Below are 57,671 nucleotides of genomic sequence, written 5' to 3' on the forward strand. Positions count from 1 at the left end.
GCCTCCAGTTCGCCGATGGCGCGCTCCAGGAGCGTCCACGTCGGGTTCTCGTCACGGCCGTAGGTGTACGGGCCGGTCGGTTCACCGGGCAGATGGAAGTGCGCGGCGAAGACCGGGCCGGGCAGTGTCGGCTCGTACTTGACGGGCTCGGGCAGGCCGGCGCGTACCGCCCGGGTGCCGTCACCCCGCGAAGCGGTGCCCTCGCTCTGCCCCGCCGCGTCGGCGCCGTTTCCCGTGACGAAATCCCCAGACGTCATGCCGCTCGTCCTTCCACTTGCTCTCGTACCGCGGCGAGCAGTCCTGGGCTCGCCGCCTCCACCATCTCAAGACATTCGTCGAAGCCGTCCATATGTCCGTAATACGGATCGGGGACGTCCAGGTCGTCGCCCGCCGCGGGATCGTAGGACCGGAGCAGCCGGACCTTCTCGGCGTCCTCGGCGGTCGGTGCCAGCCGGCGCAGTGCCCTGAAGTGGCCTACGTCGAGCGCCACGACGAGGTCGAGTCGGGAGAACCACGAGGCCTGGAACCGACGGGCCGCGTGGTCGCTCCGGTAGCCGTTGGCCTCCAGGACGGAGACCGTGCGCTCGTCGGCGCCATCACCTTCGTGCCAGCCGTCCGTGCCCGCGCTGTCGACCTCGACCAGTTCGGCGAGCCCCGCGTCCGTGACGTGGGCGCGGAAGACGGACTCCGCCATCGGCGACCGGCAGATGTTGCCGGTGCAGACGAAACAGACGCGATAGGACATGGCTCTCTCTCAGTCGTCGTCGCCGTCGGGCAGGACGACGTTCAGCGCCCAGGACACGACGGAGATGATCAGCCCGCCGAGGACGGCGGTCCAGAAGCCCTCCACGTGGAAACTCAGGTCGAGCTTGTCGGCGAGCCATGAGGTGAGCAGCAGCATCAAGGCGTTCACCACGAGGGTGATCAGGCCCAGCGTGAGGATGAAGAGCGGGAAGGTCAGCACCTTCACGACCGGCTTGACCAGGAAGTTCACCAGTCCGAAGACCAGCGCGACGAGCAGCAGGGTGCCTATCTTCTTGCCTGTGCTGTCGCCCGTCAGGGTGATCTTGTCGAGCAGCCACACGGCGATGGCCAGGGCCCCCGCGTTGGCGATCGTCTTGACTACGAAATTCTTCATGTGTCTGATCGTGGCAGACGAGATCGACAAGCACGTAGCGGCTGTGGACAAGGCCCGCGGTGCACGACAGCGGACGAGGACGATGAAGGCATTCCGGCTGGACGAACTGGAGGCGGAACGCGCCGCCAACGACGGGGCGTACCTGCAGTTCCTGCGGGAGCGGAACATGTCGGTCGGGCTGTACGCCCTCGACGCGGGGGAGCACGACCCCCAGAACCCGCACGCCCAGGACGAGGTGTACTTCGTGGTGAGCGGTCGCGCTTCGATCACGGTCGGCCTGGAGACCACCCCGGTGGCACGCGGCAGCGTCGTGTACGTGCCCGCCGGCGTCGCCCACAAGTTCCACCACATCACCGAGGACCTCCGGGTCCTGGTGATGTTCTCTCCCCCCGAGAGCTGACCCGGAGTCTCAGGGTTCCCTAGGGGGACGGTCAGGGGAGGACAAGGGGCGCGAGGCCCCCGTGCGGCCCCTTCGGCGACCTAGCATCGACGCAGGACATCAGAGAACCCGGAATCGGCGTCCCGATGTTGGGACCACGGGCGAGAAGAGGCAAGGACAAAGACGATGCGAGAGATCTTCGACGGTATGCCGTGGTGGGTGAAGTGGGTCGCGGTGCCGGTGATCGCACTGGTGGTGTTCGGTGGCCTCATAGCGAGCGTCGTCGGCTTCGTCATCGGCCTGCTCTTCAAGCTGCTCGTCTTCGTCGCGCTGGTCGGCGGACTGATCTACATCGTGCGGAAGTTCATGTCGAGTTCGTCCTCGCGCAGCGACTGGTGAGGCGTGAGCGGGCGGGCGATCGGTAACGGTGTGGGGGGAAAGGGAACGCAAGGTTCCCTCGGGCGGGGGAAGTTTCCGGCGAGGACGGCTCTGAGCGGCGGCTGACGGTTAAAGTCCGGAATTCGACGCGGGTGTCGATTCCCGCGGGCAGCGCACACCCCTCCCGTGTTCCCCCGCACGGGCGGTCCTCCTCGCGCTTCGGGAGTGCCCCTTGGCCACGGTTGACACCGCACCCGCACCATCCGCCGCTCCACCCCTTCAGCGATCGGGCGAGCCCGCGGGCGCTCGTGTCCCTCCGGTGCAACCGCGTACGTCTCCAGGGGAGACGCCCGTGTCCCGGTCGGCGCCGGCCACCTCGGCCTCTCCGCGGGCCCAGACCACTCCGCGCGCCCCGACGGCGGAATCCCCCGCACCGCGAACGAGGCCGGGGGACGCGCCCACGAGGGGCGTACGTCCGCAGGCCCCCACGCCGCCCGCCGCGGTGTCCGGAGCGGTACGCACCACGCGCGTCCCTGTTCCGGAGCCCGAAGTCGCCCCCCTGGATCCGCACCCCACCACGCTGATCGGGTCGGTGCAGCGGGCCATGCGCCTGCTTGAGGCGGTCTCCTCGCGTGACCAGGGTGCCCCCGCCAAACAGCTCGCCCGGGAGGCCGGACTCGCCCTGCCGACCGCGTACCACCTGCTGCGCACCCTCGTTCACGAGGGCTATCTGCGCCGCGACAAGGGCCTGTTCTTCCTCGGGGACGCCGCCGAACGCCTGGGCAGCAGCGGCGCCCAGCAGAAACGTCGCAGCACGGTGAGCGAGACTCTCGCCCGCTGGCGTGACGCGGTCGGCGCCCCTGTCTACTACGCGATCTACCGTGAGGGCGAGATCGAGGTCATGTGTGTCGCCGACACTCCCGCGAACCCCGCGGTCGAGGAGTGGGCCGACTTCCGCGAGACCGGACACGCGCACGCGATCGGTCAGTGCCTGCTGTCCCAGTTGGACGAGAAGTCACGGCGCGACCACCTCTCCCGGTATCCGGTGCAGTCCCTCACGCCGTACACGGTGCGTGACGAAGACCGGCTGCTGCGGCGTCTCGAACGGACCGGGCGCATGGAACCGGTCATCGAGCGGCAGGAGTACGCGCTGGGTGCCGTCTGTGCCGCGATCCCGATCACCGTGGGCAGTATTGCCGGGTCAATCGGCCTTTCCCTGCCCTCCCACCAAGCCGACCGACTGCTCCTCGCGACGCGAAAGTTGCAGAGTGAAATCGGCCTGGTCCTGGGGTCACTCGGCATCTCTATCAGTATCTGAAAACTCACTCCTTGTGATCTGTCGTGCACGTTGAGCAATATTTCAGCTGTGTCAGGGGGACGATTCCTGGCCAGGTGACAGCGAACGACGGGGTAGGCGATGCGCGAGTCGGTGCAGGCAGAAGTCATGATGAGCTTCCTCGTGTCTGAGGAGCTGTCCTTCCGCATTCCGGTGGAACTGCGCTACGAGACCCGTGATCCGTACGCTGTGCGGCTGACGTTCCACCTGCCCGGTGACGCGCCGGTGACCTGGGCGTTCGGGCGGGAGCTGCTCATCGACGGGGTGGGCAGGGCATGCGGTGACGGCGATGTGCACATCGCGCCGGCCGACCCCGAGGCGTTCGGCGAAGTACTGATCCGGCTTCAGGTCGGCTCCGACCACGCCCTGTTCCGGTCGGGAACGGCACCACTCGTCGCCTTCCTCGACCGCACGGACAAGCTCGTACCGCTCGGTCAGGAGCGGTCGCTCGACGGGTTCGACACCTACCTGGACGACGCGCTCGACCGCATCCTCGCGGAGGAGCAGAGCGCAGGCTGAAACCTCGTCACCCCCGGGCGGAGTAACGCTTCCTCAGCGGGCGCCCGCCGCGGACAGCCGGGTCCACACGGTCGTCGGGGACGGCTCAGCGCTTGCGGCGACGGCCCTTCCCGCTCCGGGCCGGCATCCTGGCGCCCGCGGGCTCCAAGGAGACGGCCGGGGCCCCCTCACGGTCCGCCGCGACCACCAGAGCGGCCAGCGCGGTCGTCACGGGTACCGCGGCGACCAGGCCGATCGACCCGACCAGCGTGCGCACGATCTCCTCGGCGACCAGTTCACTGTTGGCGACGGTCCCCACGCTGCTCTGCGCGATCGAGAACAGCAGCAGCAGAGGCAGCGCGGCACCCGCGTACGCCAGGACGAGCGTGTTGACCACGGACGCGATGTGGTCCCGGCCGATCCGGATGCCCGCCCGATACAGGCCGCGCCAGCCCATCGTGGGGTTCGCCTCGTGCAGTTCCCAGACAGCCGACGTCTGCGTCACCGTCACGTCGTCGAGCACACCGAGCGAACCGATGATGACCCCGGCCAGCAGCAGACCGCTCATGTCGATCGACGGGTACAGGCCGTGGATCAGACCGGTGTTGTCGTCCGTGTTGCCGGTCAGGACCGCCCAGTCGATGAAGACGGAGCCCAGGATGCCGATCAGCAGCAGGGAGAGCAGGGTGCCCACCACCGCGACGGATGTTCGGGCCGACAGCCCGTGGCACATGTAGAGCGCGATCAGCATGATGGCGCTGGAGCCGACGACCGCCACGACCAGGGGGTTCGACCCCTGCAGGATCGCGGGCAGGATGAAGAAGTTCAGGATCATGAAGCTGATGGCCAGGGCGACCAGTGCCATGACGCCGCGCATCCGTCCCACCACCACGACGACCACGGCGAACAGGCCCGCCAAAAGCGCCAGGGGCAGCTTCCGGTTCGCGTCCGTCACCGAGTACTGGAGGTCCTTCGGGGCCGAGGGCTCATAGGCGACGATGACCTTCTCGTCCTGATGCAACTGCCGTGACTGGTCCGGCTGGACGATCTCCGTGAACGTACGGCCCTTGTCCTTGCCGGTGTCGATCCGGATGGTCGCCCGCTTGCACTCGCCCGTCGCCTGCTGCTGCGCGGAGGAGCCTTCGGCCGTGGAGGTGTCGCCCGTCGGCGTCTCCCCCGAGGCGTTCACGGATTTGCAGTCCACCTGGACGATCTTGGTGACCGTCGCGTTCTGGGTCTGCCGGTCGAAGCCGACACCGGAGCGCTCGTGAGCCGGTGCGCCACCGGGCCACAGCACCACGAGGCCCACGGCGACCGCGGCGGCGAAGGGGATCAGTACCGCTGCGATGACCTTGCGCAGATGCTTCGAGACGGGCGCCGCCGGGCCGTGGTTGTGGCTGTGCGAGTGGCCGTGCCCACCGCCCGAGCCCTGTCCGTGGCCACCCCCCGAACCCTGTCCGTGGCCGTCGCCCGGGCCGTGCCCGTGCCCGTCTTCCGGACCCTGTGCACCCCCCGGGCCTCGGCCCTGGCCGAGGTCCTGCCCCTGCGGGTCACCGTTACCGGGGCCGTCGTTTCCCCCGCCCGGTCTCGGACGGGGACCGTTTCCGGGCCCCGGACCATGCCCGTATCCCTGACCGTCGGCCGGTCCAGCTCCGTGTCCGCGACCGTTGCCGGGACCACGTCCACGGCCGTCGTCGGAGCCCGGACGGCGAGGCGGCTCGGACGGTGGGAACGAGGGCTGCTGGGTCGTTGTCACCGACCGATCATCGCAAGAACGGCGAGGGCCCCCTGTTCACCGCGCCAGATATGACGCTAGCGTGGAGTCACCTTTGCACACGCGGGAGCTCGGAGCACCGGGCTGAGAGGGCGCTGACCTCCGTCTTCGCGATGTTTCACATGAAACATCGGCGAACGGAAGCCGCTGCGTCGACCGCCGAACCTGTTACCGGGTAATGCCGGCGTAGGGAGTAGGTCTCATGACCAACAAGGACGTACGCACGCCTGCCTCCAGCCAGACGGACGGCACTTCGTCGCCGTCTCCGGACGATGAGGCCGGGAAGTCCATCGGCTGGCACAAGGCGTACGTCGGGGGTACGCGTCCCGATCTGCGCGTGCCGGTCCGTCAGGTGCACCTGACCAATGGGCAGTCCGTGACGCTGTACGACACCTCCGGCCCGTACACCGATCCGGGCATCGACACGGATGTCCGCCGGGGACTGGCGCCGCTGCGGGAGAACTGGATCATCGCGCGCGGCGACACCGAGGAGTACGCGGGCCGTCCCGTCCGCCCGGAGGACGACGGGATCAAGCACACGTCGCCGCGCGGCGGTCTGCGCAACCTCGACGCCGTCTTCCCGGGGAGGCCGCGTCAGCCCCGACGGGGGCGTTCCGGGCAGGCGGTCACGCAACTCGCGTACGCCCGCCGCGGTGAGGTCACCCCGGAGATGGAGTTCGTCGCCCTCCGGGAGAACGTCGAACCGGAGGTCGTGCGCGAGGAGATCGCCGCCGGCCGGGCGGTACTGCCGGTGAACGTCAACCACCCCGAGATCGAGCCGATGATCATCGGCAAGCGGTTCCTGGTGAAGGTGAACGCCAACATCGGCAACTCCGCGGTCACTTCCTCCATCGAGGAGGAGGTCGAGAAGATGACCTGGGCGACCCACTGGGGCGCCGATACTGTCATGGACCTGTCTACCGGACGGAACATCCACACCACCCGTGAGTGGGTGCTGCGCAACTCCCCCGTTCCCATCGGAACCGTGCCGCTCTACCAGGCGTTGGAGAAGGTCGACGGCCGTGCCGAGGAGCTCACCTGGGAGATCTACAAGGACACGGTCATCGAGCAGGCCGAGCAGGGCGTGGACTACATGACGGTCCACGCGGGTGTCCGCCTGGCGTATGTGCCGCTCACCGCGAACCGCAAGACCGGCATCGTCTCGCGCGGTGGTTCGATCATGGCGGCCTGGTGCCTCGCACACCACCAGGAGTCGTTCCTGTACGAGAACTTCGAGGAACTCTGCGAGATCCTCGCCGCGTACGACGTCACCTACTCGCTCGGCGACGGTCTGCGGCCCGGCTCCATCGCGGACGCCAACGACGCAGCGCAGTTCGCGGAGTTGAGGACGCTCGGGGAACTCAACACGATCGCGAAGCGTTTCCATGTACAGACGATGATCGAAGGCCCGGGACATGTCCCGATGCACAAGATCAAGGAGAACATCGACCTTCAGCAGGAGATCTGTGATGAAGCTCCGTTCTATACGCTCGGCCCGCTGACCACGGACGTCGCGCCCGCGTACGACCACATCACCTCCGGCATCGGTGCCGCCATGATCGCCTGGTGGGGCACGGCCATGCTCTGCTACGTGACGCCCAAGGAGCACCTGGGGCTGCCCAACCGTGACGACGTCAAGACCGGCGTCATCACCTACAAGATCGCCGCCCATGCGGCCGATCTCGCCAAGGGCCACCCCCGTGCGCAGGACTGGGACGACGCGCTGTCCGATGCCCGCTTCGAGTTCCGGTGGGAGGACCAGTTCAATCTGGCCCTCGATCCGGACACGGCGCGGGAGTTCCACGACGAGACTCTTCCGGCCGAGCCGGCCAAGACCGCCCACTTCTGCTCGATGTGCGGACCGAAGTTCTGCTCGATGAAGATCAGCCAGAGCATCAACGAACGGTTCGGTGGCGACAAGGCTGCGGGTGCTTCGGAGGCGGAGATCTCCGAGGGCATGCTCCAGAAGTCCCGGGAGTTCGCGGAGGCGGGCAACCGCGTCTATCTGCCCCTGGCCGACTGACCTGCTCCGCGGGTCGCGGTCCGGGGAGCCGAACCCCCGGGCCGTGGCCGGCGGGCAGCCGAGAGGCAGTCGGTGCGGGGCCGTTCGGTCATGCCGGGGCGTCCTGCGGATACCAGCGCAGTTCCACGGTGTTGCCGTCCGGGTCGCGGACATAGAGCGAGGTGGCCGTGCCCCGGGCGCCGAAGCGCGGGGCGGGTCCGTCGAGGACGGTGAAGGTGCCGGCGGCGACCACCTCGTCCCAGTCCAGCGGTTCCACCGCCAGACAGATGTGGTCGACGTTCGCCTCCCCTCGGGCGCCGGCGACCAGGTCGATGATGGTCTCCTCGGTGACCCGCACCGACGGGAACGGGGCCTGACCGATCCGCCACTCGGCGACGCGGACCGGTTCCAGACCCAGGACGCCGATGTAGAAGTCCAGGGAACGCTCGACGTCTTCGACGGTGAGCACCAGGTGGTCGAAGGCCTTCACGCGGACGGAGCTCATGACGCCTCCAGTGCCACGGCGCGGCGGAGCCACTCGGCGAACAGGGCCGGGTCGATCTCGTCGACCCGGCTGAGCTTCACGGAGGCCATCCGGCGGGAACCGGCCACCAGCCGCCCCGAGGGGTCGGCCAGATCCTGACCGCGCCAGAGACCGAAGGTGACGTAGGACGTATAGGCCCTGAGCAGGCAGACCGGCGTCCGGCCGGGTCTGTCGCCGAGGCTCCACGTGGGGTGTCCGTGCCACAGGGCGCCGGAAGCCTCGGGGAGGGCGGAGTCGATGACGGGGCGGATCTTGTCGGCGATCTCGCGCAGCGGACCGTCGAGGTTGTCCAGGTAGGAGGTGATGTCCGAGGCAGTCATGCGGTTCCCGTTCAGGAGGGAGCATCTGGGAGGGGCTCGTCGAAGGGTGAGGAGACAAGAGCCTGGCCGGGATTGTCCCGAAAGGCCGTGGTGATGCCTTCTACGATCCGCCGTGCGGCAGCCGCCATCAAGGCAGGATCGGTGTGCGACCGTTGAGCGAGATTTAACGCCGGGAGGAATCGTGCTGGAGCGGCAGGAGATCGAGACCTTCCTGGCACTGGCCGAGGAGCTGCACTTCGGCCGCACCGCCGAGCGATTGCTGATCACGACCGGACGCGTCAGTCAGGTGATCAAGAAGGTCGAGCGCCAGGTGGGCGGCACGCTGTTCGAACGTAACAGCCGCTCGGTCCGGCTCACCCCCATCGGACGCCGGCTGGCCGACGACCTGGTGCCCCTGGTCGCGGCGATGGACGAGGCGCTGCGGCGGGCAAAGGACGCCAGCCGCGGGGTCTCCGGGGAATTGCGCGTCGCCTTCCTCGGCGAGTGGACGGCACCGGCACTGCTCAGAGCCGTCGCGCTGTTCGGGGAGCGCCACCCGGACTGTCGTGTCGATGTGCGAGAGGTCCAGCTGGCCAACTCGCGGGCCAGCCTGGTGGACGGCTCGATCGACCTCCTGCTCGCGTCGTACCCCTTCGACGGGATGGCCTGCGGGCCCGCGCTGCTGCGGGAGAGACGCGTCCTCGCCGTGGCCGCCGATCATCCGCTCGCCTGCGAGAAGGGTGTGTCCGTCGAAGTGCTCGCGGAGTACCCCGTCGTGCAGTACCCGCACGTGACCTCGGCGGGGTTCAAGCGGGACCGCACGCCGGACCGTACTCCGTCGGGCAGACCTGTTCCGAAGGGTCCGGTCGGCGAGTCGTTCTCGGAGATGTTGACCCTCGTCGCGATGGGGCGGGGCGTTCTACCGGTGGGGGACCACTCCCGGCAGTACTACCCCCGGCCCGATGTCGCCTACGTGCCCCTGCTTGACGCGCCGCCGATCGAGAGGGGGCTGATCTGGAGTGAGGCCAACACCACGGAGCGGTTGCGCGCGTTCGTCCGGGCTGCGACGGACGCGACCGGCTCCGTCTGAGGCGGGTCCCGTTCCGAGCGGACGCGGCCGGGGCCGGCGTCGCCGCTCCCGGCGGAGACGGGCCGAAGGATGAAGGCGCGTGCACCTAGTTGTGTATCGGGCGGGCCCGGTGCGCGGTTCTCTGGGCAGACTGGGCGCATGACAGCGACATCCATGAGCAAGGGCGGCAACCTTCCCGTCGCCGTCGACGCGGTGCAGGTCGAGCTCGGCTGGTCCGGAGGTCCCGGCGCGCCGGACGCCGATGCCTCGGTGCTGCTGCTCGGCGCCGACGGGCGGGTGAGGGACGACGGTGACTTCGTCTTCTACAACCAGCCTCAGCACGCCTCGGGTGCCGTGCGTCATCTGGGCAAGCGGCGGGACGGCGGCGCCACGACGGACACCGTCGGAGTGGATCTGGCGTCCCTGGAACCGGGGATCGAGCGGGTCGTCCTCGGTGCTTCGGCCGACGGGGGCACCTTCGGCGGGCTGTCCGGTCTGCGGCTTCGGCTGCTCGACGCCGGGACGGGCAGGGAACTGGCGTTGTTCGAGATGGAGGCCACGACGGAGACGGCGTTCATCGGTGGTGAGCTGTACCGGCGGGCCGGTCAGTGGAAGTTCCGCGCGGTGGGTCAGGGGTACGCGTCCGGACTCGCGGGTCTGGCAACCGACTTCGGGATCAGTGTGGACGAGGAACCGGACGCCACCGGGACGCCGGCGTCCTCGACGCCCACGTCAGCCCCCACGCCCGCCCCGGTGTTCCCGCCGGCTCCCGCGGCTCCGGCACCTCCGCCGACCGCCGTGACCTGGCCCGCGTCGGCAGCCGGGGCGGCCGCCCCGGCTCCGCCCGTCGGCTCGCCGTACGGGAGCGCGCCCTCGCCGTCCGCCCCTCGCGTGCCGCCCCGCCCGCCGGTGGCACCGGCCCCGGCCGGTGCCTCCGCTCCGCGGCTGGTCAAGGGCGAGGAGCAGTTGCCGGTGGACATGCGCAAGCGGCTCTCGCTGAGGAAGGAGCAGGTGGCGGTCAGCCTGCGCAAGCACGGGGCGGAGGGGGTGACGGCGCGCGTCATCCTGGTTCTGGATGCCTCCGGGTCCATGTCCTTCCTGTACTCGAAGGGGGTCGTGGCCGATGTCGTGGAGCGGATGGCCGCGGTGGCCGCGCAGCTCGACGACGACGGAGAGATGCAGGCGTGGACGTTCGCCTCGAATCCGGCCCGGCTGCCGGACCTCGCGCTGGGGGAGTTGCCGGAGTGGCTGCAGCACCATGTCCGGGTCGGTGAACTGACGCTGTTCCGCCGCAAGAAGCCACGCAAGGGTCTGTTGCCGGGCCAGGTGGACATGCGCGCGGTGGGGATCCAGAACGAGGAGCAGAAGGTGATCGCGGAGGTGCGGTCGTACGTCCGTGACCACCCCGCCGCCGCCCCCACCCTGGTGCTCTTCTTCTCCGACGGCGGCGTCTACCGCAACAAGGAGATCGAGACCGAGCTGCGGGAGGCGGTCGACGAGCCGGTCTTCTGGCAGTTCGTGGGGTTGGGGCGTTCCAACTACGGAGTGCTGGAGCGGTTCGACACCCTGCCGGGCCGGCGCGTCGACAACGTGGGCTTCTTCGCCGTCGACGACATCAGCGACGTACCCGACGCGGAGCTCTACGACCGGCTGCTGTCCGAGTTTCCTTCGTGGATGCGCGAGGCCCGGCGGCTCGGCATCCTCTGAGAGGACGTGGCGGGGCGGCCGGGGGCCGGCCGTCACCCGCCCGGGGCAGCCTTGTGGGCCCGCGCGCCTGCGCGGGCCCGTTCTCCCGTGGTTCCGGCCGTCGACCGTCCGGAATCACTCGGGCTGGTGTTCGGGCCCCCCGAAGTCCGGGCTCGAGAAGTCCGGGCTGGAGAAGCTCGGGCGCGGACCGGCCGCCGGTCCGCCGTCGGGGCTGCTGAACCCCGGCCGGTCGTAACCCAGATGCGGCATGCGGCTGGGCGCCGGTGCGGCGCGGTCCAGGGCCACCGAGCCCGGATCCGCGAGGGCCTCCCGGAAGAACGGCAGGATGCCGCGCTCCAGCAGGGCGTCGTGCCAGGCGTCCCTGGCCCGGGCGACCTGTTCGGTCACCTCGCCGCCCGCTCCCGCGAGGAGCGAGGACGAACTGTTGCGCAGGGCCGTCAGCAGCAGTCCGGCCGCGGCGACGAGGATCGCCGCCGCGGTGACCGCGCCGAAGACCCATCCGGTGGTGAGCAGGGTCTGGGCGATGGCCGGCTCGGGGTTGAGCATCTTGAGGATGTAGCCCACGAGCAGGAATATCACCGCGGCTGTCCCGGCGAGGACGGGGGCGAGCACCGCGACGACGGCGATGGCGCCGGCACCCGCGGTCTCGGTGACCTCCCCCACGGTGGCGGCGAGTCCCATCGCTCCGGCGCCGGGTTCCGGAGAGCCGGCCTCCTCGCTCACGACGGGGGTGGACGCCACCGGGCGGCGCATTTCCTCGCGGGCCTTCACGTAGTGCGCGTACTCGTCCGCCGCGGCCGTCGTGATGAGGGCGGTGGCGTTGAGCGCCATCGTGCGCAGTTGTTCGAGATTGAGCCGCTGGCCGACAGCGGCGAGTTCCGGGCGGTGTGGTGCGGAGCGCAGCGCCTCATCGAGGATCCGCTCGAAATCCTGGCGGTCCTCGCTCAGCAGGTGCTGCGGAACGCTGTTCATCTGCATCCCCCGATGCTCCGTAGGGCTGATGGCTCGCACGCTGACGAGCCGTTGGGCAGAAACGGAGGGGAGCCTGCTACGGATAAGCCGATGGTAGAGCGGTGACGGCACGCCGTGACAGGGGGTTTCCAGAAATTGGCCCCTGGCCGACGCGCTCCACCCGGGGGACGCCTGCCCGCTGAACGGTCAGATATCCAGCGGAAGTTGCTGAACCAGTAGCTTTCCGGCCATGGTCACTCCGCCGTCCATCGCGATGGCGAGTCCGTCGGCGTAGAGGTGCGGCCCCTCGACCACGGGGCCCGTGCTGTCCTCGCCCTCTTCCGTGCCGACCTCGCCCAGGAGGTACGGAATGGGGCTGTGACCGTGGACGATGCGTGTGCCGCCGTAGGTGCCGAGCAGTTCGCGGACGGCTTCGGAGCCGCCGTCGTCGCGGAAGGCGAAGCGCTTGGTGAGCTTGCGGAACACGTCCCAGCACTCGTCGGCGTCGTTGCGGGTGAGGGTTTCGCGGACGGTGTCGTTGACCGCTTCGATCGAGTCGCCGTAGTCGAGGTAGGCGGTCGTGTCGGAGTGCACCAGCAGGTGTCCGTCGACGAGTTCCATGGCGTCGAGGCGGGCCATCCACTGGAGGTGGTGGTCCTGGAGGCGGTCCATGTCCGTCTTCTGGCCGCCGTTGAGCAGCCAGGCGGCCTGGAAGGTGGCGGTGCCCGCGCCGGAGTTGACGGGGGTGTCCGCGAACCGCTTGGCGCCGAGCAGGAGCAGCTCGTGGTTGCCCATGAGCGCCTTGCAGTAGCCGCCGGCCGCGGCCGCCTCGGCGGAGAGCCTCATCACGAGGTCGATCACGCCGATGCCGTCCGGGCCGCGGTCGGTGAAGTCGCCGAGGAACCACAGACGCGCGGTGCCCGCGGACCAGTTGCCCGCGGCGTCGAGGAGACCCTGCTCCTGGAGCGCGGCGACGAGTTGGTCGAGGTAGCCGTGCACGTCGCCGACGACGTACAGCGGCCCGGGGCCCTCTTCGGGTGCCGGGGCGGCCGCCGGGTCGACGGAGACCTGAACCGTGTCACCTCGGTTGATGACCGGCAGATCGCGCTGTGTGGGCGTGTATCCCTCGGGGAATTCTCCCGGGAGCTCGCCCGGGAAGTCCTCGGTGGAGTCCATGACCGCGTACGGCGTGGCCTCTCCCGACGGGTACAGCCCGGACTGCCCGACGGGTCCGGCGCCCTCGCCCTGAGGCGTGTTCTGCGCGTACGGACCGGTCTCGTGGACGTAAGCGGGAACCCGGAAGTCGCGCAACGTCGCCGTCCGCATCACCTCGGGTCCCTGACCGGCCCCCTGAGTCATCGACCCCTCCACCACCATCGCGCCGCATCTGCACCTGTTCGGACTGCCTGGTCGCAGCGGCCCGCGGTGTCGTCCGCCCATCATAGGAATGCGGATCGCGCCATGTGATGACCCAGGGGTGGTGAATCGGAACAGGAGGCCGGTCCACCGTGGTTTTCGCCCGAATTGGGCGGGGGTTTCCCCGCCCTTGCCGCTTCGGGGTCAGCCCTCTTCGGGTGATCGGGGCGGGCTGACCGTCGTCCGGGGCGGCCTGCGCTGCGACGAGGTCCGCACGATGAGCTCCGTCGGTATCACCTGCTCGACCGGTTGGTCCGATTCGACCCCCTCGATGGCGTCGATCAGCAGCTGGACGACGGCTGTGCCGATTCTGCGCGGTTTGAGGGAGAGCGTGGTGATGGGCGGCTCGGTGCTGGCGTAGACCGTGGACTCGCTGCAGCACACCAGGAGCAGGTCTTCGGGTACGCGCAGGCCGTAGCGGCGGGCGGCGGCCAGCAGGTCGGTGCCGTTCGGGTCGAAGAGACCGTAGACGGCGTCGGGGCGGTCGGGTCGCGCGAGGAGGCGGTCGGCGGCGACGGCTCCCGCGCACGGATCGTGCGCCGGATAGGCCTCGTAGACCGGATCCTGGCCCACGCGCTCGCACCAGCGCAGGTAGGCGGTCGTCGAGAGGTGGGTGTACGTGTCCGTGGTGGTGCCGGTGAGCAGGCCGATGCGGCGCGCGCCGGCGGCGGCCAGGTGGTCGAGGATGCCGAGGACGGCGGCCTCGTGGTCGTTGTCCACCCAGGCGGTGACCGGGAGCGCCCCGGCCGGGCGGCCGTCGGAGACGACGGGTAAGCCCTGGCGGACCAGCTCGCTGACGACGGGGTCCTGGTCGGACGGGTCGATGACCACGGTTCCGTCCAGGGCCACGTTCGACCACACGTCGTGGCGGGAGGTCGCGGGGAGGATGACCAGGGCGTATCCCCGCGCGAGTGCCGCCGAGGTGGCGGCTCTCGCCATCTCGGCGAAGTACGCGAACTCGGTGAAGGTGAAAGGTTCATCCCCGTAGGTGGTCACGGTCAGGCCGATCAGGCCGGACTTGCCGGTACGGAGGGTTCGGGCCGCCGCGGACGGGCGATAACCCAGTCGGTCGGCGACCTCGCGGACATGGCGTCGGGTGGCGTCCGGGAGCCGGCCCTTGCCGTTGAGGGCATCGGACACGGTCGTGATGGAGACCCCCGCGGCCGCGGCCACGTCTCTGATACCCGCCCGGCCCGGCCGACCGCCGCGGCGGGTGGTCTCCGCCCGGCTCACCTGGTGCTTCCCTGCTGCTGTCATGGCGAGCCGATAGTAGGGCTCATGCGGTGGGGTAGTGCGGACGCATATGCACGCGTTGACAGGCACGTTTCTGCATGGTCAAAAACCGCTAACTGCCTTGGAAAAAAAGGTAGTTGAACGATCCAATGCCAGTACGTGACTTGTCGACGCGCATGGGCCTGCCAAGTGGGCCATGTTTCGAAGAGGTCTCAACTCACCTGTACGAGGGATGCGCGCCACGGCGCGGGCCACCGGCGCATGTGATGAACGCCGACGCGCCCCCCTATTCGTGCACCTTCGTACACGGATGCCCGGCCGTTCGGACGGCATCCCCGGGCGCTGCCCCTTCCCGCGTGGATCACTGCGGGGGAGGCCACACGGTGCCCGGTTGTCCACAGGCCATTCGCACAGGAGCCGAATCCTCATAAGGTGAGAAGCATTGGTAGCCGGTGGCGGTCTGAGCCGCTGGTGGTCACGAGGAGGACTGCGGTGAGCGAGACGAGCCCCAAGCTGCGTGCCGAGCTGGCGGGGATCCCCACCTACAAGCCCGGCAAGCCCGCCGCGACCGGTGCCGTGGCCTACAAGCTGTCCTCCAACGAGAACCCGTATCCGCCGCTGCCCGGTGTCATCGAGAGCGTCACCGCCGCGGCCGACTCGTTCAACCGCTACCCGGACATGGCGTGCACCGGGCTGATGAACGAGCTGGCGGACCGTTTTGCCGTCCCGGTCTCCCACCTCGCGACGGGCACCGGTTCGGTCGGTGTCGCGCAGCAGCTGCTGCAGGCCACGAGCGGTCCGGGCGACGAGGTCATCTACGCGTGGCGCTCCTTCGAGGCGTACCCGATCATCACGCAGATCTCCGGCGCGACCTCGGTGAAGGTGCCGCTCACGCCGGACGAGGTGCACGACCTGGATGCGATGGCCGACGCGATCACGGACCGGACCCGGCTGATCTTCCTCTGCAACCCGAACAACCCGACGGGCACCGTGGTGCGCCGGGCCGAGCTGGAGCGCTTCCTCGACCGGGTGCCGAGCGATGTGCTGGTCGTGCTGGACGAGGCGTACCGCGAGTTCATCCGGGACGTCGAGGTGCCGGACGGCGTGGCGATCTACCGCGACCGGCCGAACGTCTGCGTGCTGCGCACCTTCTCCAAGGCCTACGGTCTGGCCGGCCTCCGGGTCGGCTTCGCGATCGCCCATGAGCCGGTGGCGGCCGCGCTGCGCAAGACGGCCGTGCCGTTCGGCGTGAGTCAGCTGGCGCAGGACGCCGCAGTGGCGAGCCTGCGCGCCGAGGACGAACTGCTCGGCCGGGTCGGCTCCCTCGTCTCCGAGCGCAGCCGGGTGGTCGACACCCTGCGCGGCCAGGGATGGACGGTTCCCGAGACGCACGCCAACTTCGTGTGGCTGCGCCTGGGGGAGCGGACGGTCGACTTCGCGGCCCACTGCGAGCAGGCGGGTGTCGTCGTGCGTCCGTTCGCGGGCGAGGGCGTCCGTGTGACCATCGGCGAGACCGAGGCGAACGACATCTTCGTCAAGGCGTGCGAGGCGTTCCGCCAGGAGCTGTAGTCGTCGGTCATAGCGGCGGGGACGGTAACGGCGGGTGCCGATACCGTCCCCGCCGCGTTCTCCTGCCTGCTGCCTGCTGCCTGCTGCCTGCTGCCTGCTGCCCGCTGCCCGTCGTCCTCGTCCCCGCATCCGCATCCGTCTCCTCCGGGGAGCGGTCCGTCTCGCCCGGTCGCACGGCCCGGGATCGTTCCGGGCCGGCCCGGTTCTGTCCGGTGTCGGGGCGGATACGGCGTGTGCGGGATCTTCGGTAGTTAGGTCCCGGTCCGTGCCCGGTCCGTGTGCCGATCCGTCGGGGCGATCACCGTCGTCGCCGCCGCTCCCCCTGAGGGACCCCCCACGTGTCAAGGCTCGAACGGGCATGCGTCATAATTGCTTGTGAATGTGAACGCGTTCACAAACGTGTCCTGGTTGCTCCCGTGATGTCCGTGACAAAGCGGGCAAACTGCCGCTGTGACCACGGTGACGTAAGGAGACTGCGACGTGGAATTGGCTCTGGCGCCGGAAACTTTGGCGCGATGGCAGTTCGGTATCACCACCGTCTACCACTTCCTCTTCGTCCCCCTGACGATCTCGCTCGCCGCGCTCACCGCCGGCCTGCAGACGGCCTGGGTACGGACGGAGAACGAGAAGTACCTCAGGGCGACCAAGTTCTGGGGCAAGCTCTTCCTGATCAACATCGCGATGGGCGTCGTCACCGGCATCGTGCAGGAGTTCCAGTTCGGCATGAACTGGTCCGACTACTCACGCTTCGTGGGCGACATCTTCGGCGCGCCGCTGGCCTTCGAGGCCCTGATCGCCTTCTTCTTCGAGTCGACGTTCATCGGGCTGTGGATCTTCGGCTGGGACAAGCTCCCGAAGAAGATCCACCTGGCCTGCATCTGGATGGTCTCGATCGGCACGATCCTGTCGGCGTACTTCATCCTCGCGGCCAACTCGTGGATGCAGCACCCCGTCGGCTACCGGATCAACAAGGCGAAGGGGCGCGCGGAGCTCACCGACTTCTGGCACGTGCTGACCCAGAACACCGCGCTGACCCAGGCCTTCCACACCCTCACGGCGTCCTTCCTGACCGGTGGCGCCTTCATGGTGGGCATCGCCGCCTTCCATCTGGCCCGCAAGAAGCACATCGGCGTCATGAAGACGTCGCTGCGGCTCGGCCTCGTCACCGTCGTCATCGCCGGCCTGCTCACGGCGGTCAGCGGGGACCTGCTCGGCAAGGTCATGTTCAAGCAGCAGCCGATGAAGATGGCCGCCGCGGAAGCGCTGTGGGACGGCCAGAACTCGGCACCGTTCTCGATCTTCGCCTACGGAGACGTGAGCAAGGGCCACAACTCCGTCGAGCTCTCCGTCCCGGGGATACTGTCCTTCCTCGCCGACGACAACTTCAACTCGTACGTCCCGGGCATCAACGACACCAACAAGGCCGAGCAGCAGAAGTACGGGCCCGGCGACTACCGGCCCATCATCCCGGTCACCTTCTGGGCGTTCCGCTGGATGATCGGCTTCGGTATGGCGTCCTTCGTGATCGGCCTGTTCGGACTCTGGGTGACCCGCAAGAAATTCATGCTGCCCCAGCATCTGAGGGTCGGTGACGACGAGGTGCCGCATATCGTCCTCTTCAAGAGCAAGGCACTCGGCCCGAAGCTGACCACCTGGGCCTGGCGCATCGCCATCTGGACCCTCGGCTTCCCGCTGATCGCCAACTCCTGGGGATGGATCTTCACGGAGATGGGTCGTCAGCCCTGGGTGGTGTACGGCGTTCTGCAGACCCGGAACGCGGTCTCCCCCACCGTCTCGCAGGGCGAGGTCCTCACGTCGATGATCGTCTTCACGACGCTCTACGCGATCCTCGCCGTCATCGAGGTGAAGCTGCTCGTGAAGTACGTCAAGGCAGGGCCGCCCGAGCTGACGGACGCCGACCTCAACCCGCCCACCAAGATCGGCGGCGACTCCCATGACGCCGACAAGCCGATGGCCTTCTCCTACTAGGCCCAGGGAGCTGCTGAGTCATGGAACTTCACGACGTCTGGTTCGTCCTCATCGCGGTCCTGTGGACCGGCTACTTCTTCCTGGAGGGCTTCGACTTCGGAGTCGGCATCCTCACGAAGCTGCTGGCCCGGAACCGCACCGAGAAGCGGGTGCTGATCAACACGATCGGTCCCGTGTGGGACGGCAACGAGGTGTGGCTGCTCACGGCGGGCGGCGCGACCTTCGCGGCCTTCCCGGAGTGGTACGCCACCCTCTTCTCCGGCTTCTACCTGCCGCTGCTGATCATCCTGGTCTGCCTGATCGTGCGCGGTGTCGCCTTCGAGTACCGGGCGAAGCGGCCCGAGGAGCACTGGCAGCGCAACTGGGAGACCGCGATCTTCTGGACCTCGCTGATCCCGGCGCTCCTCTGGGGTGTGGCATTCGGCAACATCGTGCGCGGGGTCAAGATCGACCGGAACTTCGAGTACGTGGGCAACTTCTGGGATCTGCTCAACCCGTACGCGATTCTCGGCGGCCTGGTCACCCTGACCCTGTTCACCTTCCACGGCACGGTGTTCGTGGGACTGAAGACGGTGGGCGACATCCGTGAGCGGGCCCGCAAACTGGCCCTGCGACTCGGCCTGGTCACGGCGCTGTTGGCGCTGGCCTTCCTGCTCTGGACCCAGGCCGACAACGGTGACGGCGGATCGCTCGCCGCGCTGATCGTCGCCGTTGTCGCACTCGTCGCGGCGCTGGTGGCGGTCAACGCGGGCCGGGAGGGATGGGCGTTCATGCTCTCGGGCGTCACCATCGTGGCTGCCGTCGCGATGCTCTTCCTGACGCTCTTCCCGAACGTCATGCCGTCCTCGCTCAATGACGACTGGAGCCTCACGGTCACCAACGCGTCGTCGAGCCCGTACACCCTCAAGATCATGACCTGGTGTGCCGGCATCGCCACACCGATCGTCCTGCTCTATCAGAGCTGGACCTACTGGGTGTTCCGCAAGCGCATCGGTACGCAGCACATCGCCGCGGATGTGTCGCACTGAGTCCGACGTAGTGGGCATGTTTCACGTGAAACGTGCCTGATGAGCCAAGGGTGTGTTTCACGTGAAACCAATCGATCCGCGTCTGCTCCGGTACGCCCGAGCCACCCGCCTCTTCCTGCTGGCGGTCGTGGTGCTGGGTGCCGTCGGGGCGGCGCTGGTCATCGCCCAGGCGATGCTCATCGCCGAAGTCGTGGTGGGCGCCTTCCAGCACGGCTTCTCCGCGACCGAACTCCGTTCACCGCTCGTGCTGTTGGTGGCGGTCGCGATCGGGCGGGGCGTGGTGGCCTGGCTCACCGAGCTGGCCGCTCACCGGGCGAGTGCCGTGGTCAAGTCCGAGCTGAGGGGGCGGCTGCTGGAACGCGCCGCGCTCCTCGGCCCGGGGTGGCTCAGCGGCCAACGGACGGGTTCGCTGGTCGCCCTCGCCACGCGGGGGGTCGACGCCCTCGACGACTACTTCTCGCGCTACCTGCCGCAACTCGGACTCGCGGTGGTCGTCCCCGTGGCGGTACTGGCGCGCATCGTCACCGAGGACTGGGTGTCGGCGGCGATCATCGTCGGCACGCTTCCCCTGATCCCCCTCTTCATGGTCCTGATCGGCTGGGCAACCCGTGCCCAGATGGACCGTCAGTGGCGCATGCTGTCGCGTCTCTCCGGGCACTTCCTGGACGTCGTCGCCGGACTGCCGACACTGAAGGTCTTCGGCCGGGCCAAGGCGCAGGCCGAGTCGATCCGGAAGATCACCGGCGAGTACCGGCAGGCGACCATGCGGACGCTGCGGATCGCCTTCCTCTCCTCCTTCGCCCTGGAGCTGCTCGCCACCATCTCGGTCGCCCTCGTCGCCGTGACCATCGGTATGCGACTCGTCCACGGCGAGATGGACCTGTACGTGGGGATCGTCATCCTCGTCCTGGCGCCCGAGGCGTATCTGCCGCTGCGCCAGGTGGGGGCCCAGTACCACGCCGCCGCAGAGGGGCTCGCCGCCGCGGAGGAGATCTTCGCGGTGCTGGAGACCCCCGCGCCGGCCGTCGGATCCCTGCACGCACCGGCAGGGGAGATCGGCTTCGAGGGTGTGACCGTGCGGTTCCCGGGACGCTCCACGAACGCGGTCTCGGACGTCTCCTTCACCGTCGCACCCGGTGAGACGGTCGCCCTCGTCGGACCCAGCGGCGTGGGCAAGTCGACGCTGCTGAACGTCCTGCTCGGGTTCGTGGAGCCCACAGCGGGCCGGGTGCGGGCCGGGGGAGTCGACCTCTCCGCGGCCGACCTGACGGAGTGGCGCTCCCGGATCGCCTGGGTGCCGCAACGACCGCATCTGTACGCCGGGTCCATCGCCGAGAACGTACGGCTGGCACGCCCCGACGCGGACGACGTGGCGGTACGCGGGGCTCTCGTCGACGCGGGCGCGGCCGGATTCGTCGACGCGCTCCCGGACGGTGCCGACACCCTTCTCGGCGAGGACGGCGCCGGCCTGTCGGCCGGACAACGCCAGCGCCTCGCGCTGGCCCGGGCGTTCCTCGCGGACCGGCCCCTGCTGCTCCTCGACGAGCCGACCGCCTCGCTCGACGGAGCGACGGAGGCGGAGGTCGTCGAGACGGTTCGGCGCCTCGCCGTCGGGCGGACGGTACTCCTGGTGGTGCACCGGCCGGCCCTGCTCGGGGTCGCGGACCGCGTGATCCGTCTGGAGGCCGCCTCGCCCGAGGACGCCCGGCTCGCGGAGCTGGTCACCGACTCGGCCACGGACCTCGCTCTTCTCGGGGCCGGCGTGCAGGCGACCCGGGGCATCGAACCGACTGCTCCTGCCGTGGCGGACGGAGACGGGACCACGCCCGTGGCGAGCAGGCACGGTGGCGTCCTCGCCCGCGTCCGGGCCATGGCCGCTCCCCGACGGGGGCCGCTCGCGCTCGCCCTGCTCCTGGGCAGCCTCGCGCTGGGAAGCGCCGTCGGTCTGATGGCGACCTCCGGGTGGCTCATCTCGCGGGCCTCCGAGCATCCGCCGGTGCTCTATCTGATGGTGGCGGTCACCGCCACCCGGGCGTTCGGCATCGGGCGGGCGGTGTTCCGGTACGCGGAGCGGCTCGTGTCGCACGACGGCGTGCTGCGGATGCTGGCGGACACCCGGGTCGCCGTCTACCGGCGCCTGGAACGTCTCGCGCCCGCCGGGCTCCGCACCACCCGGCGGGGCGACCTGCTGTCGCGGCTCGTCGCCGATGTCGACGCGCTGCAGGACTACTGGCTGCGCTGGCTGCTGCCCGCCGGGGCGGCGGTCATGGTGTCCGCCGTGTCCGTCGGTTTCACCGCCTGGCTGCTGCCCGAGGCCGCAGCGGCTCTCGCCGTCGGGCTGCTGGCGGCCGGCGCCGGTGTGCCCCTGGTGACCGGCGCCGTGGCCCGCCGCGCCGAGCGACGGCTGGCTCCCGCCCGCGGAGCGCTGGCGACCCAGGTGGCCGACCTGCTCACGGGTACCGCCGAGCTGACCGTCGCGGGCGCCCTGCCCGCCCGTACCGCCGAAACCCGCCGGGCCGACGGAGTCCTGACACGGATCTCCTCACGGGCCGCGACCGCGACCGCCCTCGGCGACGGACTCACCGCGCTCGTCTGCGGCCTGACCGTCGCGGCCACCGCGCTTGTCGGCGCCCAGGCCGTCGCCGCCGGACGGCTGGACGGCGTCCTGATGGCCGTCGTCGTCCTCACCCCGCTGGCCGCTTTCGAAGCCGTCATGGGGCTGCCGCTCGCCGTGCAGTACCGGCAACGGGTGCACAAGAGCGCGGAGCGCGTGTACGAGGTGCTGGACGCCCCTGATCCCGTACGGGAACCGGAGCGGCCGCGGCAGGCGCCCGCCTCGCCGTTCCCGCTGCGGTTGGAAGGGGTGCGAGCACGCCACGCCGGACAGCACCGGGACGCGCTGGCCGGCCTCGATCTGACACTGGACGAAGGCCGCAGGGTCGCCGTGGTCGGTACCTCCGGGGCGGGCAAGACGACGCTCGCCCAGGTGCTGCTGCGGTTCCTGGACGCGGAAGCGGGGACGTACACGCTGGGCGGCGTGGACGCGTACGGCACGGACGGGGACTCCGTGCGGCGGCTCGTCGGACTGTGCGCGCAGGACGCGCATCTCTTCGACAGCACCGTGCGCGAGAACCTGCTTCTCGCCCGCAAGGACGCGACCGAGGCCGGACTGCGCGACGCCCTCGGGCGGGCCCGGCTCATCGACTGGGTGGACGGACTGCCGGACGGCCTGGACACGCTGATCGGTGAGCACGGGGCGCGGTTGTCCGGTGGCCAGCGCCAGCGGCTCGCGCTCGCCCGCGCGCTCCTCGCCGACTTCCCCGTCCTCGTCCTCGACGAACCGGCGGAACATCTCGACCTGGCGACGGCCGACGCGCTCACCGCCGATCTGCTGGCCGCGACCGAGGGCCGTACGACGCTGCTGATCACACACCGGCTCGCCGGGCTCGACGCGGTGGACGAGGTGATCGTGCTCGCGGACGGCGCGGTGGTCCAGCGCGGGCCCTTCGCGGACCTGTCGGCCGTCGACGGACCGCTGCGGGAGATGGTGGAGCGGGAGACCGCCGGAGATCTGCTGGTGGGGGCGGTGGTGGGGTGACCGCGACCCGGGCTGTCGGGGACGGATGGGGGGTGCCGGTTCTCCCCCGCGCCGGGAAGGTGGCGTCCCGCCGAGCCGCTGCCGATTCCGGGTGGGGCGAGTGCTCCCGGGTGATCCCGGTCAGCGCCGCCGCCCAGGGTCGACTTTCCCTGGCAAATGGGACTAACTAGGCTCGGGGGCATGGCAGCAGCTTCCGCTTCTCCCGCTCCGGACGACGGCACCGGCGTGCCGGGCCGGACGGCCGGCTCCGGCTCCGGTCCCGGTCCCGGTCCCGGTTCCGGTGGCCCGGACGCCGAGCTGGCCGCCCGGGTACCGCGGTTGCTGGAGGCGATGCGGTCGGTCGGGTCGGGACTGGAACTCCACTCCACGCTGGACCGGATCTGCGAGACCGCCGCCGATCTCACGGACGCGCGGTACGCGGCCATCGGCGTCGTGTCGGAGACCGCGCACGGACTCGCCGACTTCGTCTTCCACGGTGTCGACCCCGGGACCGCGCAGCGCATCGGACGGCTCCCCGACGGCCACAAGGGACTACTGGGAGCGCTCGTCCACGACCCCGATCCCGTCCGCCTCACGAACCTGGCGGAAGACCCGCGCTCGTGCGGTTTCCCCGCCGACCATCCCCCGATGCGCAGCTTCCTCGGGGTGCCGATCACCGTGCAGGGGGAGATCTTCGGCAATCTCTACCTGGCCGAGAAACGCGGCGGTGGTGCCTTCGGGGACGACGACCTCAACATGGTCCGGGTGCTGGCGACGGAGGCGGGGATCGCCATCGGCAACGCCCGGCTCTACGAGGCGGCCAAGCAGCGCGAGCGCTGGATCGACGGCTCGGTCGCCGTGACCACCGCGCTGCTGGCCGGCGGCGATGCCGAGGACGCCTTGCAGGTCGTCGCCGAACAGGCACGCCGGCTCTCCGGATCCGCCGCCGGGATCGTGCTGCTGCCGGCCGAGGACGGCGGCCTGGAGATCGTCGCCGTCGCCTCGGAACACCCCTCGAAGGCCCTCGGCGTGGTCGTCCCGCCGGAGAGCCAGGTCGTCGCCGAACTCCGCGAGGGCGAGCCGGTGTTCGTCGAGGACGCGGCCACCGATCCGCGCATGCTGACGGATCTCGCCCGTGCCTACGGGCCGGCGATGCTGCTCCCCCTGCAGAGCGGCGGCCGGGTCGTCGGTGCCCTCGTCACCCCCCGGGGCCGCGGGGAGCGCCCGTTCTCCGAGTCGGAACGGACGCTCGCCGCGCAGTTCGCCTCGCAGGCCGCCCTCGCGCTGATGATGGCCGAGGCGCAGCGCGACCGGGAACGGCTCGCGGTCTACGAGGACCGCGACCGGATCGCCCGTGACCTGCACGACCTCGTCATCCAGCGGCTGTTCGCCACCGGGCTGATGCTGGAGAGCGCGCAGCGCCGGTCGAACGTTCCCGAGGTGCAGCGGGGCGTGGGCAAGGCGGTCGACGAACTCGACATCACCATCCAGGAGATCCGCACCGCCATCTTCGCCCTCCAGCAGGGTCCCGCCGAGGTGCCGTCGGGCCTGCGGACCCGCGTCCTGCGCGAGATCAACATGGCCGCCGTCCCCCTCGGCTTCAAGCCAGGCCACCGCTTCGTCGGCGCCGTCGACACCGTGGTCGGCGAACTCACCGGCAAGAACCTCATCGCCGCCCTGCGCGAAGCCCTGTCCAACGCCTTCCGGCACGCCGGGGCGTCTCGCATCGACGTCACGGTCGACGCGAACGTCGTGCTGCCGGACGGGCGGCCCGCGGTGCGCCTCTCGGTCGCGGACGACGGTGTCGGCATCCCCGAGGGTGGCCGCCGCAGTGGCCTGAGGAACCTCAAGCGGCGCGCCGAGTCGCTGGGCGGTGCGAGTTGGTACGGGCCCGGGCTGGGGGAGAACGGGGGCGGTACGACGGTGGTGTGGCAGGTGCCGCACTGATCGCCGTACGTACAGGGGGCGTTGCGATGGGCCCCCGACACCCCATCGCTGAGCCATTGGTGACGGTCCGTCCCCCGGGTGCACCCCTAGAACAGGCCGGGTCCGGCGGGGCGGGACACGATCGCTTCCATGCGCTCTCCTCGTCGCCATCCCCTGCTCATCCCGGTGCTGTTGTGCGCGGCCGCGGTGGTCGTCGCCCGTCCGGCGGTGGCCGAGGGCGACGGCGCGGAACCGGGTGTCAGCGCACAGGTGGCGCGGCTGTACGAGGACGCAGCCGTGGCGACGCGGCAGTACGAGGCGGGGCGGCTCGACGCGGAGGCGCAGCGAGGCCGGGCGGAGCGGGCCGAGAAGCTGCTGGCACGGGAGCGGCAGGAGATCGCGGTGCTGCACGAGGACCTGGGCCGGATCGCACGCGCCCAGTACCGGCAGGGTGGCGACCTCCCCTACAGCGCGCAGATCCTCCTCGCGAAGGACCCCGACGACCTGATGCGCGGTCAGCGCGCCATCTGGCGGGCCGACCTGGCCGTCGGGAACTCCGTCGGAAAGAGCAGGCGTGCGGAGGAACGGCTCGCTGCCGATGAGGGGAAGGCGCGGTCGGCGTGGCAGGCGCTGGAGAAACGGACCGGCGAACTCGCCAGGATGAAGGGGACCATCCAGGCGAAGCTGGAGGAGGCACGGTCGACCCTGCAGAGCCAGGCGGACGCCTCGGTGGCCGCAGGGGCCTGCCGGGGCGCGGTCCGGCTCGACCAGCCGGCTCCGGACTCGACCCGTGCGTGGGTCACACCGGTGGAGACGTACGAACTGTCAGCGGGCTTCGGCAGCGGGGGTGACCGCTGGGCGAACCGGCACACCGGGCAGGACTTCGCCGTCCCCATCGGCACGCCGGTGCGCGCGGCCGGGGCGGGCCGGGTGGTGAAGGTGACCTGCGGCGGAGCCTTCGGCATCGAGATCGTGATCGAGCACCCGGGCGGCTACTACACGCAGTACGCGCACCTCGCCGCGGTGACCGTCGACCAAGGCCAGCAGGTGGCGGCCGGCCAGTGGATCGCTCAGTCCGGCACGACTGGCAACTCGACCGGCCCGCACCTGCACTTCGAGGTGCGGGTGACTCCGGAGATGGGCTCGGCGGTCGATCCGGTGCCGTGGCTGGCCGAGCACGGGGTGGTCGTGTAGGTCCACCGGACTCCGGCAGGCCGCGGTCGTGGCTCCGCACGACCGACAGGACCACTCGCGCCGAAGCCGAGCGCCGCGGTCCGCACCCGGCGCCCCGCATCCCGAGCCCAGCGTCCGTGAGGACGTCGCGCCGCGCTGCGGCGGGGTGCCGGTCGGTGTCGGAGGCGACCGACCGGTGCCGGAATCCGCCGCTGCCGGGAGAGAGCTACAGCCGCTCCGCCAGGATCCGCTCGATCACGATCGCCACGCCGTCCTCGTTGTTCGGGGCGGTGCGGCCGGAGGCGGCGGCGACGGCGGCGGGGTGGGCGTTGCCCATCGCGTACGAGCGCCCGGCCCAGGTGAGCATCTCGACGTCGTTCGGCATGTCACCGAAGGCGGCGACCTCCTCGGGTGCGATCCCGCGCTCGGCGCAGCACAGTTCGAGGGTGCTGGCCTTGGAGACGCCGGGGCCGCTGATCTCCAGGAGCGCGCTGGGGCTCGACCGGGTCACGTTGGCCCGGGTGCCGATGGCGGTGCGGGCGACGGTGAGGAAGTCGTCGGGGTCCATCTCCGGGTGGAACGCCAGCACCTTCAGCACGGGCTGGTCGGCGTCCAGCGCGTCCTTCGCGAGGAGCTTCTCGGCGGGCGAGACGATCTCCGGGGGCTCCATGTGCATCAGGGGATAGCCCGGTTCGAGATGGAGGCCGAACGTCCGCTCGACGGCGCACACGGTGCCGGGCGCGGTGGCGCGCAGCAGCTGGATGACGTCGAGGGCGATGTCCGGGGCCAGTTCACGGACCTTGACGAATCGGTGGGCGCCGGGGCCGCCGTGCAGGTCCACCACGGCGGCGCCGTTGCCGCAGATCGCCAGGCCGTGCCCGTGGACGTGGTCGCTGACGACGTCCATCCACCGGGCCGGGCGGCCGGTGACGAAGAAGACCTCGATGCCGGCCTGTTCGGCGGCGGCGAGGGCGGCGATCGTGCGGGCCGACACCGTCTTGTCGTCGTGCAACAAGGTGCCGTCGAGGTCCGTGGCGATCAGCCGGGTCGGGACGGTGGAGGCCGGAGTCTCGGGCCGGCGAGTCGCTGAGGTCACGCGCCCATTCTCCCGCATATGCGCGCACGGTCGTGCGGCGGTCCGCACACTTGAGTGGTTACCGTCCTCACCAGGGCGGTTACAGCCCGTCGGGACCGTGCGCGGTGCGAGCGGGGCGGGAGCGCTGCGACGGGGCTCAGGGGAGCTGCGCGACCGCTTCCATGGCGATCCGCTCGAAGATCTTCTGGTCGGCGGCGAAGTCCGAGTCGGGGATCGGCCAGTGGATCACGAGGTCGGTGAAGCCCAGCGCGGCGTGCCGGCCCGCGAAGTCGACGAACGCGTCGACGGACTCCAGCGGTCGGGCCCGGTCGGGGGTGAAGCCGGTCAGCAGGATCTTGTCGAGCTCCGCCACGTCCCGGCCGATTCCGGCGCACGCGTCGGCCAGCTTGTCGATCTGTCCGCGAATGGCTTGAACCGACTGGTCCGGGGTGCCCGTCTCGTACAGCTTGGGGTCGCCCGTGGTCACCCAGGCCTGGCCGTGGCGGGCGGCGAGCTTCAGCCCGCGGGGCCCGGTGGCCGCCACCGCGAAGGGCAGCCGGGGGCGCTGGACGCACCCGGGGATGTCGTACGCCTCGTGCGCCGAGTAGAAGTTGCCGCTGTAGGAGACGGAGTCCTCGGTGAGGAGGCGGTCGAGCAGCGGGACGAACTCACCGAAGCGGTCGGCGCGCTCCCGGGGGGTCCAGGGGTCCTGGCCGAGCGCGGTGGCGTCGAAGCCGGAACCTCCCGCGCCGATGCCCAGGGTGATCCGGCCGTCCGAGATGTCGTCGAGGGAGATCAGTTCCTTGGCGAGGGGGACCGGGTGGCGGAAGTTCGGTGACGTCACCAGGGTGCCGAGCCGCAGCCGTTCGGTGACACCCGCGGCGGCCGTCAGCGTCGGGAGGGCTCCGAACCACGGGCCCTCGCGGAACGTCCGCCAGGACAGGTGGTCGTAGGTGAACGCGGTGTGGAAGCCGAGCTGCTCCGCGCGCTGCCAGGTGGAACGGCCGCCTTCGTGCCAGCGGACGTGGGGCAGGATCACGGTGCTCAGACGCAGACTCATGAATCGAGCCTAAGCGGAACGGGACGTGACCGCGGACCCGGGGAGATCACCCCGCCCGGCGTTCCCGTGTCGTGCCGGTACCCGGCGGGTCCGCATCCCGGGGCCTGCGCCTCCCTGTCGCGCAGGGCGCGGCCCCCGAGGCGCCGGTCTCAGTGCGGGCCGGGAAACCGCAGGTAGCGCGGGGGCACGGCCTCGGTCAGCCAGACGCCGTTGGCGCTGACGTGGAAGACGTGGCCGTCGCGGCGCATGGCGGCGGCGTCCACGGAGAGGACGACGGGCCGGCCGCGGCGGGCGCCGACGCGGGTGGCGGTCTCCCGGTCCGCGGAGAGGTGCACGGCGTGCCGGTTCATGGGCCGCAGGCCCTCGGCGCGGATCGCGTCCAGCGTGCGGGAGACGGTCCCGTGGTAGAGGTACGCGGGCGGTGTCGCCTCGGGCAGCCCGAGGTCGACCTCCACGGAGTGGCCCTGGCTGGCCCTGATCCGGGTGCCTTCCACGGCGAAGCGCCGCTTGTCGTTGTGGGCCACCACATGGTCGAGTTCGTCGCGCGTGAACCGGAAGCCGTGTGTGGCCGCGGCGGCGATCAGGGTGTCGATCTCGACCCAGCCTCCCTCGCCGAGGGCGAGCCCGATCCGCTCGGGCTGGTGCCGCAGATGCTTCGACAGGTACTTCGACACCTTCACGGTGCGTCTGTCGTCCATCGGTTCATCCGCTGGTCCGACCGTCGGATCAGCGGTCCGCTCCTCGTTCTGTTCCTTCATGCGTCCAGCGTGCCTGGCGAGAGGCGGATCACGCAGGTGATTTTGGCTCCGAGGTTTGATCCACAACCAAGTGCTGTTATCCACAGGGGAATTGATCGTTCTGTGGACAACAGGCTTGTGTTTTATGGTGCGTCGTCAATAATGCTGTGATTACTGTGATTTGCCGTCAGCCGGTCCAAGGAGCGTGTGTGCAACTCACGTTCGGTGGCAGCCGTGATGAATTCAGCCACGTGCTCCGCGCCAACGAGCCCCTCCACAGCGTGCATTGTGCCGACCGGTAGCTCCACTACACGCATCTCCTTCCGCTGCTCCGGAGGTTCTTCCTTGGCCAGGTGTTGCCGCAGGTGGCGAGTGGCGAACATCCGCATGGCCCGCGCCAGTTCGGCGTCCACGGTCTGCTGGGCGAGCGGTCGCAGGCGTCGGACGAGCGAGGCGGCTTCGGCGGCTTCCGTGTCACTCGGCGGATGCTCCCCCAGGTAGCGCGCGAAGACGTGCTCGGTCGTGAACTCCAGGAAACGGGAGGCGATGTGCTCGACCTGTCCCCTCAACTCCCGCAGGTGGGAGGAGATCGCCGACAGCGGGACGCCCGCCTTGTGCAACTCAGCCGCAGCGGAGAGCTCTTGGGGGCTCGGCACGAGGAAACTGTCCTCGTCCCCCACAACCGGTTCCAGGACGCCGAGTTCCACCGCGTCCGCCACTGCCGCGTCGTCGTGACGTCCACCGAACCGTTCGTCCAGCTCCGCCCGGGAGATCCGCGCGGCCTCCTCGTCGGTCCACGGTCCGTCGACCTCCGCGACCAGCCCGAGGACACCGCCGAGTCCCCGCCCCGCGTCCCACGCCTCCAGAAGCTCCTTGATCGACGCGAGCGTGTAGCCGCGGTCGAGGAGGTCGGCTATCTGCCGCAGTCTGGCCAGATGGGCGTTCGCGTACACGTTGGCGCGGCCGCGCCGCTCGGGCCGGGGGAGCAGCCCCCGGTCCTGGTAGGCGCGGATCGTACGGACCGTGGCACCGCTGCGGTGCGCCAGGTCCTCTATGCGGTACGCCGCCCCGCCCGGCTCCTCACTCATCTCTCCGCCCTCCCGCCGTACGCGTCTCCCCTGCCGCCCTCTCGCCTGTCCACCCCGCCGGGTCCTACGCCGTCGCCGCCCGGGTCATCGCGCCCACCGCCGAGCGTGCGGCCGGAGACTGTGCGAGGTACTCCACCGCCCTGCGCAGTGAGCCCTCCTGCGACGGATGGTAGGACCGCCGCAGATAGCGCGGCACGGCCGCGCCGAGCTCCCGCCAGGTGGGCAACAACCCCTTGCGGACCGCTCTGTTGTGCTCGGCGAGCGAGTAGCGCAGGCGCCCGGCCAGCCGGGGGTCTCGGCGGATGAGGTAGGCGGCGCCCCAGCCCCACAGGTACAGCATCATCGGCGCGGTGACGGCCATGCCCGCGAGCCGGCGGGCGTACCGCGCGGCACCCTCGCCGCCGCAGTGCTGGTACATGTCGAAGGCGACGGCGCGGTGTTCGACCTCCTCCGCGCCGTGCCAGCGCAGCAGGTCCAGCATGACCTCGTCGGCGTCGGCGAGGTCGAGTCCCTCCGCCGCCAGCACCCAGTCGCCCAGCACCGCCGTGAACTGCTCGATCGCCGCGATCACCGAGAGCCGGAACCGCAGCCACTCCTCTGCCGGGATCGGAACCCCGCGGGGCGGCTCGTCGCCGAGCAGCTTCTCGAAGAGGAAGTCGACGTACTTCGTGAAGTCGGCGGTGTCGAGCCGCTGGGCGGCGAGGTGGTCGAGGACGTACGCGTGCTGCACGCTGTGCGTCGCCTCCTGGCCCATGAACCCCTTCACGTCCTTGAGGAGTTCGGGGTCGCGGACCAGGGGCAGCGCCTCCTTGAAGACCTTCACGAACCACCGCTCCCCCGCGGGCAGCAGCAGATGCAGCACGTTGATGACATGGGTCGCGGTGGGCTCGTTCGGGATCCAGTGCAGCGGGGTGTCCTCCCAGTCGAAGGACACCCGCCGCGGGGCGATCGCGTGGTGCACGTCGTCCCCGTGGCTACCGGTCGGCCTGTCCATGGACCCTCCCCTCTGAAGGCGCCGTCGAGCCGTCTCCGGGCGCGCGGCCGGTCACAGCGGAGGCTCCAGCCGGGCGATCGCGCGCAGGGCGCGGGGCGCGAAGCGGTGCAGCAGGTGGGCGCCGCGCGCCTCCGGAGTGACCGGAACCACCGCTTCGTTGCGCACGACCGCGCGCAGGATCGCGTCGGCGACCTTCTCCGGCGGGTAGTTGCGCAGTCCGTACAGCCGCGTCGACCGCTTCTGGCGCCGCTTCTCCTCGGTCGCGTCGACTCCCGCGAAGCGCGTGGTCGCGGTGATGTTGGTGTTGACCAGGCCGGGACAGATCGCCGAGACGCCGATGCCCTGGCCGGCCAGCTCGGCCCGCAGACATTCGCTGAGCATCAGGACGGCGGCCTTGGAGGTGCTGTACGCGGGCAGCGCCTTCGAGGGCTGGAACGCCGCCGCCGACGCGGTGTTGACGATGTGACCGCCCTGTCCGCGGTCGGCCATCTGCTTGCCGAAGAGGCGGCAGCCGTGGATCACGCCCCAGAGGTTGACGTCGAGGACCTTCTTCCACTCCTCCGGGGTGGTGTCGAAGAAGGAGCCGGAGAGTCCGACGCCGGCGTTGTTCACCAGCACGTCCACCACGCCGTACTCCGTGGCGACCTTCTCGGCGAGCTTCTCCATGGCCTGCTCGTCCGAGACGTCGACGGTCTCGGCCCAGGCCGCGGGAGAGCCGATCAGCCGGGACATCTCCGCCGTGCGGGCCGCGCTCTCCGCGTCGCGGTCGACGGCCACCACCCGGGCGCCGGCCTCGGCGAAGGCGAACGCCGTGGCCCGGCCGATGCCGCTACCCGCCCCGGTGACCAGCACCAGCTGCCCGCCGAACCGCTCGGCGTACCGGCCGGTGGCGACGGTCGAGGGCGCGGGTATCCCCGCGTCACGCCCTTCATTGGCCGTCACGAACTCGGTGATCCAGGCGCTCAGTTGGTCGGGGCGGGTGCGCGGAACCCAGTGCTTGGCCGGGATCGTGCGGCGCACCAGCCGCGGAGCCCACTCCTCCAGCCCGTCGTAGAGGCGCTCGGAGAGGAAGGCGTCCCCGAGAGGCGTGATGAGCTGCACGGGCGCGTGCGCGTACGCGTCGTCGCGGGGGCGGCTGAGCCGGGGCCGTACGTTGTCGCGGTACAGCCAGGCGCCGTGCGCCGCGTCGGTGGGCAGCGACGCCGTCGGGTAGTCGCCCGCCGGCACCTTCTCGACCCGCTCCAGGATCTTCGGCCAGCGCCTGCCCAGGGGACCGCGCCAGGCCAGCTCCGGCAGCACCGGCGTGTGCAGCATGTACACGTACCAGGACTTGGCGCCCTGGCCGACGAGCTGGGCCGCCCTGCGGGGCGTGGGCCGCTTCATCCGCTGCTTGATCCAGTGGCCGAAGTGGTCGAGGGAGGGCCCGGACATCGACGTGAAGGACGCGATCCGGCCCTCGGTGCGTGCGACGGTGACGAACTCCCAGGACTGCACCGAGCCCCAGTCGTGGCCCACCAGGTGCACCGGTTCGTCGGGGCTGACCGCGTCGACGACCGCCAGGAAGTCGTCCGTCAGCTTCTCCAGCGTGAACCCGCCCCGCAGTGGCTGCGGCGCCGTCGAACGGCCGTGGCCCCGGACGTCGTACAGCACGACGTGGAAGCGGTCGGCGAGCCGGACGGCGACCTCGGACCACACCTCCTTGGAGTCCGGATAGCCGTGCACGAGCACGACCGTCGGCTGCCGGTCGTCGCCCAGTTCGGCGACGCACAGTTCGATTCCGCCCGTCCGCACCCAGCGCTCGCGCGCGCCCACGAGACTCACTTGTCCTCCGTCCAGCGCCGCACGTGCGGCAGATCGTCGTCGAGCCAGAACGCGCTCTGCTCGGGGTCCCTGGAGTCGGTGACGACCAGGATCTCCTCGAACTTCGCGCCCGTACCCCGGAACCCGAGGTGCGGTTCGACCGCCCACAGCCCCGGGTGGGGCGGGTGGTCGGAGAAGGTGTAGGGCGACCACAGGGGAGACCAGCCGTCCCGGTGCCCGTGCAGCGCGTCGCTCGCCAGCCCCTTCAGGGACTGCGTGCCGAACCCGAACAGGCGCGGCGACCAGGGCCGCTCTCGCACCCGGTCCACCTTGTGCGCGATCACCCCGAACGGATACGCGCGGTGCCGGTTGGCATACCCCTGGCGGACCATGAGCCGGTCCACGTCCTCGTAGATCTCGCGCAGCGGCCGCCGCTCGCGGACCTCGCGCAGGATCAGCTCCCGGTGCGCCTCAAGATCGGCGAGCAGTCTGTCCTGCACCGGGTTCAGCCCGAGCGAGCCCGAGTAGCCGATGTCCGCCGTGAAGCCCTTGTGCACCGGAGCCATGTCGAGGATGAACGGCATCCCCGGCTCCAGCCGGCGGTTGGTCGGGAAGAACTGGAGCGGGACCCGGAAACCGACGAACGCCGTGCGGTCGCCGAACCAGGCGAAGGGCAGATGGAACCAGTCCCGTACCCCGCGCTCGCGCAGCCACACCCGCTGCATCCGCGCCGCCTCGCGCTCGGTGACGCCGGGCTTCAGCTGTGCCGCGACCGCCTCCGCGCACTCATAGGCGAGCCGCTGCACCTCTCTGAACCCCCGTAGCTCCACGGAGAGTTCGCCTGCCACTGCCGTCGTCATGCCACCGCCCCACCCTGTCCACACCGACTGCGGTACGTGCCCGTAACTTGACACTGGTGAATGTGACAGTTGTTAGAGGCCGCGTCAATAGACCGGTGCCCCGCCTGTGGACAACCGGACGGATGTGGACAACCGGCGCGCGGCAGGTGTACCTCAGGGGGACCCCTAAGGACCCGTACGCCTGGAGGCTGACACGGATCCACCTCCACGGGTTGACGACCCCTGTGGTCTGCGCCACTACCTTCGAATCGTGACTGTGATCGCGACCGAAAGCCTGAGCAAGCGGTTCCCCCGGGTGACCGCGCTTGACCGGCTCTCCGTGGACGTCGGGCCCGGTGTGACCGGACTCGTCGGAGCCAATGGAGCCGGCAAGTCCACACTGATCAAGATCCTGCTGGGTCTGTCCCCCGCCACCGAGGGCCACGCACGCGTGCTCGGCCTCGACGTCGCCACCGAAGGCGCCGCCATCCGTGAGCGGGTCGGGTACATGCCCGAGCACGACTGCCTGCCGCCCGACGTCTCGGCCACCGAGTTCGTCGTCCACATGGCGCGCATGTCCGGGCTCCCGCCGGCTGCGGCCCGCGAGCGCACCGCGGACACCCTGCGCCACGTCGGGCTCTACGAGGAGAGGTACCGCCCCATCGGGGGCTACTCCACGGGCATGAAGCAGCGCGTGAAACTCGCGCAGGCCCTCGTCCACGACCCCCAGCTGGTCTTCCTGGACGAACCGACCAACGGCCTCGACCCGGTCGGCCGCGACGACATGCTCGGACTGATCCGCCGCATCCACACGGACTTCGGCATCTCGGTCCTGGTCACCTCGCACCTGCTGGGCGAACTGGAACGCACCTGCGACCACGTCGTGGTCGTCGACGGCGGCAAGCTGCTGCGCTCCAGCTCCACCACGGACTTCACCCAGACGACCACGACCCTCGCCATCGAGGTCACCGACAACGACGAGCACCCGGACGGCACCCGCGCGGTCCGCGAGGCGCTCCACGCGCGCGGTATCGAGACGCACGACGGCAGCGGCCTGCCGGGCGCCGGACACATCCTGCTGCTGACCACCGAGAGCGAGGACACCTACGACCTCGTCCGCGACCTGGTCGCCGACCTGGGCCTGGGCCTGGTGCGGATGGAACAGCGCAGGCACCACATCGCCGAGGTCTTCAACGACAGCGACGAACAGCGCACCAAGGACGAGCGCGCGGCGAGCACGGACCCGCGCACCGGCGACGACCAGCGGAAGGAGGCGGTCGGCCATGGCAGTTGAGCAGCCCCTCACCCAGCCCGGTGAGCAGTCCCGCATCCACAACATCGGCTATCGCAACTACGACGGCCCGCGCCTCGGCCGTGCCTACGCCCGCCGGTCCCTCTACTCGCAGTCCCTGCGCGGCGCCTACGGACTCGGCCGCTCGGTCAAGTCCAAGGTCCTGCCGATGCTGCTCTTCGTGGTGATCTGCGTCCCCGCGCTGATCATGGTCGCCGTCGCGGTCGCCACCAAGGCGAAGGACCTCCCCGTCGACTACACACGCTACGCGGTGATCATGCAGGCGGTCATCGGCCTGTACGTCGCCTCGCAGGGCCCCCAGGCCGTCTCCCGCGACCTGCGCTTCAAGACCGTGCCGCTCTACTTCTCGCGCCCCATCGAGACCGCCGACTACGTCCGCGCCAAGTACGCGGCGCTCGCCTCGGCCCTGTTCATCCTCACGGCGGCCCCGCTGATCGTGCTCTACGTCGGCGCGCTGCTCGCCAAGCTCGACTTCGCCGACCAGACGAAGGGCTTCGGACAGGGGCTGGTCTCCGTGGCGCTGCTCTCGCTGCTCTTCGCCGGCATCGGGCTGGTCATCTCGGCCGTCACCCCGCGCCGCGGCTTCGGCATCGCGGCCGTCATCGCCGCGCTGACCATCTCCTACGGAGCGGTCTCCACCGTCCAGGCCATCGCCTTCGAACAGTCCAGCAGCGGGGCCGTCCCGTGGCTCGGGCTCTTCTCGCCCATCACGCTCATCGACGGCGTGCAGACGGCCTTCCTGGGCGCCTCCTCCGCCTTCCCCGGCGAGGTGGGCCCCTCGTCCGGCCAGGGCGTCGTCTACCTCGTCGTCGTCCTGGGTCTCATCGCCGGCTGCTACGGCCTCCTGATGCGCCGCTACCGAAAGGTCGGGCTGTGACCACCCTCAACATCGACCACGTCTCACGCTGGTTCGGCAACGTGGTGGCGGTCAACGACATCACGATGACGATCGGCCCCGGCGTCACCGGCCTGCTCGGCCCGAACGGAGCCGGCAAGTCCACCCTCATCAACATGATGGGCGGCTTCCTCGCCCCCTCGACGGGCACCGTCACCCTCGACGGCCGCCCGACCTGGCGCAACGAGGACATCTACCGGCACATCGGCATCGTCCCCGAACGTGAGGCGATGTACGACTTCCTCACCGGCCGCGAGTTCGTCGTCGCCAACGCCGAACTGCACGGCCTCGGCGCGAAGTCCGCCCAGCGGGCGCTCGCCACCGTCGAGATGGAGTACGCGCAGGACCGCAAGATCTCCACGTACTCCAAGGGCATGCGGCAGCGCGTGAAGATGGCGTCCGCGCTGGTCCACGACCCGTCGCTGCTGCTGCTCGACGAACCGTTCAACGGCATGGACCCGCGTCAGCGCATGCAGCTCATGGATCTGCTGCGCCGCATGGGCGACGAGGGCCGCACGGTGCTGTTCTCGTCCCACATCCTCGAAGAGGTCGAGCAACTCGCCTCCCACATCGAGGTGATCGTCGCCGGACGGCACGCGGCGAGCGGCGACTTCCGGCAGATCCGCCGCCTGATGACCGACCGCCCGCACCGCTACCTCATCCGCTCCAGCGACGACCGTCTGCTGGCCGCCGCACTGATCGCGGACCCGTCGACGTCCGGCATCGAGGTCGACCTGGCCGAGGGCGCGCTGCGCATCCAGGCCGTCGACTTCGGCCGCTTCACCGCCCTGCTGCCCAAGGTCGCGCGCGAGCACGGCATCCGGCTGCTGACGGTGTCACCGTCCGACGAGTCCCTGGAATCCGTCTTCTCGTATCTTGTCGCGGCGTAGGAGGCCGAAGATGTACGACCCCACAGTCGCCCGGCTCACCTACCGCGGCCTGCTCGGCCGCCGCCGGGCCCTCATCCTCGGCATCCTGCCCGTCCTGCTCATCGTCATCTCGGTGGCTGTCCGCAGCTTCTCCGGTGCCGACGACCAGGTGGCCTCGGACCTGCTCGGCGGGTTCGCGCTCGCCACCATGGTGCCGATCATCGGCGTCATCGCCGGCACGGGCGCCATCGGACCCGAGATCGACGACGGCTCGGTGGTGTACCTGCTGGCCAAGCCCCTGAAGCGGCCCACGATCATCTTCACCAAGCTGATCGTCGCGATCGCCGTCACCATGGCGTTCTCGGCGGTGCCGACCTTCATCGCGGGCATGATCCTCAACGGCAACGGCCAGCAGATCGCCGTCGCCTACACCGTCGCGGCGCTCGTCGCCTCGATCGCCTACGCCGCGATGTTCCTGCTCCTCGGGACCATCACCCGGCACGCCGTGGTCTTCGGACTCGTCTACGCGCTCGTCTGGGAGGCCCTGTTCGGCTCCCTGGTCTCCGGCGCGCGCACCCTCAGCGTCCAGCAGTGGGCGCTGGCCGTGGGCCACAAGGTGACCGGAGGCGACCTCGTCACCTCGGACGTCGGCCTGCCGACCGCGACCGTCCTGCTGGTCGTGGTCACCGTCGCCGCCACCTGGTACGCCGGGCAGCGGCTGCGGTCGCTGACCCTGGCCGGCGAGGAGTGAGCCACCCGCTTGTGAACGCGGAGGACGACGTCCCTGGCACCGGCTGAGCGCCGGGACGGAGCGCCGAACCGCGAAAAGAGGCTCCCCCGCGCGCGTGGCCGCCGATCAACGGCCACACGCGCGGGGAGCCTCTTCTCTTTCACGGGACTTCTTGACGGGGGCTTCACCTCGGTCCGGGCAGACTGGGTGAACGAGGACGTACGGCCGGGAGGAACGGGGATGGCAGCAGAGGAACCGCGGGGTGACGGCCACGATCAGGCCGGAGACCGACCCGGGGACGCGGCCGGTGACCAGTGGGACGACCTGGTGCTCGACGAGAGCTTCGTCCGGGCCGCGGACACGACGGAACCCTCGGCCCGGGCCCGTATGCTCGCCGCCCGCTGGCGCGCGGAGGGACCCGAACCGGAGCCGTGGCGCTCGGACGAGCCGCCCGCGGGATGGTTCTTCAGCAAAAGCCGTCGGCGCAGATGGCGCCGCAGGTGAGACCCGCGGCCGGCCCCTCGGGCGGCGGTCTTTAATCAGTGGCACCCAAGTCGGCGGACAGGCACAGTAGTTGTGTCCCCACCGCCGGAGCCGTCCGGCGCCACACTCTGGGAGAGGAGCGCGACGATGTTCATCAGGAGCAGTTCGTCGAGCTCCCGACAGGGCAGCCCGCGGCGGGTTCCGGAGTAGTTACCCCTCCGTCGAACCCGCTCCGCACGGGGGGCTGCCCGGGGCGGCCGCTTCGAGCGCGCGTGTCGCGCGGGCCGCCCACCCGGAGGATTGGCCGAGTGGGAAGGCACCGGCTTGCTAAGCCGTGGTCGGGGGTGAAACCCCGCGCGCGTTCGATCCGCGCATCCTCCGCAACACGTTCCGCGTACGGCACCGCGCACGCGGCTGTCGTGACAGTCCTCGTCAGAGCGTGGCGACCCACGCGGTCGTCACCGCGGGCGCTGCCGACACCGCACGGGATCCCACTAGGACCGCGGCAGCAACCGCTCGAGTACGACCGCGATGCCGTCCTCCTCGTTCGTGGACGTCACCTCGTCCGCGACCGCCTTGAGGTCGGCGTGGGCGTTGGCCATGGCCACGCTGTGCGCGGCCCACGCGAACATCGGGATGTCGTTCGGCATGTCGCCGAAGGCGATGGTGTCCACGGCCTTCGCGCCGAGGCGGCGGGCCGCCAGCGACAGCCCCGTCGCCTTGGAGAGTCCGAGGGGCAGGAGTTCCACTATCCCCGCGCCCGCCATCGTGACGCCGACCAGCCCGCCCGCGACCTCGGTGGCCACGGCCGCGAGTTCGTCGTCCGAGAGCGTCGGGTGCTGGACGTACACCTTGTTCAGCGGCGCCGACCAGAGGTCCGCCGCGTCCCTGATGGGCACGACCGGCAGCGGCCCGTCCTGCACCCGGTAGCCGGGGCCGACGAGCACCTCGCCCTCGAGTCCGTCACGGCTCGCCGCGAGCAGCAGCGGGCCGACCTCCGCCTCGATCTTGGCGAGCGCGAGACCGGCGAGCTGCCGGTCCAGCGTCACCGAGGTGAGCAGGCGGTGCTCCCCCGCGTCGTACACCTGGGCGCCCTGACCGCAGACCGCGAGACCCCGGTAGCCGAGGTCGTCGAGGATGTGGCGCGTCCAGGGCACCGCGCGCCCGGTGACGACGATGTGCGCCGCGCCCGCCGCGGTGACCGCGGCGAGCGCCTCACGCGTACGCGCCGAGACCGTCTCGTCGGAACGCAGCAGCGTCCCGTCGAGGTCGGTCGCGACGAGCTTGTAGGGGAAGGTCCGCCCGCCCGTGGCCTCGGACGGGCCCGTGGACCCCGTGGTACCGGTCACTTGGAGATCGGCTCCAGAAGCTCACGGCCGCCCAGGTAGGGGCGCAGCACCTCGGGCACCCGCACCGATCCGTCGGCGAGCTGGTGGTTCTCCAGGATCGCCACGATGGTGCGCGGCACGGCACACAGCGTGCCGTTCAGCGTCGACAGCGGCTGGACCTTCTTGCCGTCACGCATGCGGACGGACAGGCGCCGGGCCTGGAAGCCGTCGCAGTTCGAGGCCGAGGTCAGCTCGCGGTACTTGCCCTGGGTCGGGATCCACGCCTCGCAGTCGAACTTGCGCGAGGCGGAGGAGCCGAGGTCGCCGCTCGCCACGTCGATGACCTGGAAGGGCAGTTCGAGGCCGGTCAGCCACTGCTTCTCCCAGTCGAGGAGACGGCGGTGTTCGTTCTCCGCGTCCGCGGGGTCGACGTACGAGAACATCTCGACCTTGTCGAACTGGTGCACGCGGAAGATGCCGCGGGTGTCCTTGCCGTAGGTACCGGCCTCGCGGCGGAAGCACGGCGAGAAGCCGGCGTAGCGCATCGGCAGCTTGTCGGCGTCGAGGATCTCGTCCATGTGGTACGCCGCGAGGGGGACCTCGGAGGTGCCGACCAGGTAGTAGTCGTCCTTCTCGAGGTGGTACACGTTCTCCGCGGCCTGGCCGAGGAAGCCGGTGCCCTCCATGGCGCGGGGGCGGACGAGCGCGGGGGTCAGCATCGGGATGAAGCCGGCCTCGGTGGCCTGCGCGATCGCCGCGTTGACGAGGGCGAGCTCCAGGAGCGCGCCGACACCCGTCAGGTAGTAGAAACGCGAGCCGGACACCTTGGCGCCGCGCTCCACGTCGATGGCGCCCAGCGACTCGCCGAGCTCCAGGTGGTCCTTGGGCTCGAAGCCCTCGGCGGCGAAGTCACGGATGGTGCCGTGCGTCTCGAGGACGACGAAGTCCTCCTCGCCGCCGACCGGGACGTCGGGGTGCACCACGTTGCCGAGCTGGAGGAGGAGGCGCTTGGCCTCCTCGTCGGCCTCGTGCTGCTCGACGTCGGCCGCCTTGACGTCGGCCTTGAGCTGCTCGGCCTTCTTCAGCAGCTCGGCGCGCTCTTCGGGGGAGGCCTTGGGGATCAGCTTGCCGAGCGACTTCTGCTCGGAACGCAGCTCATCGAAGCGGACGCCGGACGACCTGCGCCGCTCGTCGGCGGAGAGAAGGGAGTCGACGAGGCCGACATCCTCTCCACGGGCGCGCTGGGAGGCGCGAACACGGTCGGGGTCCTCACGGAGCAGGCGAAGGTCAATCACCCCACAAGGCTACCGGTGCGTGCTTCCGGCGAACGACTCGATATTCCGGTGCGTGAGCTCTGTCACGTTATGAGTGAAATGCCGGACCGAATCTCTTGATCATCGATCATCGTCAATGAAAGGGGTCCTACTCCCTGAAACGGGGCAGGCGGCCGGTCGCCGGTTGACTGGATTTCCTTGTGGGAGGCGGGACTTGGGATCCGGTTGTCCACAGGAATCTGGGAGTCGAGATAGTTATCCACAGGCTGTGTGGAAGATCTGTGGATGCCGGAATTGATCATTCCGACGGCACTTCTGCGGATGAGGAATTCCCGGTTCAAACCCTCCGTACACCCACTTTCGGGTGTAAATGATTCGCTCCATAGAGTTGATCAATGGAAAAGGGTGGACGAAGGGTGACGTGCGGGTCTGTGGAGGAAGTTGGGTGCTGTAGGCCGATTTGTCGACGATGTAGTGCTTCGTTGTCGACTTGTCCCCAGGTCGAGAAGCGTGCCTGTGGATAACTCCTGTGGATGGCGAAAATAGGCAGGTAGGACCGGGGAGGGAAACCCGGACGGGTGTGGATCGGCCGATCAGGACGTGGAGATCCCTCAGGACGTGCGGGGGCACCGGGACACGCCGATCCCGCGGTCGACCGGGGGCTGCCGGCCGGGACGGTATGTGCCGGTCCTCGTGGGTCAGGAACGGCCGTCCTGGCAGCGCGCCAGCCAGTCCGACGCGGCGGAGAACTCGCTGTCCGAGGTCCCTGGCCGCAGAGGCCGGACGTCCTTCAGTGCGACACCGGCACGCGGATACGAACCCAGGAAGCGCACCTGGGGACAGATCCTCTTGAGGCCCATCAGCGCCTCTCCCACCCGGCGGTCGGTGATATGTCCTTCGGCGTCCACCGAGAAGCAGTAATTGCCGATGCCCTGGCCGGTGGGGCGGGACTCGATGCGCATCAGGTTGACGCCGCGCACGGCGAATTCCTGGAGCAGTTCGAGCAGGGCACCGGGGTGGTCGTCGCCGAGCCAGATGACCACGGACGTCTTGTCGGCGCCGGTCGGGGCGGCGGGCCTGGCCGCACGGCCGACCAGGACGAAACGGGTCTCGGCGTTCGCCGCGTCGTGGATCTCGGTGACCAGGGGTTCGAGGCCGTACGTCGCCGCCGCGAACTCGCCCGCGAAGGCCGCGTCGAACCGGCCTTCCTGGACCAGCCGGGCACCGTCCGCGTTCGACGCGGCCGACTCCCACAGGGCGTCCGGGAGGTGCTTGCCCAGCCAGTTGCGCACCTGGGGCTGGGCGACCGGGTGCCCGGTGACGGTCTTGACGTCCTTCAGCGTGGTGCCGGGCCTGACCAGCAGGGCGAAGGCGATCGGCAGCACGACCTCGCGGTAGATCATCAGCGGGTCGCCCTTGGCCAGCTCGTCGAGCGTGGCGGTGACCCCGCCCTCCACCGAGTTCTCGATCGGGACGAGCGCGCCGGCCGCCTGCCCGCCGCGCACCGCGTCGAGCGCGGCCGGCACGGACACCATCGGCACCAGCTCCCGCGTCGCGGCCTCGGGAAGCGTGCGGAGGGCGGCCTCGGTGAACGTTCCCTCGGGGCCGAGATAGGTGTAGCGCGTCGCCGACATACCGTCACCCTAATGGGCCTTGCCCCACGAGGCTCACCCCTGGGGAAACAGGGCACCCAGGGGTGAATCCACCCGGCCCGCCGGACCGGACGCGGGGAACTGTGCCGGGCGGGCGGGCCCACGGGACCTGCACCGGACGACCGGACGACGCTTGCGGTGCCGAACGACCGGAGGACGGTACGTGGGCAGGGTGACCGGTGGGCGGGAACCGGACCGGGTCGCTCAGCCCTCCAGGAGCCGCTGCCCCACGTACTCCCCGCGCGCCGCTCCGCCCGGTACCGCGAACAGGCCGCTCGACTCGTGCCGGACGAAGTCGGAGAGGGCGTCACCACGGTCGAGCTTGCGCTGGACGGGGACGAAGCCGCGCAACGGGTCGGCCTGCCAGCACACGAAGAGCAGCCCCGCGTCGGGCACCCCGTCCGCGTCGATGCCGTCGTGGAAGGAGAACGGACGGCGCAGCATCGCGGCACCGCCGTTCTGGTCGGGCCGGGTGATCCGGGCGTGCGCGTTGATGGGCACGACCAGGTTCCCGTCGGCGTCGGTCTTGTCGAGGTCCATCGCGCTCTTCTCGGTACCGCCGCTGAGCGGTGCCCCGGTGGACTTCCGCCGCCCGATGACGTCCTCCTGGGCCTTGCCCGAGAGCTTCTCCCAGTCGTCGAGCAGCATCCGGATCCGGCGTACGACCGCGTACGAGCCGTTCGCCATCCAGGCCGGGTCGCCCGAGCCGGGCACGAAGACGCGCCCGTCGAAGTCGGGCTCGGACGGCTTCGGATTGCGGGTGCCGTCGATCTGCCCCATCAGGTTGCGCGCGGTCATGGGGGACGCGGTGGCGCCGGGGGACCGGTTGAAACCGTTCATCTGCCAGCGCACCCGTGCCGCGCTGCCCGCGTCCTTCTGGAGAGCGCGCAGGGCGTGGAAGGCGACGAGCGCGTCGTTCGCCCCGATCTGCACCCACAGGTCGCCGTTGCTGCGCCCCTTGTCGAGATGGTCGGAGGAGAAGTCGGGCAGCGGGTCCAGTGCGACCGGGCGCTGCTTCTCCAGACCCGTACGCGCGAAGAAGCTGTGGCCGAAACCGAAGGTGACGGTCAGGGACGAGGGGCCGGCGTCGAGGGCGACGTCGGTGTCGTCATGGCTCGCGCTCTCGCCCGCCATCAGCCGCTCCGCGGTCGCCGACCAGCGGCGCAGCAGGGCGGCGGCCTCCCGGCGGCCCGCGCCCGCCGCCAGGTCGAAGGCGACGAGATGGCCGCGCGCCTGGAGGGCGGTGGTGATGCCGGGCTGATGTTTCCCGTGAAACATCACCGTGTCCATGCCCACCGAAGCCAGCGGAACGGTCTTGTCCGCGGAGGGGGCGGCGGCGTAGCCCACGGCTGCCCCGCCCGCGCCGAGCGCGATCCCTGTCGCACCGGCGGTTCCGAGCAGCCGGCGCCGCGACATGACCCCCGTCGAGGGAGTCTCCGACGAGGCCTTCTGCTCCGAGGGACCGGCGGAAGCGTCCGAAGCCGTCGCTCGGGAGGCCTTTGAGGAGGCGTTCTTCGCGGACGCGGCCTCGCGGGCGGCGGAGGACGTCCCGGGAGTGGACTGGTCAGCCATGGTCAGGTTCAGCCGATCTGCGCGTTCTTGTTCACGGTGACCTGGTCGATGTCCGAGGTGCGCACGGTCACCGCGATCTTCCAGTCGCCCGCCATGGGGATCTGTACATCGCTCGCCGACCAGTGTCCCGTGGCGATCCGGTCGGGCGTCACGGGCAGCGGGCCGACGTCCTTCGCCTTGAGGGTGAGGGCGAGCTTCACCTCGGGCACGTCGAAGGCCTTCCCGTTGGGGCGGACCACGAAGACGTGCATCTCGTTGCCGCCGACCCGGGCCGGCTCGAAGGTGACCTCGGCCGTGCCCTTGCCGTCCTGGCCGCCCGTGTCGAAGGGGATCTTCAGCGACAGCGGGCCGGACCGCTGGGCGGCGGCACCCTTGGCCTGCTGGACCGCCTCTTCGGTGCGTCCCGGCTCGGTGGTCGTCAGCGCGGTCGTGACCGCCAGCAGGACGACCGCGACGGCCGCCTCGGCGAGGACCGAGCGGCGCAGGCCGGTGCGGTTCGGATCGGCGTCGCGGACGCGCTGGGCGCGCGCGGTGTCCACGGCGGCTTGCTGCCGGGCCAGTTGGGCGGCCCGCCGGGAGTCGGCGGGGACGGTGGCGGGCGTCCTGCGCGCCGACCGCTGTTCCGCCCGCGCTGCCTCGGCGGCCCGGGGAGCCGCCTCCGCGAGCCCGCCCGTCCAGCGCCGGGAGATCGAGGCGACGCCCACGAGCACGGCCACCAGACCGATCTTGACGAGCAGCAGCTGCCCGTACGTCGTGTCGGTGAACGCCGCCCAGGAGCCGACCTGCCGCCACGACTGGTAGATGCCGGTCGCCACCAGGACGAGGACGCTCCCGAACGCGAGGCGGGAGAAGCGGTGGACGGCCGCGGCCTCGATCTGTTCCTCCGCCGGTGCCCGGAACAGGGCCACCAGGAGGGTCGTCAGGCCGCCGAGCCAGACGGCGACGGCCAGCAGGTGCAGTACGTCGACGGGCATGGCGATGCCCGCCTGTATACCGGTGGACGCGTGCTCGGCCATGGCCCAGCTCGCGGCGAGTCCCGCCGCCACGACCACGCCGCCGATGGCGAGTCCGAAGGTGAGGTCCTTCTTCTCGGCGGCCAGGTCGGCCGCCTCCGTGGCGGGATCGGGGGTGAGGTCCGTCCCGTCCGTCTCCTCGGCGGACTCGGCGGACTCGGGGGCGGGCGTCTTCGTGATCGCCGTCTTCCCGCCGGTCGCCTTGGCGCCGACGGACTTCGCTCCGGCCGCCTTCGTGCGCGTTCCCTTGCCGCGGCCGTTCTTGGTGCCGTTCGCCTTCCTGGTGGCGACGGCCAGTGCCTCGGCGGCCGCGCGCGCGTCCTCGTCCCGCTTGGCGTACGCCCCGAACAGCACGGCGATGAACAGGGCCGCCGCGGCGAGCAGCAGCAGCCGTGAGACCAGGGCGGCGCCAGGCTTGGTCTGCAGCACCTGTGCGAGCAGATTCAGGTCGAAGATGTCGCCGACCTTGCCGGACCCGACGTACGAACCGCGCAGGAGCAGCAGGGCGAGCGTGGAGACCGTCAGGGTGAGCCAGCCGGCGACCACGAGGCGCTGCACCGGCCGCACCCCGGAGCCGCGCTGCCAGCAGCCCAGCACGAACGCGGCGCCACCGACGAGCAGGATGAACCCGGCGTACGAGAAGTAGCGGCCGGCTCCGTAGAGGAAGCCCACCACTCCGCCCCCGACGTCCTGGCCCGACGCGGCGACGGAGGTCTGCGAGGGAGCTCCGATGGAGAAGGTGAAGGCGCCCGCGACGGGGTGGCTGTCCGCAGACACCACCTGGTAGGTCACGGTGAACGTGCCGTCGGGCAGGCCCGCGTGGAGCTTCACGCCGTACGTGCTGCCGCCCAGGTCGCTCGGACCGCCGGTGTCGACCCGCTTGCCCTTGGGGTCGAGGACCCGCAGTGAGCTGTCGTTCATCGAGACCTGCTCGGAGAAGGTGAGCGAGATCTGCGTGGGTGCCTCGGCGACCACCGTCCCCTGCTGCGGATCGCTCCCGGTCAGCGCGGCATGCGCGGAAGCGGGCGCGGCGCCCGCCAGGAGTGCGCCGGCGACGGCGAGGAAAAGCAGCAGGAGGGTCCGGAAGCGGGGGGCGATGGTCGGTGTCACGGTGGTGCCTCCCTCAGTGCCCGGAGTCGGGGTTGTAGGTCGCGGACTTCACCGGCATGGAGACCTTCACCGTGCCGGACGTGGCGAAGTGCAGTTCCAGAGCCACCTTCTCGCCCTCCCGGGGCTTGTGGGTGAGCTTTGCGAACATGAGGTGGTTGCCGCCGCTCGCGAAGTCCAGGGTGCCGTGGGCGGGCACGGCGAAGTACTTCTCCTCCTCCATCGCGCCGTCCTTGGTGGAGTGGAGCGTCACGTCGTCCGAGAGGTCGCTGGTGACCGAGGTCAGCCGGTCGGCACCACCGGAGTTGGTGACGGTGAAGAACCCCGCCGCCATGGTGGCCATGCTCGGGGCGGGCATGTAGGCGCCGGTGATCCTGAGGTCGGGCCGGCCCGGGGAGGACAGCGAACCCGAGGAGTCGCCGTCGCCCGAGCCGCAGCCCGCGAGCGTCACCGCCGCGGCTATGACCAGGGCGCCGAGCGTGAGGGGCCGGGCCGGGCGGCCGGGACGGCGCCTCACGGGTTCTTCCCCTCGACGATCTTGGGAAGGTCCTTGGTGTAGTCGTCGACCGTGGCGTCCTCGCCGTACAGCACATAGCCTCCGTCGGTCTTCGGCGAGAACGCGATGACCTGGGTGCCGTGCACGGAGACGAGCTTGCCGTTCTTGTCCTTCGAGGTCGGCTCGATGGAGATGCCCAGCGTGCGGGCGCCGGCCTGGATGGTGGAGAAGTCACCGGTCAGGCCGATGAAGTCGGAGTCGATTCCCTTGAGCCAGGTGCGGAGCGCGGCGGGGGTGTCGCGGTCGGGGTCGGTGGTGACGAACACGACGCGCAGCTTGTCCTGCTCGGCCTTGGGCAGCTGCTTCTTGGCGACGGCCAGGTTGTTCATCGTCAGCGGGCAGACGTCGGGGCAGTGCGTGTAGCCGAAGTAGACCAGCGTGGGCCGGCCCTTGGTCTGCGCGCGCAGGTCGAACTTCTTGCCGTTCGTGTCGGTGAGCACGAGGTCCGGCTTCTCGAACGGCTGGTCGAGGACCGTCGCGGCCTTGCCCGAGTCGGCGGCGACGGACACGTCGGCGACGGGCTTGTTGCTGTCGTCACCACTGCCGCAGGCGGAGAGGGTCAGAGCGGCGGCTGCGAACAGGGCGGCCACCGCGTACGTCTTCTTGCGCATAGAAAAATGTCCCAGATGTGAGTGCCCGGGTGCGCACCGGGGGTCGTTCGCGGCCGAAGGGCCAGGTCCGGCAGGGCGGGAGAGCCGCGCCGGACCCGGCCGGAGGCCGAGTCGGACCCGTCCGGAGAGCCGCGTTCCCGCGGCCCTCCGGTGCGCACCGAGGCGGGTGTGTCTCAGTGCCTCGGACGCCGAGCGGCGTCTCAGGCGTTCGTACGCCGACGGTTGGCGAACACGCCGTACGCCACGCCCAGCGCGCCGACGACGATGCCCACGACGCCGAGAACCCGCGCGGTCGTGTCACTGCTGTCCGCGGAGGCGGCCGCCTGGTCGGTGCCCTTCGCGGCGCCGTCGGACTTCTCCGTGTCGGAGGCGTCCTCGGCGCCGGCGGAGCCGTGGTGGTCCTCGGTCGCGGCCGACAGGGCCAGCACCGGCGCCGGGTTCTCCGGCTCCTCGGCGCCCTCCTTCTGCGGCTCGATCCAGCGCACGACCTCCTTGTTGTCGTACGTCTGGATCGCCTTGAAGACGAGCTGGTCGGTGTCCTCGGGCAGCGCGCCGACGGAGAGCGGGAACTTCTGGAAGAAGCCCGGCTGGATGCCCTTGCCGTCGGCGGTCCAGGTGACCTTGGTGACGGCTTCGTCGATCTTCTCGCCGTGCAGGGTCACCGGCTTGTCCAGCTTGGACTTGGTGACCTGGACGTTCCATCCCTGCACCGGCTGCGGCATGACCGAGGCGAGCGGGTGGTCCGTCGGGAGGTTCACCTCGAGCTTGGTGGTCGAGGCGTCGTCGCGCTCGTTCGGAACCTTGAAGTTCACGACGGCGTAGCCGCCCTTGGCCGCCGCTCCGTCGGGCGAGACGCTGACGTGCGCGAACGCGGGCGCGGCGGACAGGACGAGAACGGCCGAGGCGGCGACGGTGCCGACGGCGGCGATACGAGAAGCCTTCATGGAAGGGAACACTCCACTCTCAGTTCGATGACGAAGGGGACGCGCGGACGCCTCGGCGTTCCGGTGCGGGGTGGGCCCGCGCCCGGGAGGCCCGGCGGGTACGCGCGCGTGCGGCACGACCGCGTCCCCTCCGGAGAGTCCGGGAGAGCCGGGGAGGCCCGTGATGTCCCTGGGATACAGGGACTTCGGGGCTGCCGGCTCCGTGAGGTGGCGCGTCGTGTCAGGCGGCGAGGGAGAGAGCGGAGACGGGTGGTCCGCGTCGGACCACCGTGTGCTGGAGCGCGGTCGTCCGCGGAGCGCGGAGCGTACGGGGCGCACTACGACGCGGGCGCGCGATCTCGGGCGCCCCCTGAAGGCCCGTGCGCAGCGCGCGGACGAGCGTCAGAGCGGCGCGCAACGACCGTACGAGCGCCCCTTCGGCGACACCCTGCGCCGACAGCCGCATGAGGCGGAGCAGCGCCAGATCGCCGCGGCGCAGCACCCATCCGGCGGCGACGGCCGCGAGGACGTGGCCGAGCAGCATCGGCAGGGAGGGCAGCATCGGCATCGCGGCGTCCCCGCCGACCGGCACCGCGTCCGTGGCATGCCCCATGGACGCCGTCATGCCGCCCGTGCCCGTGTCGAGCCGCGCGTCGGCGAGGAGCTTCTGGGCGTGTGCGGGACTGATCGCCGCGGCGGTCGTACCGCACACCAGGCGGGCGGCCCGGGCCACGAGAGTGGCGTCCGACACCGGCGTGCTCGATGCCATCGCGCCCATGGACCCGGTGGCCGTGGCGCCCGCGTGCTGGCTGAGCCCGAACAGCGTGTGCAACGCGGTCTGGCCGACCGCGAGGACCGCCACGATGCCGGGCAGCGCGCGCTCCCGCCCCGCCAGCGTGACGGCGACGGTGAACACCACGAGGAAGCCGACGCCCAGGGTCCACAGCGGAACCACGGCGCAGGAGGCGATGCCATGACCGGCCGCGGCCAGCGCGACACAGACCGCGGCGAACACCGCGGCCCTGAGGATCCGGAGGTCGGCTCCGGAGGGCGCCGAACGCTGGTGGGGGGCAGTCATGGCGGGCTCATCATCGCACTGGGCCCACCCGTCACCCACGGCAGGTCCACAAGGTGAGGTACGACCGCTCTGTCCGCAACGCCGCCTACGACCGGAACGCGAACTTCCGTACGTCGCCTCGCAACCGCATACACCGGCCTTCGGTGCCCGCGCATCCGCCGTATGGGCGCCGTCCTCGGACGTATGCGATTGCGCACGGGTGCTTGCGGCAATACGTATCGGTACATCGAGCCGCGGCCGGGAGGCTGGAGCATGAGCATCTGGTGGTCACTCCATCTGCGGCGCGAGGCTGCGAGCGTCCCGCTCGCCCGACGTCTGCTGCTCGGCACGATGGAGAGCGCCGGTGTCGACCCCGACGTCTCCTACGACCTCTCCGTCGCCCTCACCGAGGCCTGTGCCAACGCCGTCGAGCACGGCGGGGCCACCGCGCGGGGCGACGCCGGCGAGGCGTACCGGGTGACCGCGTATCTCGACGGCGACCAGTGCCGCATCGAGGTCAGCGACTCCGGCCCCGGCTTCCCCGGCGGGACCGCCCGGCCCGCACTGCGCCCCGCCGACCAGGACGCCGAACACGGGCGGGGCCTCGGCCTGATCCAGGAGCTCGCCGACCACGTCCACTTCGGCAACAACCCGGGTCCGGGCGGCGCGGTGGTCAGCTTCGACAAGATCCTCAAGTGGAGGAACTCTCCCTCCCTGCTGCCCGCCTAGCAGCGCGGCCCGCCGCTCAGCACTCCGCGCCCTGTACCGCGGCGGCGCCGGCCGGCGCGAGCCGCACCCGGCTCCCGCCCTTCGGGTGGCGCACCCCGTCCTCTCGACGGTCCGCCTCACCCCTCCGGAACTCCCGCCCATCCTCTCGGTGCGCGTCCTCGGACTCCTCCCGTCCCGCCGCCTCCCGGTGATCGGCGCCGGCCGGCCGCTCCGGCTGCGCCGAACTGCGGGAGGCAGCCCACCGGGTCGCCGGGCCCATCGCATACGAGGCACCGAGCATCAGGGCACCGAGGAGCAGCCAGCCCGGCGTCCCCCAACCGACCAGCAGGGCCGTGAGGACGAGCGGGCCCATGGTCCGCGCCACCGTGACCCCCGTGCCGAAGAAGCCCTGGTACTCGCCCATGCGGTCGGCGGGGGCGAGGTCGAACGCGAGCTGCCAGGAGCCCGCCGAGTGCTGCATCTCGGCGACCACCTGGAGCACCGCACCCGCCACGAGGACGGCCGCCGCGATCCAGGGGGAGACGCCGGACGACAGGGCGAACACCGTGCAGGACGCCAGCATCACGAGCCCGGACCGCCGGATCGAGCGGGTCGCCGTGACGAGTCCCGTCACACCGCGGGCCATCCGCACCTGGAACACCATCACCGCGGCGGTGTTGAGCACGAACAACGCGGAGACCAGCCAGGCGGGCGCCTCGGTGCGCTCGGTGATCCACAGCGGTATGCCGAGACTGAGGAGCGGCATCCGCAGCAAGAGCACGGTGTTGAGGAACGTGACCAGCACGTAGGGACGGTCGCGCAGCACACCGGCCGCCGCGCCCCGCTCACTCCCCCGGCCGCTGCGCCTGCCCCGGCCGTCCCGAGGACTCTCGCCGGCGCGACCGGCCCCGACCCTCCCGTCCGTCCGCTCCAGCCGGGCGGGCTCGACCGACGGCAGCTGCCAGAGCAGGGCTGCGCACACCAGGAAACTCACGGCGTCCAGCGCGAACACCCCGAGGTAGGCGGACCGGGTCCCGGCGTGCAGGGCGAGACCGCCGAGGCCCGCGCCCACCGCCAGACCGGCGTTCAGTGTCGACTGGAGGTGGGCGAGCAGTCCGGTGCGCGCGCCGGCCGGTATCAGCGAGGCGAGCAGCGCCTGGCGCGCGGCTCCGAGTCCCGACTGGGCCGAGGCGTAGGCGCAGGCCGCGAGGACGAAGGGGAGGAATCCGCGGACGAGCAGGAAGGACGCGACCGCCGTGGCGGTGGCCAGTGCCAGCAGGACGGCGGTGCCGCGCGGCCCGCGACGGTCGGCGAGCCGGCCCAGCGGCACGCCCACCAGCGAGCCGATCGCCCAGGCCACGGTCAGTCCGAGGCCGACCCGCTCGGCGGACAGCCCGACGACGTGCGTGAAGTAGAGCGCGGACGTCACGTAATAGGCGCCGTCACCCACGGAGTTGCTCAGTTGCGCGAGAGCGAGCATCCGCTGCGGTCCGGCGGGCGGAAACACCCGGCCCGCTCCGTTTCCCTTCACGGCCGAGCGCTCTGCGGATCGTGCGTCGCGAGTCGTCATGTCGTCGACGCTACGGGTCGGATGGACCGCTCGGCAGGCCCATTCCTCACGCCTTTTCATGACCCAATTCACGGGTCGCCCATGACATTCGTCAGATCGTGCGGACGGCCGCCGAGGCCCCGGATCGCGGGGCCGGGCCGAGGGGCCGGACTGAGGGGGCCGCGGATCGAGGGGGCGGACCGAGAGCCCCGAATCAAGGTCCTTCGGTCCTTCGGGGCGGGCGTCCCGGGCGGCCGAGGACGTCGAGGCACGGCGTCTCGACCCGGCTCCGGTGCCCCGGGCCACCCCCCCGGCTCAGGTGTCCCGGGGCCCCGGCCGGTCAGGGCGTCGCGGCTCGGACGCCCCGGCCGACGGGCCGCGGATCAGAACGCCCCGGCTCTCGCCGTTCCGACCGACCCGCCCGGGCGGCCCGAGGGACCCGCTCCCTCCAGCACCCGCCCGAGTGCCTCCAGCGCCTCGGGATACGTGCGCTCCCTCGGCGTCCCGTACCCGACGACCAGGCCCTGCGGGCGCCCGTCGCCCGGCGCGTGCCAGTGGTCGCCGAGCCGTCCCACCGCCAGCCCCTCCTCCTCCGCGCGCGCCAGCACCTCCGCCTCGTCCGTCACTTCGACCAACGCGTGGAGTCCCGCGGCGATCCCCCGTACGCTCCTGCGCGCCCCCACCCGGTCGAGGAGCTGGTCCCGGCGACGCCGGTAGCGGAGCCGGCACGCGCGCACGTGACGGTCGTAGGCGTGGCTGACGATCATCTCCGCCAGCGCCAACTGACCGATGGACTCGGTGTGGTGATCGCTGTGCAGCTTGATGTCGGCCACCGGATCGACCAGTTGGGGCGGCAGCACCATCCAGCCGAGGCGCAGCGCGGGGCCCAGCGTCTTGGAGGCGGTCCCGAGGTAGACGGCATGGTTCGGTGCCATGCCCTGGAGCGCGCCGACCGGCTGCCGGTCGTAGCGGAACTCCCCGTCGTAGTCGTCCTCGATGATCAGCGTGTCCCGCGCGCGTGCCCAGTCGGTGAGCGCCCGCCGCCGCTCCGGGTGGAGCGTGACGCCGGTCGGGTACTGGTGCGCGGGGGTGACGACGACCGCGTCCGCGCCGAGGGTCTCCAACCGGTCGGCGCGGGCGCCGTGTTCGTCGACGGGCAGGGGCACCACGGTGCCGCCTGCCTTGCGCACCACATCCCGGTGGAACGGCAGCCCCGGGTCCTCCATGGCCACCGTCCCGCCGTCCAGCACGCGCGTGAGGAGGGCGAGGCCCTGGACGTAGCCGGAGGTGATGACGATCCGCTCGGGAGGCGCGATCACCCCGCGGGCCCGCCCGAGGTAACCCGACAGGGCGGTCCGCAGTTCGATGCGGCCCCGCGGGTCCCCGTAGTCGTACGCGAGGGAGGGTGCCGTGGCGATCGCGCGGCGCAGTGCCCGCAGCCAGGCCGCCGCCGGGAACGTGCCGACGTCCGGACTGCCGGGGCGCAGATCGAAACGGGGTGCACGCGCGTGGGGCGCCCGTACGTCCGCCGGGGGGCCGTCGGCCGGAAGGGACGCCACCTCGGTGCCCGAACCCTGCCGGGCCGTCAGATAGCCCTCGGCGATGAGCTGGTCGTACGCCGCCTTCGCCGTGCCCCGGGAGAGGCCGAGTTCGACGGCGAGGCGCCGCGTCGCGGGCAGCCGGGTCCCCGGGGCGAGCCGCCCGGCGCGGACGGCGTCCCGCAGCGCCCGTTCCAGGCCGGCCCTGCGCCCGGCCGCCGCGTCCGGCTCCAGATGCAGATCCACCCCGACGCCGGACCAGAAGTCGTCGTCCACGAAAAGCCGCCCCCCTAGGCACACCGAAAACCCGCGGGCGCACCGGTCCGCCCGCGGGCCACCGCAGTCCGGGAGCCGCCCACCCCCGGACACACCGATGGCCGGGCACCCTGGAGGGCACCCGGCCAGCAGTCTCGTATCAGCCCTCGTGGGGCACTATGTCAGCCCTTGAGGGACGCCATCCAGGCCTCGACCTCGTCCGACCGGCGCGGCAGGCCGTCCGACAGGTTCCGGTTGCCGTCCTCGGTGACGAGGATGTCGTCCTCGATGCGGACGCCGATGCCGCGGTACTCCTCGGGCACGGTCAGGTCGTCCGCCTGGAAGTACAGGCCCGGTTCGACGGTCAGGCACATGCCCGGCTCCAGCGTGCCCTCGACGTACGTCTCGGTGCGGGCGGCGGCGCAGTCGTGGACGTCCATGCCGAGCATGTGGCCGGTGCCGTGCAGGGTCCAGCGGCGCTGCAGCCCGAGCTCCAGGACGCGCTCGACCGGACCCTCGACGAGGCCCCACTCGACGAGCTTCTCGGTCAGCACACGCTGCGCGGCGTCGTGGAAGTCGCGGTACTTGGCGCCCGGCTGGACGGCCGCGATACCGGCCTCCTGAGCCTCGTACACGGCGTCGTAGATCTTCTTCTGGATCTCCGTGTACGTGCCGTTGATCGGCAGGGTGCGCGTCACGTCGGCGGTGTAGAGCGTGTGGGTCTCCACGCCGGCGTCGAGGAGCAGCAGGTCGCCGGAGCGGACCGGGCCGTCGTTGCGCACCCAGTGCAGGGTGCAGGCGTGCGGTCCGGCGGCGCAGATCGAGCCGTAGCCGATGTCGTTGCCCTCGACCCGCGCGCGCAGGAAGAAAGTGCCCTCGATGTAGCGCTCGCTGGTGGCCTCGGCCTTGTCGAGGACCTTCACGACGTCCTCGAAGCCGCGGACGGTGGAGTCGACGGCCTTCTGCAGCTCGCCGGCCTCGAACGCGTCCTTGACGAGGCGGGCCTCGGAGAGGAACACCCGCAGCTCGTTGTCGCGCTCCGCGGTGACCTTGTCGGTCAGCGCGGCCTCGACGGCGGCGTCGTAGCCGCGCACGACGCGGACGGGGCCGGTGGCCTCCGCCAGCGCGGCGGGGAGCTCCCGGACGTCCGAGGCGGGGATGCCGTACAGCTGCTCGGCCTCGGTGAGGGAGTGGCGGCGGCCGACCCACAGCTCGCCCTGGCCGGAGAGCCAGAACTCGCCGTTCTCGCGGTCGGAGCGCGGCAGCAGGTAGATCGTCGCCTTGTGGCCCTCGGTGGCCGGCTCCATCACGAGGACGCCGTCCTCGGTGAGGTTGCCGGTGAGGTACGCGTACTCGACGGAGGCACGGAAGGGGTACTCCGTGTCGTTCGAGCGGGTCTTCAGGTTGCCCGCCGGGATCACCAGGCGCTCGCCCGGGAAGCGCGCGGAGAGCGCGGCGCGGCGGGCGGCGGTGTACTCGGCCTGTGCGATCGGCGTGAGGCCGCGCAGCTCGGTGTCGGCCCAGCCTGACTTCATGCTGTCGGCGAGCTCGTCGGACACGCCCGGGTACAGGCCGTTCTTCCGCTGCTTGATGGGCTCTTCCTCGCCCGCTTCGTCAGCGGTTTCGTCAAGCACGGCTTCCGGGGTCTCCGGTGTGAGCGCCTCCGACACGGTCTGCCTCCTAGATACGACTCTGGACCTCCTCCATCGTACGGTCGCTCTGAAGGGGGCCCAGGGCCGGAAGGCCTGTTACACGAGGTGTCCGTGCGCTCACTCGAAGCGGGCCGCCAGGAGGACGACGTCCTCGTCGCTGTCCGCCTCGTCGAGACCGTCCGGCAGGACCGTGCGCAGGACGTGGTCGGCGATCGCCCCGGGGTCGTCCCGCACGGCTTTCGGGACCCCGGCCGCCGCCGCGTGCAGGCGCGCGAAGGCGCGGTCCATCGGGTCCCCCGTGCGGTGCAGCAGTCCGTCGGTGTAGATGAGCACGGTCTCGCCGCGTTCGGCGGTCATCTCGACGCTCGGGGCCTCCCAGCAGGCGAGCATCCCGAGCGGCGCCGACAGGGAGGTCTCGACGAACTCGGTGCGGCGCGGGCCGATGACCAGGGGCGGGCTGTGGCCGGCCCCGGCGAGCGTGAGCTTGCGCAGGGCGGGCTCGCAGTAGGCGAACAGGGCGGTCGCCGAGCGGGCCGGTTCGGTGAGCCGGAGCAGCAGTTCGAGGTCGGAGAGGACCGCGACGGGATCCTCGCCCTCCATCACCGCGTAGGCCCGCAGGGAGGCTCTCAGGCGGCCCATGGCGGCGACCGCGCTGGGTCCCGAGCCGGTGACCGAGCCGACGGCGAGGCCGAGCGCGGCGTCGGGCAGCGGCAGCGCGTCGTACCAGTCGCCGCCGCCCCGCGGTCCGGTGCGGTGCCGGGCGGCGAGCTGGACGCCGGAGACCCGCGGCAGCCGTGGGGGAAGCAGCTCCGCGGAGATCGTCGCCATGCACGCGCGCGTGCGCTCCAGCTCCAGGAGCCGCGCCAGGTGCTCGGTGGCGTACCGGGCGTACAGGCCGATGAGGTGGCGCTGCCGCTCGACCGGTTCCGCAGGCTCGTCGTAGAGCCAGACGGCGGCGCCCAGCCGGCCCGCGGCCTCGGTGGTCAGGGGCAGGGCGTAGCTCGCGGCGTAGCCGAGGCGCGCGGCCACCTCGCGGTGGCGGGGGTCGAGCCCGTCCTCCGAGAGGAGGTCGGGCTGGGCGATCTCGCCCTCGCCGCCCGGCAGGCCGTCCAGGATCTTCCCGTACGACATGGAGCTGCGCGGGACCGTCTCGATGTGGCCGAGGTCCGCGCGGGCGAGGCCCAGGCCGATCGTGGTGTCGGGGCCCAGTCCGTCGCCCGGCTCCATGACGACGAGGCCGCGCCGGGCGCCCACGAGGGCCGCTCCGGCGCGCAGCAGTTCCTGGAGCGCCTCGTCCAGGGTCGACGTGCGCGCCAGACGCTCGGTGAGTTCGTGGAGGGTGGTGAGATCCGAGACCCAGCCCGCGAGTCGATCTTGGAGAACGGCTCCGGGACCGGTGGGCGGCGCGACCGAGGCGGCACCCGGGGGAGCAGGCGCGGGCGCGACAGTGTGTGCGGGCGAGGGAACCGTTGAATCGATTCCAGCCACTTTCGGAAGGTGAGGGGCGTTCATGACGTCCGGCTTTCCGACCGGTGCGTATTGCTCGTTAGCATCGCAAACCCCCATGTAGTTCTGCGCCGCTAGCAGTGTCTCCACATGTACACGCACTCGTGAGGGGATGTCCAGCATTGTCCTGCTGGGATTCCTGGTGTCCATGAGACCGGCGGTAACCCTTGCGGGAAAACTAAGTTGGCCTAAAACTGACTCGGGTAACGGCTTATTGAGGTCGACTGGCCTCGTTCGACGGAGCGTCACAGCGGTCGTGGTGGGTACGTACTCGGTGAAGACCAGGGGCGGTTGAGATCCGCCCGGAACCTGGCGACGGACCCGGGCGTCTTAACCACTGACGACCGTGCCCCATCCTCCCGTGGCGGAGGCGGCAAGAAATACCGCGGGACGTAAAACGCCAGGCGCCGCCACCCCACGCCATGCCCATGCTGGATGTACGCAGTGTGGGCGCGGACGCAGCCACATGCTCGGCCCAGAGGGGTTCCCCTTGTCTCCAGCAGGGGTGTGATGCGCCAGCAGGTACGCACAGTGAAGAGATCGACACATGGTGTGATGTGATCCTCGGTGTTGCCAGGCGTGCAACGGAAAGGAACGAGCGCTCATGCGCGAGATCCTCGGAAGGCGACGCAGGCTCCTGTCCAGGCGAGACAAGGGGAGGCCTGAGATGCTCAGCGCGGCCCTGACCTTCGCGACCTCATGGCAGTGGCCCGTTCTCCCGGGTGTGGCGGCCGACCCGCAGGGGCGTGCCCGCTGCGGATGCCCCGACCCGGAGTGCACGGTGCCCGGTGCCCATCCCTTCGACCCAGGCCTCCTCGCGGCCACCACGGACGAGCGCATGGTGCGCTGGTGGTGGGGCAACCGGCCCTCGGCGCCCATCGTGCTGGCCACCGGGGGAAGCGCCCCGTGCGCGGTGAGCCTGCCGGCTCTCGCGGCGGCCCGCGCTCTCGACGTCCTCGACCGCGCGGGCATGCGCCTCGGCCCGGTCGTCGCGTCGCCCACCCGCTGGGCGATCCTCGTCGCCCCGTACTCGATGGAGCAGCTCGGCGAGCTGCTCTACGCCAAGGACTTCGTCCCCGGCTCCCTGCGGTTCCACGGCGACGGCGGATACATCGCACTGCCGCCGTCCGAGACCGGCCAGGGCCAGATCCGCTGGGAGCGCGCTCCGCTGCCCGGCTCGGCCGCACCCTGGGTACCAGGTGTGGAGGCCGTGGTGGACGCCGTCGTCGAAGCACTCACTCGTACGGGTGTGAGCGCACCCGAGTTGTAGGGGCGTCCGGCGCGCGGTGAACCGCGCGCCCGCCCACGCTCGTTATCGTCCGAACCATGCAGCGCAATTCTGAGGGGCACGGGGCCTCGACGCCGCCGCGCGGCGGGGCCGACCCCCGAAGGGTTCGTCTCATGGCGCTGGTCGGCGTCGTGGCGTTCGTCCTGGCACTTCCCCTGGCCGTGGCGTCCGCCGGCTCCGTCGGCGACAACGATCCGGCCGCCGAACGCGGGAC

Annotated in this window: 50 protein-coding genes and 1 tRNA gene (2 of these 51 cut by a window edge); 22 read left to right on the top strand and 29 right to left on the bottom strand. The window is 70.7% G+C overall.

The window, feature by feature from the left end; all coding sequences use genetic code 11:
- The 3 genes in view from OG406_RS20575 to OG406_RS20585 are tightly spaced (at most 9 nt apart) and all read right to left on the bottom strand, a layout consistent with a single transcriptional unit that may run on beyond the window.
- Nucleotides 1-257 carry the 5' end (the start) of a cystathionine gamma-lyase gene (locus tag OG406_RS20575; RefSeq protein ID WP_164372682.1) on the bottom strand. Its footprint begins 931 nt before the window's first position, so 257 of the gene's 1,188 nt are visible here — the first part of the coding sequence; it begins with the start codon at nt 255-257; the stop codon falls past the left edge of the window.
- Nucleotides 254-745 (bottom strand): low molecular weight protein-tyrosine-phosphatase, encoded by a 492-nt coding sequence (locus OG406_RS20580; RefSeq protein WP_267051323.1) that lies wholly within the window; start codon nt 743-745, stop codon nt 254-256. The genes OG406_RS20575 and OG406_RS20580 overlap by 4 nt, the downstream gene beginning before the upstream one ends.
- A 9-nt stretch (nt 746-754) precedes the next feature.
- Entirely contained in the window at nt 755-1,138 is a 384-nt protein-coding gene (locus tag OG406_RS20585) for a phage holin family protein (RefSeq protein WP_164372680.1), read from the bottom strand.
- An 82-nt stretch (nt 1,139-1,220) separates the two neighbouring features.
- Here OG406_RS20585 and OG406_RS20590 point away from each other — a divergent pair, with 82 nt between their 5' ends.
- The 4 genes from OG406_RS20590 to OG406_RS20605 all read left to right on the top strand — a co-directional run bounded on the left by OG406_RS20590 (nt 1,221) and on the right by OG406_RS20605 (nt 3,750).
- Nucleotides 1,221-1,538 carry a cupin domain-containing protein gene (locus OG406_RS20590; RefSeq protein WP_081221685.1) on the top strand — a complete coding sequence of 106 codons (318 nt, stop codon included), beginning with the start codon at nt 1,221-1,223 and terminating at the stop codon, nt 1,536-1,538.
- 165 nt (nt 1,539-1,703) lie between these two features.
- On the top strand, nt 1,704-1,916 hold the full coding sequence (locus tag OG406_RS20595) for a DUF5326 family protein (RefSeq protein WP_081218298.1): 213 nt from the start codon (nt 1,704-1,706) through the stop codon (nt 1,914-1,916).
- A gap of 571 nt (nt 1,917-2,487) precedes the next feature.
- On the top strand, nt 2,488-3,213 hold the full coding sequence (locus tag OG406_RS20600; protein ID WP_164372979.1) for an IclR family transcriptional regulator: 726 nt from the start codon (nt 2,488-2,490) through the stop codon (nt 3,211-3,213).
- 99 nt (nt 3,214-3,312) lie between these two features.
- Nucleotides 3,313-3,750, top strand: coding sequence for an SsgA family sporulation/cell division regulator (locus OG406_RS20605; RefSeq protein ID WP_081218297.1), 438 nt, complete (start codon nt 3,313-3,315; stop codon nt 3,748-3,750).
- Between the two features lie 85 nt (nt 3,751-3,835).
- On the opposite strand, the gene OG406_RS20610 is transcribed toward OG406_RS20605, so the two are convergent.
- Entirely contained in the window at nt 3,836-5,485 is a 1,650-nt protein-coding gene (locus OG406_RS20610) for a YibE/F family protein (RefSeq protein WP_329187092.1), read from the bottom strand.
- A 220-nt stretch (nt 5,486-5,705) separates the two neighbouring features.
- Between OG406_RS20610 and thiC the strand changes: the two genes are divergently transcribed.
- Nucleotides 5,706-7,526 carry a phosphomethylpyrimidine synthase ThiC gene (gene thiC, locus OG406_RS20615; RefSeq protein WP_329187094.1) on the top strand — a complete coding sequence of 607 codons (1,821 nt, stop codon included), beginning with the start codon at nt 5,706-5,708 and terminating at the stop codon, nt 7,524-7,526.
- Nucleotides 7,527-7,614: 88 nt separating this feature from the next.
- Here thiC and OG406_RS20620 read toward each other — a convergent pair whose 3' ends face one another.
- A complete protein-coding gene (locus OG406_RS20620; protein WP_267051319.1) occupies nt 7,615-8,010 on the bottom strand; it encodes a VOC family protein in 396 nt (131 codons plus the stop codon).
- The gene (locus OG406_RS20625; RefSeq protein ID WP_329187095.1) at nt 8,007-8,369 is read right to left on the bottom strand and encodes a DUF1801 domain-containing protein; all 363 of its coding nucleotides are present in this window, start codon (nt 8,367-8,369) and stop codon (nt 8,007-8,009) included. The genes OG406_RS20620 and OG406_RS20625 overlap by 4 nt, the downstream gene beginning before the upstream one ends.
- A gap of 181 nt (nt 8,370-8,550) precedes the next feature.
- Between OG406_RS20625 and OG406_RS20630 the strand changes: the two genes are divergently transcribed.
- Complete coding sequence (locus OG406_RS20630) at nt 8,551-9,438, top strand: LysR family transcriptional regulator (RefSeq protein WP_329187097.1); 888 nt, start codon at nt 8,551-8,553, stop codon at nt 9,436-9,438.
- A 138-nt stretch (nt 9,439-9,576) separates the two neighbouring features.
- Nucleotides 9,577-11,124 (top strand): VWA domain-containing protein, encoded by a 1,548-nt coding sequence (locus tag OG406_RS20635; protein ID WP_329187099.1) that lies wholly within the window; start codon nt 9,577-9,579, stop codon nt 11,122-11,124.
- A gap of 114 nt (nt 11,125-11,238) precedes the next feature.
- On the opposite strand, the gene OG406_RS20640 is transcribed toward OG406_RS20635, so the two are convergent.
- From OG406_RS20640 to OG406_RS20650, 3 genes are all read right to left on the bottom strand, one after another.
- Entirely contained in the window at nt 11,239-12,102 is an 864-nt protein-coding gene (locus tag OG406_RS20640) for a hypothetical protein (RefSeq protein WP_164372673.1), read from the bottom strand.
- Between the two features lie 180 nt (nt 12,103-12,282).
- A complete protein-coding gene (locus OG406_RS20645; RefSeq protein WP_323179414.1) occupies nt 12,283-13,434 on the bottom strand; it encodes a metallophosphoesterase in 1,152 nt (383 codons plus the stop codon).
- A 201-nt stretch (nt 13,435-13,635) separates the two neighbouring features.
- Nucleotides 13,636-14,748 carry a LacI family DNA-binding transcriptional regulator gene (locus OG406_RS20650; protein WP_267051315.1) on the bottom strand — a complete coding sequence of 371 codons (1,113 nt, stop codon included), beginning with the start codon at nt 14,746-14,748 and terminating at the stop codon, nt 13,636-13,638.
- A gap of 468 nt (nt 14,749-15,216) precedes the next feature.
- Between OG406_RS20650 and hisC the strand changes: the two genes are divergently transcribed.
- From hisC to OG406_RS20680, 6 genes are all read left to right on the top strand, one after another.
- Nucleotides 15,217-16,293 (top strand): histidinol-phosphate transaminase, encoded by a 1,077-nt coding sequence (gene hisC / locus OG406_RS20655; protein WP_081218289.1) that lies wholly within the window; start codon nt 15,217-15,219, stop codon nt 16,291-16,293.
- 480 nt (nt 16,294-16,773) lie between these two features.
- Nucleotides 16,774-18,282: a cytochrome ubiquinol oxidase subunit I gene (locus OG406_RS20660; RefSeq protein WP_266615059.1), complete on the top strand. Its 1,509-nt coding sequence runs from the start codon at nt 16,774-16,776 to the stop codon at nt 18,280-18,282.
- Between the two features lie 20 nt (nt 18,283-18,302).
- Nucleotides 18,303-19,310 (top strand): cytochrome d ubiquinol oxidase subunit II, encoded by a 1,008-nt coding sequence (gene cydB / locus OG406_RS20665; protein ID WP_164372670.1) that lies wholly within the window; start codon nt 18,303-18,305, stop codon nt 19,308-19,310.
- Nucleotides 19,311-19,371: 61 nt separating this feature from the next.
- Nucleotides 19,372-22,908: a thiol reductant ABC exporter subunit CydD gene (gene cydD / locus OG406_RS20670; protein WP_329187105.1), complete on the top strand. Its 3,537-nt coding sequence runs from the start codon at nt 19,372-19,374 to the stop codon at nt 22,906-22,908.
- Nucleotides 22,909-23,088: 180 nt separating this feature from the next.
- Complete coding sequence (locus tag OG406_RS20675; RefSeq protein WP_443067092.1) at nt 23,089-24,834, top strand: sensor histidine kinase; 1,746 nt, start codon at nt 23,089-23,091, stop codon at nt 24,832-24,834.
- 129 nt (nt 24,835-24,963) lie between these two features.
- On the top strand, nt 24,964-26,007 hold the full coding sequence (locus OG406_RS20680) for a M23 family metallopeptidase (protein WP_329187107.1): 1,044 nt from the start codon (nt 24,964-24,966) through the stop codon (nt 26,005-26,007).
- Between the two features lie 205 nt (nt 26,008-26,212).
- Here OG406_RS20680 and OG406_RS20685 read toward each other — a convergent pair whose 3' ends face one another.
- The 7 genes from OG406_RS20685 to OG406_RS20715 form a co-directional block, all read right to left on the bottom strand.
- Nucleotides 26,213-27,082, bottom strand: a complete 870-nt coding sequence (locus tag OG406_RS20685; RefSeq protein WP_329187109.1) for an HAD-IIB family hydrolase — start codon at nt 27,080-27,082, stop codon at nt 26,213-26,215.
- Nucleotides 27,083-27,218: 136 nt separating this feature from the next.
- The gene (locus OG406_RS20690) at nt 27,219-28,121 is read right to left on the bottom strand and encodes an LLM class flavin-dependent oxidoreductase (RefSeq protein ID WP_266615054.1); all 903 of its coding nucleotides are present in this window, start codon (nt 28,119-28,121) and stop codon (nt 27,219-27,221) included.
- A gap of 149 nt (nt 28,122-28,270) precedes the next feature.
- The gene (locus tag OG406_RS20695; RefSeq protein WP_266849485.1) at nt 28,271-28,819 is read right to left on the bottom strand and encodes an RNA 2'-phosphotransferase; all 549 of its coding nucleotides are present in this window, start codon (nt 28,817-28,819) and stop codon (nt 28,271-28,273) included.
- Nucleotides 28,820-29,001: 182 nt separating this feature from the next.
- Nucleotides 29,002-29,946 carry a MerR family transcriptional regulator gene (locus OG406_RS20700; protein ID WP_329187115.1) on the bottom strand — a complete coding sequence of 315 codons (945 nt, stop codon included), beginning with the start codon at nt 29,944-29,946 and terminating at the stop codon, nt 29,002-29,004.
- A 64-nt stretch (nt 29,947-30,010) separates the two neighbouring features.
- A complete protein-coding gene (locus OG406_RS20705) occupies nt 30,011-30,940 on the bottom strand; it encodes a metal-dependent hydrolase (protein WP_329187117.1) in 930 nt (309 codons plus the stop codon).
- Between the two features lie 51 nt (nt 30,941-30,991).
- Nucleotides 30,992-32,761: an SDR family oxidoreductase gene (locus OG406_RS20710; RefSeq protein ID WP_266847736.1), complete on the bottom strand. Its 1,770-nt coding sequence runs from the start codon at nt 32,759-32,761 to the stop codon at nt 30,992-30,994.
- Nucleotides 32,758-33,600, bottom strand: a complete 843-nt coding sequence (locus OG406_RS20715; protein ID WP_329187120.1) for a M24 family metallopeptidase — start codon at nt 33,598-33,600, stop codon at nt 32,758-32,760. The genes OG406_RS20710 and OG406_RS20715 overlap by 4 nt, the downstream gene beginning before the upstream one ends.
- A gap of 256 nt (nt 33,601-33,856) precedes the next feature.
- On the opposite strand from OG406_RS20715, the gene OG406_RS20720 reads away from it, so the two are divergent.
- The 6 genes from OG406_RS20720 (at nt 33,857) to OG406_RS20745 (ending at nt 38,249) form a co-directional block, all read left to right on the top strand.
- Nucleotides 33,857-34,873, top strand: coding sequence for an ABC transporter ATP-binding protein (locus OG406_RS20720; protein WP_164372977.1), 1,017 nt, complete (start codon nt 33,857-33,859; stop codon nt 34,871-34,873).
- Complete coding sequence (locus OG406_RS20725; protein ID WP_164372660.1) at nt 34,863-35,768, top strand: ABC transporter permease subunit; 906 nt, start codon at nt 34,863-34,865, stop codon at nt 35,766-35,768. Before OG406_RS20720 ends, OG406_RS20725 begins: the two co-directional genes overlap by 11 nt.
- A complete protein-coding gene (locus OG406_RS20730) occupies nt 35,765-36,676 on the top strand; it encodes an ABC transporter ATP-binding protein (protein ID WP_329187122.1) in 912 nt (303 codons plus the stop codon). Before OG406_RS20725 ends, OG406_RS20730 begins: the two co-directional genes overlap by 4 nt.
- Nucleotides 36,677-36,686: 10 nt before the next feature.
- Nucleotides 36,687-37,406 carry an ABC transporter permease gene (locus tag OG406_RS20735; RefSeq protein WP_266615046.1) on the top strand — a complete coding sequence of 240 codons (720 nt, stop codon included), beginning with the start codon at nt 36,687-36,689 and terminating at the stop codon, nt 37,404-37,406.
- A gap of 219 nt (nt 37,407-37,625) precedes the next feature.
- The gene (locus OG406_RS20740) at nt 37,626-37,889 is read left to right on the top strand and encodes an SGM_3592 family protein (protein WP_329187125.1); all 264 of its coding nucleotides are present in this window, start codon (nt 37,626-37,628) and stop codon (nt 37,887-37,889) included.
- Between the two features lie 273 nt (nt 37,890-38,162).
- Nucleotides 38,163-38,249 (top strand) — tRNA-Ser (locus tag OG406_RS20745).
- A 113-nt stretch (nt 38,250-38,362) separates the two neighbouring features.
- Here the strand turns inward: OG406_RS20745 and OG406_RS20750 are convergent.
- From OG406_RS20750 to OG406_RS20790, 9 genes are all read right to left on the bottom strand, one after another.
- On the bottom strand, nt 38,363-39,217 hold the full coding sequence (locus OG406_RS20750; RefSeq protein WP_164372656.1) for an HAD family hydrolase: 855 nt from the start codon (nt 39,215-39,217) through the stop codon (nt 38,363-38,365).
- A complete protein-coding gene (gene serS / locus OG406_RS20755; RefSeq protein ID WP_164372655.1) occupies nt 39,214-40,491 on the bottom strand; it encodes a serine--tRNA ligase in 1,278 nt (425 codons plus the stop codon). Before serS ends, OG406_RS20750 begins: the two co-directional genes overlap by 4 nt.
- A 677-nt stretch (nt 40,492-41,168) precedes the next feature.
- Entirely contained in the window at nt 41,169-42,104 is a 936-nt protein-coding gene (pheA, locus tag OG406_RS20760) for a prephenate dehydratase (RefSeq protein ID WP_329187128.1), read from the bottom strand.
- Between the two features lie 222 nt (nt 42,105-42,326).
- Nucleotides 42,327-43,694: an iron uptake transporter deferrochelatase/peroxidase subunit gene (efeB, locus tag OG406_RS20765; RefSeq protein ID WP_329187130.1), complete on the bottom strand. Its 1,368-nt coding sequence runs from the start codon at nt 43,692-43,694 to the stop codon at nt 42,327-42,329.
- An 8-nt stretch (nt 43,695-43,702) separates the two neighbouring features.
- Nucleotides 43,703-45,817, bottom strand: a complete 2,115-nt coding sequence (locus tag OG406_RS20770) for a copper resistance CopC/CopD family protein (RefSeq protein ID WP_267051301.1) — start codon at nt 45,815-45,817, stop codon at nt 43,703-43,705.
- A gap of 13 nt (nt 45,818-45,830) precedes the next feature.
- Entirely contained in the window at nt 45,831-46,331 is a 501-nt protein-coding gene (locus OG406_RS20775; RefSeq protein WP_267051300.1) for a copper chaperone PCu(A)C, read from the bottom strand.
- A complete protein-coding gene (locus tag OG406_RS20780) occupies nt 46,328-46,981 on the bottom strand; it encodes an SCO family protein (RefSeq protein ID WP_081218265.1) in 654 nt (217 codons plus the stop codon). Before OG406_RS20780 ends, OG406_RS20775 begins: the two co-directional genes overlap by 4 nt.
- Nucleotides 46,982-47,181: 200 nt before the next feature.
- Nucleotides 47,182-47,925 carry a YcnI family copper-binding membrane protein gene (locus OG406_RS20785; protein WP_267051298.1) on the bottom strand — a complete coding sequence of 248 codons (744 nt, stop codon included), beginning with the start codon at nt 47,923-47,925 and terminating at the stop codon, nt 47,182-47,184.
- Between the two features lie 220 nt (nt 47,926-48,145).
- Nucleotides 48,146-48,982 (bottom strand): hypothetical protein, encoded by an 837-nt coding sequence (locus tag OG406_RS20790; protein ID WP_329187134.1) that lies wholly within the window; start codon nt 48,980-48,982, stop codon nt 48,146-48,148.
- Nucleotides 48,983-49,234: 252 nt separating this feature from the next.
- On the opposite strand from OG406_RS20790, the gene OG406_RS20795 reads away from it, so the two are divergent.
- On the top strand, nt 49,235-49,690 hold the full coding sequence (locus tag OG406_RS20795) for an ATP-binding protein (RefSeq protein WP_164372650.1): 456 nt from the start codon (nt 49,235-49,237) through the stop codon (nt 49,688-49,690).
- Between the two features lie 16 nt (nt 49,691-49,706).
- Here OG406_RS20795 and OG406_RS20800 read toward each other — a convergent pair whose 3' ends face one another.
- The 4 genes from OG406_RS20800 to OG406_RS20815 form a co-directional block, all read right to left on the bottom strand.
- Complete coding sequence (locus OG406_RS20800; RefSeq protein ID WP_329190895.1) at nt 49,707-51,149, bottom strand: MFS transporter; 1,443 nt, start codon at nt 51,147-51,149, stop codon at nt 49,707-49,709.
- Nucleotides 51,150-51,601: 452 nt separating this feature from the next.
- Entirely contained in the window at nt 51,602-53,032 is a 1,431-nt protein-coding gene (gene pdxR, locus OG406_RS20805) for a MocR-like pyridoxine biosynthesis transcription factor PdxR (protein ID WP_329187137.1), read from the bottom strand.
- Between the two features lie 161 nt (nt 53,033-53,193).
- A complete protein-coding gene (locus OG406_RS20810) occupies nt 53,194-54,681 on the bottom strand; it encodes an aminopeptidase P family protein (RefSeq protein ID WP_443067093.1) in 1,488 nt (495 codons plus the stop codon).
- 99 nt (nt 54,682-54,780) lie between these two features.
- Nucleotides 54,781-56,292: a PP2C family protein-serine/threonine phosphatase gene (locus OG406_RS20815; RefSeq protein ID WP_266849487.1), complete on the bottom strand. Its 1,512-nt coding sequence runs from the start codon at nt 56,290-56,292 to the stop codon at nt 54,781-54,783.
- A gap of 481 nt (nt 56,293-56,773) precedes the next feature.
- Between OG406_RS20815 and OG406_RS20820 the strand changes: the two genes are divergently transcribed.
- Together OG406_RS20820 and OG406_RS20825 are read left to right on the top strand one after the other, a co-directional pair.
- Nucleotides 56,774-57,439, top strand: coding sequence for a bifunctional DNA primase/polymerase (locus OG406_RS20820; protein WP_164372647.1), 666 nt, complete (start codon nt 56,774-56,776; stop codon nt 57,437-57,439).
- A 56-nt stretch (nt 57,440-57,495) separates the two neighbouring features.
- Nucleotides 57,496-57,671: the 5' portion of a hypothetical protein gene (locus tag OG406_RS20825; protein WP_266847747.1), read on the top strand. Its footprint extends 409 nt past the window's final position; only the first 176 of its 585 coding nucleotides appear in the window; its start codon is at nt 57,496-57,498; its stop codon lies off the right edge, out of view.

This window comes from Streptomyces sp. NBC_01428, assembly GCF_036231965.1.
Classification (GTDB): Bacteria; Actinomycetota; Actinomycetes; order Streptomycetales; family Streptomycetaceae; genus Streptomyces.

Coding starts and splice junctions, on each gene's coding strand:
- OG406_RS20695 (WP_266849485.1), bottom strand. CDS start 28,819: ATGGACGACAGACGCACCGTGAAGGTGTCGAAGTACCTGTCGAAGCAT.
- OG406_RS20785 (WP_267051298.1), bottom strand. CDS start 47,925: ATGAAGGCTTCTCGTATCGCCGCCGTCGGCACCGTCGCCGCCTCGGCC.
- OG406_RS20595 (WP_081218298.1), top strand. CDS start 1,704: ATGCGAGAGATCTTCGACGGTATGCCGTGGTGGGTGAAGTGGGTCGCG.
- OG406_RS20815 (WP_266849487.1), bottom strand. CDS start 56,292: ATGCTGGACATCCCCTCACGAGTGCGTGTACATGTGGAGACACTGCTA.
- pheA (WP_329187128.1), bottom strand. CDS start 42,104: ATGTCGGCGACGCGCTACACCTATCTCGGCCCCGAGGGAACGTTCACC.
- OG406_RS20790 (WP_329187134.1), bottom strand. CDS start 48,982: ATGACTGCCCCCCACCAGCGTTCGGCGCCCTCCGGAGCCGACCTCCGG.
- OG406_RS20780 (WP_081218265.1), bottom strand. CDS start 46,981: ATGCGCAAGAAGACGTACGCGGTGGCCGCCCTGTTCGCAGCCGCCGCT.
- OG406_RS20640 (WP_164372673.1), bottom strand. CDS start 12,102: ATGCAGATGAACAGCGTTCCGCAGCACCTGCTGAGCGAGGACCGCCAG.
- OG406_RS20735 (WP_266615046.1), top strand. CDS start 36,687: ATGTACGACCCCACAGTCGCCCGGCTCACCTACCGCGGCCTGCTCGGC.
- OG406_RS20605 (WP_081218297.1), top strand. CDS start 3,313: ATGCGCGAGTCGGTGCAGGCAGAAGTCATGATGAGCTTCCTCGTGTCT.
- OG406_RS20675 (WP_443067092.1), top strand. CDS start 23,089: ATGGCAGCAGCTTCCGCTTCTCCCGCTCCGGACGACGGCACCGGCGTG.
- cydB (WP_164372670.1), top strand. CDS start 18,303: ATGGAACTTCACGACGTCTGGTTCGTCCTCATCGCGGTCCTGTGGACC.
- OG406_RS20680 (WP_329187107.1), top strand. CDS start 24,964: ATGCGCTCTCCTCGTCGCCATCCCCTGCTCATCCCGGTGCTGTTGTGC.
- OG406_RS20625 (WP_329187095.1), bottom strand. CDS start 8,369: ATGACTGCCTCGGACATCACCTCCTACCTGGACAACCTCGACGGTCCG.
- OG406_RS20795 (WP_164372650.1), top strand. CDS start 49,235: ATGAGCATCTGGTGGTCACTCCATCTGCGGCGCGAGGCTGCGAGCGTC.
- thiC (WP_329187094.1), top strand. CDS start 5,706: ATGACCAACAAGGACGTACGCACGCCTGCCTCCAGCCAGACGGACGGC.
- OG406_RS20635 (WP_329187099.1), top strand. CDS start 9,577: ATGACAGCGACATCCATGAGCAAGGGCGGCAACCTTCCCGTCGCCGTC.
- OG406_RS20585 (WP_164372680.1), bottom strand. CDS start 1,138: ATGAAGAATTTCGTAGTCAAGACGATCGCCAACGCGGGGGCCCTGGCC.
- OG406_RS20590 (WP_081221685.1), top strand. CDS start 1,221: ATGAAGGCATTCCGGCTGGACGAACTGGAGGCGGAACGCGCCGCCAAC.
- OG406_RS20650 (WP_267051315.1), bottom strand. CDS start 14,748: ATGACAGCAGCAGGGAAGCACCAGGTGAGCCGGGCGGAGACCACCCGC.
- OG406_RS20715 (WP_329187120.1), bottom strand. CDS start 33,600: ATGACGACGGCAGTGGCAGGCGAACTCTCCGTGGAGCTACGGGGGTTC.
- OG406_RS20620 (WP_267051319.1), bottom strand. CDS start 8,010: ATGAGCTCCGTCCGCGTGAAGGCCTTCGACCACCTGGTGCTCACCGTC.
- OG406_RS20645 (WP_323179414.1), bottom strand. CDS start 13,434: ATGACTCAGGGGGCCGGTCAGGGACCCGAGGTGATGCGGACGGCGACG.
- OG406_RS20700 (WP_329187115.1), bottom strand. CDS start 29,946: ATGAGTGAGGAGCCGGGCGGGGCGGCGTACCGCATAGAGGACCTGGCG.
- OG406_RS20690 (WP_266615054.1), bottom strand. CDS start 28,121: ATGAGTCTGCGTCTGAGCACCGTGATCCTGCCCCACGTCCGCTGGCAC.
- OG406_RS20740 (WP_329187125.1), top strand. CDS start 37,626: ATGGCAGCAGAGGAACCGCGGGGTGACGGCCACGATCAGGCCGGAGAC.
- OG406_RS20725 (WP_164372660.1), top strand. CDS start 34,863: ATGGCAGTTGAGCAGCCCCTCACCCAGCCCGGTGAGCAGTCCCGCATC.
- OG406_RS20580 (WP_267051323.1), bottom strand. CDS start 745: ATGTCCTATCGCGTCTGTTTCGTCTGCACCGGCAACATCTGCCGGTCG.
- OG406_RS20705 (WP_329187117.1), bottom strand. CDS start 30,940: ATGGACAGGCCGACCGGTAGCCACGGGGACGACGTGCACCACGCGATC.
- OG406_RS20800 (WP_329190895.1), bottom strand. CDS start 51,149: ATGCTCGCTCTCGCGCAACTGAGCAACTCCGTGGGTGACGGCGCCTAT.
- efeB (WP_329187130.1), bottom strand. CDS start 43,694: ATGGCTGACCAGTCCACTCCCGGGACGTCCTCCGCCGCCCGCGAGGCC.
- OG406_RS20820 (WP_164372647.1), top strand. CDS start 56,774: ATGCGCGAGATCCTCGGAAGGCGACGCAGGCTCCTGTCCAGGCGAGAC.